The sequence below is a fragment of the Streptomyces sp. NPDC051064 genome (assembly GCF_044455985.1).
Taxonomy (GTDB): domain Bacteria; phylum Actinomycetota; class Actinomycetes; order Streptomycetales; family Streptomycetaceae; genus Streptomyces.
Genome location: NZ_JBITFK010000008.1, coordinates 397,850 through 441,180, shown reverse-complemented (window position 1 = coordinate 441,180; position 43,331 = coordinate 397,850). Strand labels below are relative to the sequence as shown.

General features: G+C 72.3%; 40 protein-coding genes, 1 rRNA gene and 1 pseudogene (1 of these 42 cut by a window edge). 31 read left to right on the top strand and 11 right to left on the bottom strand.

The features are described from left to right. Positions 1–92: ribosomal RNA gene (rrf, locus tag ACIBCU_RS28840) — 5S ribosomal RNA — on the top strand; the annotation flags it as partial. Positions 93–98: 6 nt separating this feature from the next. On the opposite strand, the gene ACIBCU_RS28835 is transcribed toward rrf, so the two are convergent. Continuing rightward, positions 99–1,901, bottom strand: a complete 1,803-nt coding sequence (locus tag ACIBCU_RS28835; protein WP_399234978.1) for a hypothetical protein — start codon at positions 1,899–1,901, stop codon at positions 99–101. Positions 1,902–1,979: 78 nt separating this feature from the next. Between ACIBCU_RS28835 and ACIBCU_RS28830 the strand changes: the two genes are divergently transcribed. Beyond that, a complete protein-coding gene (locus ACIBCU_RS28830; protein WP_362941668.1) occupies positions 1,980–2,696 on the top strand; it encodes a hypothetical protein in 717 nt (238 codons plus the stop codon). 78 nt (positions 2,697–2,774) lie between these two features. Here the strand turns inward: ACIBCU_RS28830 and ACIBCU_RS28825 are convergent, their stop codons facing one another. Next, complete coding sequence (locus tag ACIBCU_RS28825) at positions 2,775–4,055, bottom strand: DUF1015 family protein (protein ID WP_399234976.1); 1,281 nt, start codon at positions 4,053–4,055, stop codon at positions 2,775–2,777. Between the two features lie 72 nt (positions 4,056–4,127). Here ACIBCU_RS28825 and ACIBCU_RS28820 point away from each other — a divergent pair, with 72 nt between their 5' ends. The 4 genes from ACIBCU_RS28820 (at position 4,128) to ACIBCU_RS28805 (ending at position 8,274) form a co-directional block, all read left to right on the top strand. Further along, positions 4,128–5,156, top strand: coding sequence for an HAD hydrolase-like protein (locus ACIBCU_RS28820; protein WP_399234974.1), 1,029 nt, complete (start codon positions 4,128–4,130; stop codon positions 5,154–5,156). A gap of 141 nt (positions 5,157–5,297) precedes the next feature. After that, a complete protein-coding gene (locus ACIBCU_RS28815; protein ID WP_399234971.1) occupies positions 5,298–6,359 on the top strand; it encodes a FecCD family ABC transporter permease in 1,062 nt (353 codons plus the stop codon). Further along, a complete protein-coding gene (locus tag ACIBCU_RS28810) occupies positions 6,356–7,414 on the top strand; it encodes an iron chelate uptake ABC transporter family permease subunit (RefSeq protein ID WP_362941676.1) in 1,059 nt (352 codons plus the stop codon). Before ACIBCU_RS28815 ends, ACIBCU_RS28810 begins: the two co-directional genes overlap by 4 nt. Positions 7,415–7,470: 56 nt before the next feature. Beyond that, positions 7,471–8,274: an ABC transporter ATP-binding protein gene (locus ACIBCU_RS28805; RefSeq protein WP_362941678.1), complete on the top strand. Its 804-nt coding sequence runs from the start codon at positions 7,471–7,473 to the stop codon at positions 8,272–8,274. A gap of 13 nt (positions 8,275–8,287) precedes the next feature. Here the strand turns inward: ACIBCU_RS28805 and ACIBCU_RS28800 are convergent, their stop codons facing one another. Further along, positions 8,288–8,635, bottom strand: coding sequence for an alkyl sulfatase C-terminal domain-containing protein (locus ACIBCU_RS28800; RefSeq protein ID WP_399234968.1), 348 nt, complete (start codon positions 8,633–8,635; stop codon positions 8,288–8,290). 42 nt (positions 8,636–8,677) lie between these two features. Here ACIBCU_RS28800 and ACIBCU_RS28795 point away from each other — a divergent pair, with 42 nt between their 5' ends. From ACIBCU_RS28795 to ACIBCU_RS28775, 5 genes are all read left to right on the top strand, one after another. Continuing rightward, the gene (locus ACIBCU_RS28795; RefSeq protein ID WP_362941683.1) at positions 8,678–8,992 is read left to right on the top strand and encodes a hypothetical protein; all 315 of its coding nucleotides are present in this window, start codon (positions 8,678–8,680) and stop codon (positions 8,990–8,992) included. 7 nt (positions 8,993–8,999) lie between these two features. Further along, positions 9,000–9,815, top strand: coding sequence for a TlyA family RNA methyltransferase (locus ACIBCU_RS28790; RefSeq protein ID WP_399234966.1), 816 nt, complete (start codon positions 9,000–9,002; stop codon positions 9,813–9,815). Continuing rightward, a complete protein-coding gene (locus tag ACIBCU_RS28785; protein WP_362941688.1) occupies positions 9,812–10,735 on the top strand; it encodes an NAD kinase in 924 nt (307 codons plus the stop codon). Before ACIBCU_RS28790 ends, ACIBCU_RS28785 begins: the two co-directional genes overlap by 4 nt. Before the next feature lie 83 nt (positions 10,736–10,818). Next, positions 10,819–12,564, top strand: a complete 1,746-nt coding sequence (gene recN / locus ACIBCU_RS28780) for a DNA repair protein RecN (RefSeq protein WP_362941691.1) — start codon at positions 10,819–10,821, stop codon at positions 12,562–12,564. Positions 12,565–12,738: 174 nt separating this feature from the next. Beyond that, positions 12,739–13,818: a glycosyltransferase family 4 protein gene (locus ACIBCU_RS28775; protein ID WP_399234963.1), complete on the top strand. Its 1,080-nt coding sequence runs from the start codon at positions 12,739–12,741 to the stop codon at positions 13,816–13,818. A gap of 4 nt (positions 13,819–13,822) precedes the next feature. On the opposite strand, the gene ACIBCU_RS28770 is transcribed toward ACIBCU_RS28775, so the two are convergent. The 3 genes from ACIBCU_RS28770 to ACIBCU_RS28760 form a co-directional block, all read right to left on the bottom strand. Further along, complete coding sequence (locus ACIBCU_RS28770) at positions 13,823–15,445, bottom strand: PucR family transcriptional regulator (protein WP_399234961.1); 1,623 nt, start codon at positions 15,443–15,445, stop codon at positions 13,823–13,825. A gap of 106 nt (positions 15,446–15,551) precedes the next feature. After that, complete coding sequence (locus ACIBCU_RS28765) at positions 15,552–16,949, bottom strand: FAD-binding oxidoreductase (protein WP_362941699.1); 1,398 nt, start codon at positions 16,947–16,949, stop codon at positions 15,552–15,554. A gap of 96 nt (positions 16,950–17,045) precedes the next feature. Then, positions 17,046–18,848, bottom strand: coding sequence for a glycoside hydrolase family 15 protein (locus tag ACIBCU_RS28760; RefSeq protein WP_362941712.1), 1,803 nt, complete (start codon positions 18,846–18,848; stop codon positions 17,046–17,048). A 439-nt stretch (positions 18,849–19,287) separates the two neighbouring features. On the opposite strand from ACIBCU_RS28760, the gene ACIBCU_RS28755 reads away from it, so the two are divergent. The 14 genes and pseudogenes from ACIBCU_RS28755 (at position 19,288) to ACIBCU_RS28690 (ending at position 34,662) form a co-directional block, all read left to right on the top strand. Beyond that, positions 19,288–20,961, top strand: coding sequence for a CTP synthase (locus ACIBCU_RS28755; protein ID WP_362941701.1), 1,674 nt, complete (start codon positions 19,288–19,290; stop codon positions 20,959–20,961). A 77-nt stretch (positions 20,962–21,038) separates the two neighbouring features. Further along, complete coding sequence (locus ACIBCU_RS28750; protein ID WP_104790117.1) at positions 21,039–21,665, top strand: NUDIX hydrolase; 627 nt, start codon at positions 21,039–21,041, stop codon at positions 21,663–21,665. A 197-nt stretch (positions 21,666–21,862) separates the two neighbouring features. Further along, positions 21,863–23,935 carry a tetratricopeptide repeat protein gene (locus ACIBCU_RS28745; RefSeq protein WP_399234958.1) on the top strand — a complete coding sequence of 691 codons (2,073 nt, stop codon included), beginning with the start codon at positions 21,863–21,865 and terminating at the stop codon, positions 23,933–23,935. 143 nt (positions 23,936–24,078) lie between these two features. Beyond that, a complete protein-coding gene (gene ald, locus ACIBCU_RS28740) occupies positions 24,079–25,194 on the top strand; it encodes an alanine dehydrogenase (protein ID WP_399234997.1) in 1,116 nt (371 codons plus the stop codon). 358 nt (positions 25,195–25,552) lie between these two features. After that, positions 25,553–26,671, top strand: a complete 1,119-nt coding sequence (locus ACIBCU_RS28735) for a ParA family protein (protein ID WP_104790119.1) — start codon at positions 25,553–25,555, stop codon at positions 26,669–26,671. Beyond that, on the top strand, positions 26,668–27,264 hold the full coding sequence (locus ACIBCU_RS28730) for a hypothetical protein (protein ID WP_399234995.1): 597 nt from the start codon (positions 26,668–26,670) through the stop codon (positions 27,262–27,264). Before ACIBCU_RS28735 ends, ACIBCU_RS28730 begins: the two co-directional genes overlap by 4 nt. A gap of 226 nt (positions 27,265–27,490) precedes the next feature. Beyond that, the gene (locus tag ACIBCU_RS28725; RefSeq protein ID WP_399234955.1) at positions 27,491–28,570 is read left to right on the top strand and encodes a segregation and condensation protein A; all 1,080 of its coding nucleotides are present in this window, start codon (positions 27,491–27,493) and stop codon (positions 28,568–28,570) included. Then, positions 28,567–29,217 (top strand): SMC-Scp complex subunit ScpB, encoded by a 651-nt coding sequence (gene scpB / locus ACIBCU_RS28720; protein WP_362943710.1) that lies wholly within the window; start codon positions 28,567–28,569, stop codon positions 29,215–29,217. The genes ACIBCU_RS28725 and scpB overlap by 4 nt, the downstream gene beginning before the upstream one ends. Then, the gene (locus ACIBCU_RS28715) at positions 29,217–30,377 is read left to right on the top strand and encodes a pseudouridine synthase (protein WP_399234953.1); all 1,161 of its coding nucleotides are present in this window, start codon (positions 29,217–29,219) and stop codon (positions 30,375–30,377) included. The genes scpB and ACIBCU_RS28715 overlap by 1 nt, the downstream gene beginning before the upstream one ends. A 129-nt stretch (positions 30,378–30,506) precedes the next feature. Then, entirely contained in the window at positions 30,507–31,160 is a 654-nt protein-coding gene (gene pnuC, locus ACIBCU_RS28710; RefSeq protein WP_362931928.1) for a nicotinamide riboside transporter PnuC, read from the top strand. Continuing rightward, positions 31,157–32,236: an AAA family ATPase gene (locus tag ACIBCU_RS28705; protein WP_399234950.1), complete on the top strand. Its 1,080-nt coding sequence runs from the start codon at positions 31,157–31,159 to the stop codon at positions 32,234–32,236. The genes pnuC and ACIBCU_RS28705 overlap by 4 nt, the downstream gene beginning before the upstream one ends. Beyond that, positions 32,233–32,976, top strand: a complete 744-nt coding sequence (locus ACIBCU_RS28700) for an NUDIX domain-containing protein (protein ID WP_362931924.1) — start codon at positions 32,233–32,235, stop codon at positions 32,974–32,976. The genes ACIBCU_RS28705 and ACIBCU_RS28700 overlap by 4 nt, the downstream gene beginning before the upstream one ends. Further along, positions 32,973–33,995, top strand: coding sequence for an ADP-ribosylglycohydrolase family protein (locus ACIBCU_RS28695; protein WP_362931922.1), 1,023 nt, complete (start codon positions 32,973–32,975; stop codon positions 33,993–33,995). The genes ACIBCU_RS28700 and ACIBCU_RS28695 overlap by 4 nt, the downstream gene beginning before the upstream one ends. A 3-nt stretch (positions 33,996–33,998) precedes the next feature. Next, positions 33,999–34,662 (top strand): annotated as a pseudogene (locus ACIBCU_RS28690) (DNA polymerase beta superfamily protein). A gap of 19 nt (positions 34,663–34,681) precedes the next feature. Here the strand turns inward: ACIBCU_RS28690 and ACIBCU_RS28685 are convergent. Continuing rightward, complete coding sequence (locus ACIBCU_RS28685; protein WP_104790128.1) at positions 34,682–35,248, bottom strand: helix-turn-helix domain-containing protein; 567 nt, start codon at positions 35,246–35,248, stop codon at positions 34,682–34,684. Between the two features lie 47 nt (positions 35,249–35,295). Here ACIBCU_RS28685 and ACIBCU_RS28680 point away from each other — a divergent pair, with 47 nt between their 5' ends. Next, positions 35,296–36,216: a class I SAM-dependent methyltransferase gene (locus tag ACIBCU_RS28680; protein WP_362931920.1), complete on the top strand. Its 921-nt coding sequence runs from the start codon at positions 35,296–35,298 to the stop codon at positions 36,214–36,216. Here ACIBCU_RS28680 and ACIBCU_RS28675 read toward each other — a convergent pair. Then, a complete protein-coding gene (locus ACIBCU_RS28675; protein WP_399234946.1) occupies positions 36,213–36,950 on the bottom strand; it encodes a DNA polymerase beta superfamily protein in 738 nt (245 codons plus the stop codon). The two genes, ACIBCU_RS28680 and ACIBCU_RS28675, sit on opposite strands and share 4 nt — an antisense overlap. A 138-nt stretch (positions 36,951–37,088) precedes the next feature. Then, positions 37,089–37,487 (bottom strand): Rieske (2Fe-2S) protein, encoded by a 399-nt coding sequence (locus ACIBCU_RS28670; RefSeq protein WP_399234944.1) that lies wholly within the window; start codon positions 37,485–37,487, stop codon positions 37,089–37,091. A gap of 215 nt (positions 37,488–37,702) precedes the next feature. Between ACIBCU_RS28670 and aroH the strand changes: the two genes are divergently transcribed. The 5 genes from aroH to der all read left to right on the top strand — a co-directional run bounded on the left by aroH (position 37,703) and on the right by der (position 42,192). Next, the gene (gene aroH, locus ACIBCU_RS28665; RefSeq protein WP_104790132.1) at positions 37,703–38,065 is read left to right on the top strand and encodes a chorismate mutase; all 363 of its coding nucleotides are present in this window, start codon (positions 37,703–37,705) and stop codon (positions 38,063–38,065) included. Beyond that, on the top strand, positions 38,062–39,147 hold the full coding sequence (locus ACIBCU_RS28660; protein ID WP_362931916.1) for a prephenate dehydrogenase: 1,086 nt from the start codon (positions 38,062–38,064) through the stop codon (positions 39,145–39,147). Before aroH ends, ACIBCU_RS28660 begins: the two co-directional genes overlap by 4 nt. A 137-nt stretch (positions 39,148–39,284) precedes the next feature. Continuing rightward, positions 39,285–40,001, top strand: a complete 717-nt coding sequence (cmk, locus tag ACIBCU_RS28655; RefSeq protein WP_356716239.1) for a (d)CMP kinase — start codon at positions 39,285–39,287, stop codon at positions 39,999–40,001. Positions 40,002–40,066: 65 nt separating this feature from the next. Next, entirely contained in the window at positions 40,067–40,666 is a 600-nt protein-coding gene (locus ACIBCU_RS28650; protein ID WP_399234993.1) for a lysophospholipid acyltransferase family protein, read from the top strand. A gap of 56 nt (positions 40,667–40,722) precedes the next feature. Next, entirely contained in the window at positions 40,723–42,192 is a 1,470-nt protein-coding gene (gene der, locus ACIBCU_RS28645) for a ribosome biogenesis GTPase Der (protein ID WP_362931911.1), read from the top strand. Between the two features lie 63 nt (positions 42,193–42,255). Here der and ACIBCU_RS28640 read toward each other — a convergent pair whose 3' ends face one another. Both ACIBCU_RS28640 and ACIBCU_RS28635 read right to left on the bottom strand, forming a co-directional pair. Next, positions 42,256–42,564: a hypothetical protein gene (locus ACIBCU_RS28640; RefSeq protein WP_362931909.1), complete on the bottom strand. Its 309-nt coding sequence runs from the start codon at positions 42,562–42,564 to the stop codon at positions 42,256–42,258. A 137-nt stretch (positions 42,565–42,701) separates the two neighbouring features. Then, positions 42,702–43,331, bottom strand: partial view of a hypothetical protein gene (locus tag ACIBCU_RS28635; RefSeq protein WP_362931936.1) — the 3' portion only. It continues 153 nt past the right edge of the window; only the last 630 of its 783 coding nucleotides appear in the window; its start codon lies off the right edge, out of view; it ends in the stop codon at positions 42,702–42,704.

Genomic DNA, 43,331 nt, shown 5'->3' with positions numbered 1-43,331 from the left:
CGCCCGGTTACATTCCGAACCCGGAAGCTAAGCCTTTCAGCGCCGATGGTACTGCAGGGGGGACCCTGTGGGAGAGTAGGACGCCGCCGAACAATCTTTCAGGGCCCTTGGTCCCAGCGTTCATGCTGGGGCCAAGGGCCTTTTTTATTTTGCCGAAGCGCGTCGGATGGTCGGCTGCGCGAGAATGTCTGTGGTACCCGATGACAGGAGTCACCCCCATGTCCACCAACTCTTCCGACGACCGTCCGGAGCGCGAGCCGCGTCGCCGGGACGCCGGTGACGGGGGCGGCTTCCGGGGCGGCCGCGACGACCGGGCCGGCGCTCCTCGACGTGACACCAACGACCGTTCCAGCGGCCCGCGCCGTGATGACAACCGTGGCGGCAGCACCGGCGGTGGCTTCCGTCGCGATGACCGGGCTCCGCGTCGGGATGACGAGCGTGGTGGGTACCGCGGTGGTCAGCGTGACGACCGCGGCGGTCGCCCGAGCGGTGGCTTCGAGCGTCGTGACGACCGTTCCAGCGGCCCCCGCCGCGACGACAACCGTGGTGGCAGCACCGGCGGTGGTTTCCGTCGTGATGACGAGCGTGGTGGGTACCGCGGTGGTCAGCGTGACGACCGCGGTGGCCGCCCGAGCGGTGGGTTCGAGCGTCGTGACGACCGTTCCAGCGGCCCCCGCCGCGACGACAACCGTGGTGGCAGCACCGGCGGTGGTTTCCGTCGTGATGACGAGCGTGGTGGGTACCGCGGTGGTCAGCGTGACGACCGCGGTGGCCGCCCGAGCGGTGGGTTCGAGCGTCGTGACGACCGTTCCAGCGGCCCCCGCCGCGACGACAACCGTGGTGGCAGCACCGGCGGTGGTTTCCGTCGTGATGACGAGCGTGGTGGGTACCGCGGTGGTCAGCGTGACGACCGCGGCGGTCGCCCCAGCGGTGGGTTCGAGCGTCGTGACGACCGTTCCAGCGGTCCCCGCCGCGACGACAACCGTGGTGGCAGCACCGGCGGCGGCTTCCGTCGTGACGACAGCCGTGGTGGCAGCACCGGCGGCGGCTTCCGTCGTGATGACAGCCGTGGTGGCAGCACCGGCGGCGGCTTCCGTCGCGATGACCGGGCTCCGCGTCGGGATGACGAGCGTGGTGGGTACCGCGGTGGTCAGCGTGACGACCGCGGTGGCCGCCCGAGCGGTGGGTTCGAGCGTCGTGACGACCGTTCCAGCGGTCCCCGCCGCGACGACAACCGTGGTGGCAGCACCGGCGGCGGCTTCCGTCGCGATGACCGGGCTCCGCGTCGGGATGACCGTTCCAGCGGCCCGCGCCGCGACGACAACCGTGGTGGTAGCACCGGCGGTGGTTTCCGTCGTGATGACGAGCGTGGTGGGTACCGCGGTGGTCAGCGTGACGACCGCGGCGGTCGCCCCAGCGGTGGGTTCGAGCGTCGTGACGACCGTTCCAGCGGTCCCCGCCGCGACGACAACCGTGGTGGCAGCACCGGCGGTGGCTTCCGTCGCGATGACCGGACTCCGCGTCGGGATGACGAGCGTGGTGGGTACCGCGGTGGTCAGCGCGACGACCGCGGTGGCCGCCCCAGCGGTGGGTTCGAGCGTCGTGACGACCGTTCCAGCGGTCCCCGCCGCGACGACAGCCGTCCCAGCGGCCCCCGCCGTGACGACAGCCGTGGTGGCAGCACCGGCGGCGGCTTCCGCCGTGACGACAGCCGTGGTGGCAGCACCGGCGGTGGCTTCCGCCGCGATGACCGGAGCGGTGACCGGGACCGTGCGCCCCGTCGCGACAACGACCGCGGGGGCTACCAGGGGCGCGATGACCGTGGTGGTTACCAGGGGCGTGACGACCGCGACCGTGAGCCGATCAAGCGGCTTCCCATCCCGGACGACGTCACTGGCCACGAGATCGACAAGGATGTCCGGCAGGAGCTGTACAGCCTGCCGAAGACCCTGGCCGAGGACGTTGCACGGAACCTCGTGATGGTGGCTCGCCTCCTCGATGAGGACCCCGAGCAGGCATACGCGTACTCGCGTATCGCACTGCGTCTGGCCTCGCGTGTCGCAGCAGTGCGTGAGGCTGCCGGCTTCGCCGCATACGCGACGCAGAGGTACGCGGAGGCATTGGCCGAGTTCAGGGCGTCCCGTCGCATGACCGGCTCCGTGGACCTGTGGCCCGTCATGGCCGACTGCGAGCGTGGACTCGGCAGGCCCGAGCGGGCGATGGACATGGCCGGCGGGCCCGAGGTCCAGAAGCTGGACAAGGCCGGTCAGGTCGAGATGCGCCTGGTCGCCGCCGGAGCCCGCAGGGACATGGGGCAGATCGACGCGGCAATCGTCACGCTGCAGGGCCCCGAGCTCGCCTCCAGCGCCGTCCACTCGTGGACTCCGCGCCTGCGTTACGCCTACGCCGACGCGCTTCTCGAAGCAGGTCGCGAGGACGAGGCCCGTGAGTGGTTCGGGAAGGCCCTGGAGGCCGACAAGGACGGTGCGACCGACGCGTCCGACCGGCTCGCCGAACTCGACGGTGTGGAATTCGTCGACGTGCTCGGCGACGACGACGAGCACGCCGGAGAAGCGGCCCAGGTGGTCGAAGCCCGGGCCACGGAGGCCCAGGCCCAGGACACGGACGACGAGGACACGGACGAAGAGGACCGGGACGACGAGGATGACGACGAGGACGGGCCCGCGAAGGCCTGAGCGTCGCTGATGCAGCACTGAACACAGAAGAGGGCGGCACCCACAGCGGGTGCCGCCCTCTTCTGCGTTCTCCGGAGCTCAGACGACGTCGAGACTGCGCAGCACCAGCCCTGTGGCAGGCTTGGGGCCGAACGAGGTCGACTTACGGGGCATCGTGACGCCCTGTCTGGCCAGATCCCGCACCACCTCCTCGCGCACGGGGTGCATCAGCACCGCCGTGGCGTCGTGCCGTTCCGCCTGTTCGACCGCGGCCGCCGTGTCGTGGATGTAGGCGATGTGCTCGGGGGCGTCAGGGATCCGCCACACGTCGTCGAGGAGCGTGGAGTGCAGCACGGTGGCGTCCAGGGCACGCCAGGCCGCCGGCCGGTCGGCGCGGACCGTGCGGGCCAGCAGCCGCTCGTCCGGCCGGTCGACCAGGTGGAAGCGGCCGTCGCCCGCGAGAAGGAAGGCGTTGCCGTCCGCCGTGGCCGCCGCGAGAGCGTCGAGCGCCTGCTGCAGCGGTCCGTCGACGCGCCGGACGCGGAAGCGGCCTTCGAGGGCGCGGAGCGCCTCCGCGACCGGAAGGCGGTGCAGCAGCCGGTGGATGGCGCGGACCCGCAGCGGATAGCGGGCGGTGTCGACGAGCAGGACGAGACCGAAGTCCCAGGGCCCGGGGGCGGACTGCTCCCGCTGGAGCCGCAGATAGGTGGCCCAGCGGTGGTGCCCGTCGGCGATCAGTGCCTGGCGGTGGGAGAGATCCGACTCGATCTCCGCCTGCTCCGCGGGGTCGGAGACGACCCAGAGACGGTGGCTGAAACCGTCCTCGGTCGTCGTGGCGAGGAGCGGAAGGCGCTCCACCACCTGCTCGATGACGGCCGTCGTGCCGCTCGGCCCGCCGTCTCCCGCGTAGCTGAGGAGCAGGGGTTCGAGGTGGGCGGCCGCGGTGCGCATCAGGTCGGCGCGGTCCTCCACGACATCGGCCATGACGTCCTCGTGCGGCAGCACCACGCCCTCCGACGCGGGGGAGAGGGCCAGGGCCCCGATCACACCGCGCTGAAGGGTGTCGCCGGCCCGCTGTTCGTAGACGTAGAGCACGGGCACCGGGTCCGGGGCGAGGACGCCCTCCGCGAGCCAGCGCTTCAGGGTGTCGGCGGCCTGCCGGTGGCGTGCGGCGGCCGTGGTGGCCTGCGGGAGGATCAGCCGGACGATGTTGTGCGGGTCCGCGGACTCCAGGTGGTGCAGTCCGTCGGGCCGGACGACGACGTCGTACGGAGGCGAGGTCACCGCCGCGAGGCTGCCTACCCGTTCGGGGACGTAGCGCAGTCCACGGAAGGGGACCAGCCGCAGTCCCTCGCCGGCAGCGGGCCCGGATGTGTTCATTTGTGCATCGTATGTGCGCTCCCGCGATGCGCGATGATCGGGGGAGAAGCATGGAAAGAGGAGCGTACGCATATGAGTCAGCAGTACAGGTCCCGGCCGCTCGGAAGCGGTGTGGCGCTGAGTGAGGCGTACGACACTGCCCTGCTCGATCTCGACGGGGTGGTGTACGCGGGTGGGCACGCGATCGTCCACGCCGTGGAGTCGCTGGGCAGAGCGCGCGCGGGCGGCATGCATCTCGCGTACGTGACGAACAACGCGCTGCGGACGCCGGGCGCCGTGGCGGAGCACCTGACGGAGCTCGGGGTGCCGGCCGATGCCGCCGATGTGATCACGTCGGCGCAGGCGGTGGCCCGGCTGATGGCCGATCAGCTGCCGTCCGGGGCGAAGGTGCTCGTGGTCGGCGGCGAGGGGCTGCGGGTCGCGCTGCGCGAGCGCGGCCTGGTGCCGGTGGAGTCGGCGGACGACGAACCCGTCGCCGTGGCGCAGGGGTTCGGCGGGCCGGATCTGGCATGGGGCCGCTTCTCCGAGGCGGCGTACGCGATCTCGCGCGGGGCCGTGTGGTTCGCGTCCAACACGGACCTGACGATCCCCGGCGCCCGGGGCATCGCCCCGGGCAACGGGGCTGCGGTCGAGGTCGTACGGATCGCCACCGGTGCCGAGCCGCAGGTCGCGGGCAAGCCGCTGCCGCCGATGCACCGCGAGACCGTGCTGCGGACCGGGGCGAAGCGTCCGCTGGTCGTCGGGGACCGGCTGGACACGGACATCGAGGGCGCGTTCAACGGAGGCGTGGACTCGCTGCTCGTCCTCACCGGGGTGACCGACGCGGCGCAGCTGATCGCGGCCGAACCCAAGTACCGCCCGACCTATGTGGACCGGGACCTGCGGGGACTGCTCACCGGGCAGCCCGAGGTGTCGGAGGAGGACGGCGGGTTCCGCTGCGGCGGCTGGACGGCCGTGGTGCGCGGGGACGCGCTCGCGCTGGAAGGTGACGGCGACGCGATCGACGGGCTGCGGGCCCTGTGCGGAGCGGCGTGGACGCATGCCGGGGACGGCTCGTGCCGGGTGGACGCGGGGAAGGCCGTGGCCAGGCTCGGGCTGTAGCGGTGGAGGGCCCGTCCGGTCCGTTCCACGGAGCGGTGGACGTCCTGGCCGGCTCCACGGAGCGGAGCCGGCCGGCCGGGCCGGCGGATGCCTCCCGCTCCCCCTGGTGGCCGGAATCGGAGGGTAGGCTACCCTAACCCGGTGTTGGTCGAGAGCCCTTCTGAAACGAACGCCGGTCCCGCGGCAGCGCCGGACGAGCCCGCGCGCACAGGGCGCCACGCGGTACGAGCCGTGGGGCTGCTGGTCGCCGTAGGCGTACTGGTGCTGGTGTGCCTCGCGAGTATCGCGATCGGCGCCAAGGCCCTGCCCCTCTCCGAGGTGTGGCACGGCCTGTTCCACTACTCGGGCACCAACGGCGACGTCCTCGTACGGGATGTGCGGGTCCCGCGCACCGTGCTGGGGCTGATCGCCGGGGCCGCCCTGGGGCTGGCCGGCGCCGTGATGCAGGCGCTGACCCGCAACCCGCTCGCCGAGCCCGGTCTGCTGGGTGTCAACGCGGGTGCGGCGGCGGCCGTCGTCTCCGCCATCACCTTCCTCGGCGTCACCTCGCTCACGGGATACGTCTGGTTCGCGTTCGGCGGCGCCGCGATCGTCTCCGTCGCGGTGTACGTGCTCGGCGGCAGCCGCTCCGCCAACCCCGTACGGCTGGCGCTCGCCGGCACGGCGGTCACCGCGGCGCTCTTCGGCTACGTCAACGCCGTACAGCTGCTGGACTCGGCGGCCCTGGACCGGCTGCGCTTCTGGACCGTGGGATCGCTGGCCTCCGCGAACCCGGAGACCGTCAGCAGGGTGTGGCCGTTCATCGCCCTCGGCGTGCTGCTCGCCCTCTTCATCGCACGGCCGCTCAACGCGCTGGAGATGGGTGACGACACGGCCAGGGCGCTCGGCGCGCATCTGACCCGTACACGCGTCCTCGCGATGGTGGCCGTCACCCTGCTCTGCGGGGCGGCGACCGCCGCGTGCGGGCCGATCGTCTTCATCGGGCTGATGATCCCGCACCTGGTCCGCACCATCACCGGCCCGAACATGCGGTGGATCCTGCCCTACGCGGCCGTCCTCGCGCCCGTGCTGCTGCTCGGCGCCGACGTGGTGGGCAGGGTCGTCGCCCGCCCCGCCGAGCTTCAGGTCGGCATCGTCACCGCGCTGCTCGGCGGGCCCGTCTTCATCCATCTCGTACGTCGTAAGAGGATGGCCCAGCTGTGAAGGCCGCACAGGACACCACGAAGACCGTCCACGCCGTGCGGACGGCGGGCGGGCTCTCCTTCCGTGTGGACGCACGGGCGTTCACCGTGATCGCGCTGCTCGTCGCGGCGGCGGCCTTCGCCGCGGTGGTGCTGATCGGCAGCGGCGACTACTCCATGTCCCCCGGACAGGTCGTCACCACCCTGTTCGGCAACGGAACCTTCCAGCAGGAGTTCATCGTCACCGAACTGCGGCTGCCGAGGGTCCTCGTCGGGCTCCTCGTCGGCGCAGCGCTCGGTGTCGGGGGCGCCGTCTTCCAGAGCGTCTCGCGCAATCCGCTCGGCAGCCCGGACGTCCTCGGCTTCGGCCAGGGTGCCGCGGTCGGCGCCCTCACCGTGATCGTGCTCTTCCACGGCGGACCCACCGAGGTCGCGGCGGGCGCCGTCGGCGGCGGCCTGCTGACGGGCGTCGCCGTCCATCTGCTGGCCTGGAAGCGCGGGGTGCACGGCTACCGGCTCGTCCTGGTCGGCATCGGCGCCGCCGCGATGCTCACCGCCGCGATCCACTACCTGATCACCAAGGCCAACCTCGTCGACGCCACCCGCGCCGTCGTCTGGATGACCGGTTCGCTGGACGGGCGGGACTGGGCCCAGGTCTGGCCGCTCCTCGCGGTCTGCTGCGTCCTGATCCCCGTGGTCCTCGGCCACGGGCGGGCTCTGCGCATGATCGAGATGGGCGACGACGCCGCCCATTCTCTGGGCGTACGGGTGGAACGCACCCGGCTCGTCCTGCTGGGCTGCGCCGTGCTGCTCGTCGCCGTCGCCACCGCCGCGGCGGGGCCCATCGTCTTCGTCTCGCTCAGCGCCCCGCAGGTCGCCCGCCGTCTCACCCGCGCACCCGGCCCCAACCTGGCCGCCGCGGCCGCCACGGGAGCGGCCCTGCTCCTCGTCGCCGACTGGACCGCCATGAACGCCTTCGGGGACCGCCAGCTCCCGGTGGGCGTCGTCACCGGCGTACTCGGCGGCTGCTACCTGCTGTGGCTCCTCGTGTCCGAGCGCAGGGCGGGCCGCATATGAAGCAGGGCGGGCCGGACCCCTCGCAGACCAATCCCACCGACTCCGGGAGTACGACCATGCAGCGCCTCACCGCGGACTCGGTGACCCTCGGCTACGACCAGCGGGTCATCGCGGAGAACCTCTCGGTCGAGATCCCCGACAACTCCTTCACCGTCATCGTCGGCCCCAACGCGTGCGGCAAGTCGACCCTGCTGCGCGCCCTCTCCCGGATGCTGAAGCCGAACGCCGGGGACGTCCTGCTGGACGGGCAGTCCATCCACCGGATGCCCGCGAAGAAGGTCGCCAGGACGCTCGGCCTGCTGCCCCAGTCCTCCATAGCCCCGGACGGCATCACCGTCGCCGACCTCGTCTCACGCGGCCGCTACCCCCACCAGGGGCTGCTGCGCCAGTGGTCACCCGAGGACGAGCGGATCGTGAAGGAGTCCATGGAGTCGACCGGTGTCGGCGAGCTCGCCGACCGATACGTCGACGAACTGTCCGGCGGCCAGCGCCAGCGGGTCTGGATCGCCATGGCCCTCGCCCAGCAGACCCCGCTCCTGCTGCTGGACGAGCCGACGACGTATCTCGACATCCAGCACCAGATCGACGTGCTCGACCTCTGCGCGGAGCTCCACGAGACGCAGGGCCGCACCCTCGTCGCCGTGCTGCACGACCTCAATCACGCCGCCCGGTACGCCACCCACCTCATCGCCATGCGCGAGGGCGCGGTCATCGCCGAGGGCGCGCCCGGTGACGTCGTCACCGCGCAGCTCGTCGAGGAGGTCTTCGGGATGCGGTGCCAGGTCATCGACGACCCGGAGACGGGGACGCCGCTCGTCGTCCCCGCCGCCCGCAGGAAGCGCACGGTGGCCTCCGTCTGAGGCCCGCCGCCGGTCACAGCAGCGACTTGAGCTTCAGCAGATCGCGGAAGCCGGCCTCCAGCCGCACCCGGCCGGAGGCCCAGGCCTTCGCGAAGTTCAGCTCGCCGTCGACCATGGCCACCAGGTCGTCCCCGGTCATGGCGAGCCGGATCTCGGCCTTCTCCCCGGGCGGGCCGTCGTATGTGTCCAGCACCCGGATCCGGCCGTTCGCCAGGCGTCCGGTGAACGTCACGTCGAGATCCCTGACGTGGCAGCTCAGCGAGCGGTCGAGGTCGGCGGCGCTGCGGACGTCGCCGTCCGCCCCCGCCAGATTGTCGGAAAGTGTGTCGAGTGCGCTGCGGCACTCCGCCATGGTCGCCATCGTCACCGACGGTACACCGGCCCTTCGGGGTAGCGTTCCCGCATGAGCGACTGGATGCCGGGGCCGGACACGGCGCAGCAGGGTGAGGCGGCCGGAGTGGACGCGGCACCTCCCGCCGCGCCTCCCGCGCCCTCCTTCGACCCCGCCCCGCCCGCACCCCTCGGCGTGGCACGCACCCCCACGGGGCACGCCGGTGTGGATGCCCGGCTGGAGCGGCTGGCCGACGCCGACCACCTCGCGGCGGACGGCCACACCGAGGTGTACGAGGATGTACACCGTGGGCTGCGTGACGAACTCACCGCGCTGGACGCACGGCCCGCACCCGCACCGACGCCCGCGCACGACAACAGGAGCTGAACCGAACGTGGCAGGAGTGGCACGTCGCCGCCTCGACGCCGAGCTGGTACGCCGCAAGCTCGCCCGCTCGCGCGAGCACGCGAGCCAGCTGATCGCAGCGGGGCGGGTGACCGTCGGCGGGAACACCGCGACCAAGTCGGCCACCCAGGTCGAGACCAGCGCCGCCGTCGTCGTCGTCAAGGACGACAGCGATCCCGAGTACGTCTCGCGCGGCGGGCACAAACTCGCGGGCGCCCTCGCCGCCTTCGAGCCCCGGGGCCTGAAGGTCGAAGGTCGGCGGGCACTGGACGCCGGCGCCTCGACCGGAGGCTTCACCGATGTGCTGCTCCGGGCCGGCGCCGGACACGTCGTGGCGGTGGACGTCGGCTACGGGCAGCTCGCCTGGTCCCTGCAGTCCGATGAACGCGTCACCGTCAAGGACCGTACCAACGTGCGCGAGTTGACGGTGGAGCAGATCGACGGGAAGCCGGTGGACCTGGTGGTGGGAGACCTCTCGTTCATCCCGCTCGGCCTCGTGCTGCCCGCACTCGCGCGCTGCGCAGCCCCCGACGCCGACCTGGTGCTGATGGTCAAGCCGCAGTTCGAGGTGGGCAAGGAGCGCCTCGGCAGCGGCGGTGTGGTCCGCAGCCCCGAGCTCCGGGCCGAAGCCGTACGGGAGGTGGCACGACGGGCCGGTCTGCTCGGCCTCGGTGTCCTGGGGGTCACGGCGAGCCCGCTGCCCGGCCCGTCGGGAAACGTCGAGTATTTTCTGTGGCTGCGGGCCGGCGCACCTGAGCTGGATCCCGCGGACGTCGACCGCGCAGTGGCGGAGGGGCCCCGTTGACAACGCAAGCGACACAACCAGGGAACGCGGAACGCACCGTCTTCCTGCTGGCGCACACCGGCCGCCCGGCCGCGATCCGCAGCGCCGAGCTCGTCGTCCAGGGGCTGCTGCGCAACGGCCTCGGCGTCCGGGTGCTGGCGGTGGAGGCACAGGACCTGCCGCTGCCCTCGTCCGTGGTCACGGTCACGGACGCGACGCCCACGGCCGTGGACGGCTGCGAACTCCTGATCGTGCTCGGCGGGGACGGGACGCTGCTGCGCGGGGCCGAGATCTCGCGCGCCTCCGGCGTGCCGATGCTCGGGGTCAACCTCGGGCGGGTCGGCTTCCTCGCCGAGGCCGAGCGTGACGACCTGGACCAGGTCGTCGACCGCGTCGTCACCCGGGCGTACCAGGTCGAGGAGCGGATGACGCTCGACGTCATCGTGCACAGCAACGGCGACATCGTGCACACCGACTGGGCGCTCAACGAGGCCGCCGTCCAGAAGGTCTCGCCCGAGCGGATGCTCGAAGTGGTCCTGGAGATCGACGGCCGCCCGGTGACCGGCTTCGGATGCGACGGGATCGTCTGCGCCACCCCGACCGGCTCGACCGCGTACGCCTTCTCGGCGGGCGGACCCGTCGTCTGGCCGGAGGTCGAGGCACTCCTCATGGTGCCGATCAGCGCCCACGCCCTGTTCGCGAAGCCGCTGGTGACCTCGCCCGACTCGGTGCTGGCGGTCGAGGTCCAGCCGCACACCCCGCACGGGGTGCTGTGGTGCGACGGCCGCCGGACCGTCGAGCTGCCCGCGGGGGCCAGGGTGGAGGTGCGGCGCGGCGCGGTGCCCGTACGGCTCGCGCGGCTGCACCAGGCGTCGTTCACCGACCGTCTGGTGGCCAAGTTCGCGCTGCCCGTACAGGGCTGGCGGGGCGCTCCGCACTGAATTCCCGGGCGGCTGCTCACACCCGCGTGAGTGAATCCTTCACCGGGGTCCGTCGCACACCGGGCCCCGGACCTCGTAAGGTCATGTCCGTGTTGGAGGAGATGCGGATACGGTCGCTCGGAGTCATCGACGACGCGGTGGTGGAGCTGTCACCCGGTTTCACCGCGGTGACGGGCGAGACCGGCGCGGGCAAGACCATGGTCGTCACCAGCCTCGGGCTGCTGCTCGGCGGGCGCGCCGACCCCGCCCTGGTGCGGGTCGGTGCCAAGGCCGCGGTCGTCGAGGGGCGGATCACGGTGTCCCGGGGCGACGCGGCGGCGGTGCGCGCCGAGGAAGCCGGGGGCGAGATCGAGGACGGTGCGCTGATCATCAGCCGTACCGTTTCGGCGGAAGGGCGCTCCCGGGCCCATCTCGGGGGCAGATCCGTGCCCGTGGGGCTGCTCGCCGAGCTCGCCGACGAACTCGTCGCCGTGCACGGCCAGACCGACCAGCAGGGACTGCTCAAGCCCGCACGGCAGCGCCAGGCGCTCGACCGCTACGCCGGGGGCGGTGTCGAGGGCCCGCACACCAAGTACGCGGCGGCCTACCGGCGGCTCCGCGCGGTCGTCGCCGAGCTCGACGAGCTGACCACCCGGGCCAGGGAACGCGCCCAGGAGGCGGATCTGCTGCGCTTCGGCCTCGACGAGGTCGCCGCCGTGGAACCGCTGCCCGGCGAGGACACCGAACTCGCCGCGGAGGCCGAGCGGCTCGGCCACGCCGAGGCGCTCGCCTCCGCGGCCGCGCTCGCCCACGCGGCGCTCGCGGGGAATCCGGAGGATCCGGAAGGCGTGGACGCCACCACGGTGGTGGCGGCCGCCGGACAGTCCCTGGACGCCGTACGGGCCCACGACCCCGCGCTGGCCGCGCTCGCCGACCGGATCGGCGAGATCTCGATCCTGCTCGCCGACGTGGCCGGGGAGCTCGCCGGATACGCCGACCAGCTCGACGCCGACCCGCTGCGGCTCGCTGCCGTGGAGGAACGGCGTGCCGCGCTCACCGCGCTCACCCGCAAGTACGGCCAGGACATCACCTCCGTGCTCGCCTGGGCCGAGGACGGTGCCTCCCGGCTGACCGAACTCGAGGGCGACGACGACCGGATCGGTGAGCTGACGGCGGAGCGCGACGCGCTGCGCGTCGAGCTCTCCGCCCTCGGCCAGGAGCTGACCGACGCGCGGACCGAGGCGGCGGCACGCTTCGCCGAGGCCGTCACCGAGGAGCTGGCGTCGCTCGCGATGCCGCACGCCCGGGTCTCCTTCGCCATCGGGCAGACCGAGGCACCGGACGAGGAGTCCGGCATCGACATCGGCGGCCGCAGCGTGCTCTACGGGCCCTCCGGCGCCGACGAGGTGGAGCTCCTGCTGGCGCCGCACCCCGGCGCCCAGCCCCGGCCCATCGCCAAGGGCGCCTCCGGCGGTGAGCTGTCCCGGGTGATGCTCGCCGTCGAAGTGGTCTTCGCGGGCTCCGATCCCGTGCCGACGTACCTCTTCGACGAGGTCGACGCGGGCGTCGGCGGCAAGGCGGCCGTCGAGGTCGGCCGGCGGCTGGCGAAGCTCGCCAGGTCCGCGCAGGTCGTCGTGGTCACCCACCTGCCGCAGGTGGCCGCCTTCGCCGACCGGCAGCTGCTGGTCGAGAAGACCGTGGACGGATCGGTGACCAGGAGCGGTGTCACGGTCCTCGAAGGTGAGGACCGGGTGCGGGAGCTCTCCCGGATGCTCGCCGGGCAGGAGGACTCGGAGACCGCCCGGGCACACGCCGAGGAGCTGCTGGAGACCGCGCGAGCGGACGGATAGCGGCCCGCAGGCGTCAGCCCGTGCCGCCCGCGTCACTCGTACGGGTGGGGCGGGACGCCCGGCCGTCGACGCGACGACGGGAACAACGTTTCGTCAGTCCCGGAACGTGCGTACGGACTGGCATCCTTGGCGCTGTACTTACCACCGACTCGGGATCCCCGGGAGCCAATCAACGTGTCACAGCTGCGTACGGTCCAAGTCCTGGGCGGCGGTGCCGGAAGCAGCGCTCATGTCAGCTCGCTCGCCGCAGGTCTGGTCGCCAGAGGTGTGCAGGTCACCGTCTGCGCCCCGGCCGGCTCCGGCCGCGCCCACGGCCTCCCCGCGACGGGCGCCCGCTTCGTCGCGGTGCCCCGGCGCAGCGACCCCGCGGCCGTCGCCGCCCTCCGCACCGCCTGCACCGGGGCGGACATCGTCCACGCCCACGGGCTGCATGCCGCCGTACGCGCCGGGATCGCCCTCAGCGGCCGGGGCACCCCCCTGGTCGTGACCTGGCACACGCGCACCCATGCCGACGGGACCCGCGGCAGGCTGCTGCGGCTGCTGGAGCGGAGGGCCGCCCGCGCGGCCGCCGTCGTCCTGGGCACCTCGTGGGAGCTGGTCGACCGGGCCCGCCGCGGAGGAGCCAGGGACGCCCGGCTCGCACCGGCCGCGATCCCCGCGGGCCGCTTCCCGGAGGCCCCCGACGACGGCAAGACGCGCGCCGAACTGGGAGCGGTCGGAAGGCCGTTGCTGGTATCGGTGGCACAGCACGACCAGGAGACGCTGCTGGACGCGGCGCGCGGGTGGAGCGCCCTGGACCCCGTGCCGCTGCTTGCCGTCGCGGGGGAGGGGCCCAGGGCCGGCGCCCTCCGGCGGCGGATCGCGGCGGAGGGGCTGCCCGTCGTCCTCGCCGGCGGCTCGGACGGCATCGGTGAACTCCTCGCCGCCGCCGACATCGCCGTACTGTCCGGCTGCGGGGAGGACGGGCCGCTGCTCGCCCAGGAGGCCCTGCGGCTCGGCGTCCCGCTGGTCGCGGCCCGGGCCGACGGACTGCCCGAACTCGTCGGCGAAGCAGCCGAGCTGGTCCCGTACGGGGACGCCGACGCGCTGGCCGGAGCCGTCGTACGGCTCCTCGGCGACCCCGGGCGACGGGAGCGGCTCGTCGGCTCGGGGCGCGCACAGGCCGCGGGCTGGCCGACCGAGGACGACACGGTCGCCCATGTGCTCTCCGTCTACGACGAGTTGGCGCAGCCCCTGGCGGCCGCCCGCGGCTGACCTGTCAGCGGGTGTGGCGGCGGGCGCGCAGGGCCAGGCTCAGGGCGAGTACGGCCTGGGGGTCGTCCAGATCCGTGCCGAGCAGCTCGCCGATGCGGGCCAGCCGGTTGTAGAGCGTCTGCCGGTTCAGATGCAGGTCGCGCGCGGCCTCCGCCTTGCGGCCCGCATGGGCGAGGTACGCCTCCAGAGTGGGCAGCAGGGCGGGACGCGACGTCCGGTCGTGTTCGCGCAGCGGCCCGATCGCCCGGTCCACGAAGGACGCCAGATCCGGATGGTCCCGCAGCCGCCACAGCAGCAGATCGATGTCCAGGCTGCGCGCGTCGTACCAGGGGCGCTCCCCGAGCCCCTGCGCGGCCGTCGCCGCCTCCGCCGCGTGCCGCAGCCCCGCGCCCGCCGCCGCCCAGCCGCCCGCGGCCCCGACCACCACGACGACCGGCGTACGGTCACCGGCCCGCTCCAGGCCGGCCCGCCCCGCCCCGGCCCGCAGTGCGGTCGCCACCCGGTCGCCGAGTGCCGCACGGGTGGTTCCCGGGCGCAGCGCCAGCAGCAGCGGCACCCTGCCCTCCACCGGACGCACCCCCACCAGCACCGGCGCGCCCACGGCCGCGAGCTCCTCCGTCACGGCCCGGGCCAGCAGCGCCCAGCTGCCCGACGGGGCCGACTCGGGCGCGAGCCTCATCACCACCGGCAGCAGCGGATCCCCGCCCGGCCGGAAGCCCAGCACACCGGCCTGCGCGGGAGCGTCCTCGGGAGCGATCCGGCCCTCGGCGAGATCCGTGAGGAAGTCGCCGCGTCCCCGCGCCGCCACCTCGTCCTCCTGACGGGCCTGCATCAGCACGACCGCCAGGATGCCCGCCGCCCGCTCGGCCGCCATCCGGTGCACCGTCACCAGCGGGCCCGACACCGCGAGCAGCACCAGCCGGGCCCGTACGGAACCGGCCCCGAGGCCGCCTCCCGGCACCTCCACCAGGAGCGCGCCGGCCGGTGGCGCCTCACGGGCCGCCCGGTCCCCGCGCAGCCCCTCCCAGACCTGCAGCGGATCGGCGCCCACCGGCCCGGCGCCCGCGGCGAACAGCAGCCGGCCGTCCGGAGTCTCCAGGAAGACCGGGTTCGCGGCGAAGTCCGCCAGGATCCCCAGGACCTGCGGCACCCCGCCGCCGCCGAGCACCGCCTGTGTGCACCGCCGGTGGACCTCCTCCGCCCGCTGGAGCAGGGCGTAGTGGCCGTTGACGATCTCGGTGTGGATCTCCTCGGTCACCGCCACGAACGGCACCTCGCGATGCAGTTGCACGAGCGGCAGCCCCGCCGTCCTCGCGGCCTCCACGATCGCCGTCGGCAGCCGCTCGAAACGCGGCCCGAGCTCCACGACCAGCGCGGCGATACCGCGGTCGGCCAGCTTGCGGACGTAGGCCCGCTGGTCGGCGGGCCGGGAACCGAGGCCGAGACCCGTGGAGAGCAGCAACTCCCCGCCCTTGAGGAGCGCGGGGATGTTCGGCGCCTCCCCGGCGTGCACCCAGCGCACCGTGCGGTCCAGCCGGTCCGCGCAGGTCAGCACCTCCGGCAGTCCGGCGCGCAGCCCCGGCAGTTCCAGCGCCCGCCGCACGGTGATCCCGCCCTCTGTCTCCACCGGCTCCGGCCTCGTGCTTCCGTATCGGCGCGTGCGCGCTCGTGCTCCGTCCACGAGGGGCGGGAACGCCCCCGGTCAGGAAGTTACCGGCCCCCGGCCCGGCGCGTCACACCGCGGCCACGGCCGGCCTGACGTTGTGGTTCAGATGGAACACGTTGTCCGGGTCGTAGCGTGCCTTGACGCGGGACAGCCGCTCGTAGGCGTGCTCCCCGAAGCCGGCGACGACCCGCTCCTGGCCCTCACGCCCGATGAAGTTCAGATAGACCGCGCCGCTCGCCCACGGCATGACCGCCCCGCGCACCCGGCGTACCCACTCCTTGCTCTGTTCGTCGTCCGCCTCGCTCTCCCAGACGCCGAACGGATGCACCGCCCACGGGGAGGAGCGCCAGGGCAGGGGGTAGTCGGCGGGCCCCCGGGCCACCGCGCCGCCCATCGGGAACAGCACATGCTGCGAACCGGAGGGGACGGGCATCGTGGCAGCACCGGCGCAGAAGGCGGCCGTGGCCTCGTCGGGGAACCCGTCCAGATACTCCGCCGACCAGTAGTTCCGCATGCCGGGCGGGTCGTCGAGCATGCACTGCAGGTCCGCGTAGTCGACCGCGTCGATCACCTCGGCCTCGCGCTCCAGCGCCAGCAGGGGCCCCGCGACCTCGCGCAGCTCCGCCTCCGTACCGGCGTAGGTGACCAGGACCGCGCACACGAGGTGGCCCACCAGGCCCTCGGGCACCCACTCCTCGGGCGGCCCGGTGATGTAGATACAGGCGCCGCCCGCCGCGTCCGGGGCGGACTCCATCACGTCCCGGTACGTACGGACCGCCTCCGGGCCGTTCTCGGGGCGGAGGAGGAGCAGTGCCATGCTCATGGCCGGGAGGTCGTGGAGCCGCAGCGTCAGGGAGGTGACCACACCGAAATTGCCGCCGCCGCCGTGCAGGGCCCAGAAGAGCTCCGGGTTCTCCTGCGCGCTCGCGTGTACGGAACCGCCGTCGGCCGTGACCACCTCCGCGGCCAGCAGATTGTCACAGGCCAGCCCGAAGGCGCGCTCCAGCCACCCCGAACCGCCGCCCAGCGTGAAGCCGCCGACGCCGGTGGTGGAGACCCGCCCGCCCGTGGTCGCCAGGGCGTACGGCTGGGTCGCCCGGTCCAGGTCGCTCATGGTGGCTCCGCCGCCCACGCGGGCCGAGCGGGCCTCCCGGTCGACCTCCACCGCGCGCATCCGGCGCAGGTCGATCACCAGACCGCCCTCGCTCAGGGCCATGCCCGCCACACTGTGACCGCCCCCGCGCACGGCGACCTCCAGGCCCTCCTCGCGTGCGAAGCGGAGAGCCCGCGCGACATCCGCCTCGGAGGTGCACTGGGCCACCACCGCGGGTCTGCGGTCGATCATGCTGTTGAAGACGGTCCGGGCCTCGTCGTAGCCCGGGTCGCCGGGGACATGGATCCCGCCGGCGAAACCGGAGCGGAGACCGGCCGGAGCGGAGTCCGTCGCAGGGGTGCGAGGCGTCATGACGTGCCCCCCTTCGCAAGGCGTGACAGGGCCCTTCCATCGTAGGTCCGGCCGCGGAAGTCGGCCGTCCCACCGGGCCCCGTCACACCCTCCGGATCAGCCGACGTACGCCCCGCTGGCCGTCAGCCGCAGCGCCGTGTCGATCAGCGGCACATGGCTGAACGCCTGCGGGAAGTTGCCCACCTGGCGCTGGAGCCGGGAGTCCCACTCCTCGGCCAGCAGGCCCAGGTCGTTGCGGAGGGACAGCAGCTTCTCGAAGAGCCGGCGGGCCTCGTCGACCCGGCCGATCATCGCCAGGTCGTCCGCCAGCCAGAACGAGCAGGCCAGGAACGCGCCCTCGTCGCCCTCGAGGCCGTCGACTCCCGCGTCGTCCCCCTCGGTGGGGTAGCGCAGGACGAAGCCGTCCTCCGTGGACAGCTCCCGCTGGATCGCCTCGATCGTGCCGATGACGCGCTTGTCGTCGGGAGGCAGGAAGCCCATCTGCGGAATCAGCAGCAGGGACGCGTCCAGCTCCTGCGAGCCGTACGACTGGGTGAAGGTGTTGCGCTCCTTGTCGTAGCCCCGCTCGCAGACATCGCGGTGGATGTCGTCGCGCAGCTGGAGCCACCGCTCCAGCGGCCCCTCCGCGTCCCCGGACTCGATGAGCTTGATCGTGCGGTCGACGGCGACCCAGGCCATCACCTTGGAGTGCACGAAGTGGCGGCGCGGCCCGCGCACCTCCCAGATGCCCTCGTCCGGCTCGTCCCAGTGCTTCTCCAGGTAGCTGATCAGCTTGAGCTGGAGGCCCATGGCGTAGTCGTTGCGGGTCAGCCCCGTCATGTGCGCCAGGTGCAGCGCCTCGGTGACCTCGCCGTACACATCGAGCTGCAGCTGGTTCGCGGCGCCGTTGCCGACCCTGACCGGGCCTGAGTTCTCGTACCCGGGCAGCCAGTCCAGCTCCGCCTCGCCGAGCTCACGCTCACCCGCGATGCCGTACATGATCTGCAGGTTCTCCGGGTCGCCCGCGACGGCCCGCAGCAGCCACTCGCGCCAGGCGCGGGCCTCCTCGCGGTACCCCGTGCGCAGCAGGGACGAGAGCGTGATCGCCGCGTCCCGCAGCCAGGTGTAGCGGTAGTCCCAGTTCCGGGAGCCGCCGATGTCCTCCGGCAGGGAGGTGGTCGGCGCGGCCACGATGCCGCCGGTGGGGGCGTAGGTGAGCGCCTTCAGCGTGATCAGCGAGCGGACGACGGCTTCCCGGTAGGGGCCGTGGTACGTGCACTGCTCGACCCACTCGCGCCAGAAGTTCTCCGTCGCCTCCAGGGAGGACTCCGGCTCCGGCACGCTCGGCGGCTCGTGGTGCGAGGGCTGCCAGCTGATGGTGAACGCGATCCGGTCGCCGGGGGCCACGGTGAAGTCGGAGTACGTCGTCAGATTCCGGCCGTACGTCTCCGCGTCCGTGTCCAGCCACACCGAGTCGGGCCCCGCGACGGCGACCGTACGGCTGTCGACCTTGTGCACCCAGGGGGTGACCCGTCCGTAGCTGAAACGCATCCGCAGCTCGGAGCGCATCGGCACCCGGCCGCTCACGCCCTCCACGATGCGGATCAGCTGGGGGGCACCGTCACGCGGCGGCATGAAATCGGTCACGCGGACCGTGCCGCGCGGGGTGTCCCACTCCGATTCCAGGATGAGCGAGTCGCCGCGGTACCGGCGGCGGTCCGCCGGCGGCGGCTCCGCCCCCTCGGGGCGGGCGGGTCCCAGCCGCCAGAAGCCGTTCTCCTCGGTACCGAGAAGTCCGGCGAAAATCGCGTGTGAGTCGAAGCGGGGCAGGCACAGCCAGTCCGCTGTGCCGTCCCGGCAGACCAGGGCTGCGGTCTGCATGTCTCCGATGAGTGCGTAATCCTCGATGCGCCCGGCCACGTGCGTCTCCAGTCGAACGGCCATGTCGCCCCGAAGGGCGCTTACTGCTGGTCAAGGGGTCGTTGTAATAGAACCGACGAGCTCTTGCACGGGTGAGCGGGCTGGGGTGGAGCCGCTGGGCCGGCCAACTCGGCAGCGAGTGTCCGAGCAGGATACGACGCACCTGGGGGTTCCGCGCGACTGTCCAGCAGTTGTCCGTCGCCTGTCACGGGCGAATGGGTGGGACCTGAAACGTACGTGGTGATCTTGTGCCCGTGCAGGAGGGGGCATGGCCGGAAGCGGCCTCCCCTCGTCGCTGTTACCCTGGTAGCCCGTGGAGCGGTGGTCGTCCCGACAGTGGACGAGGCCCCCGAACCGCAGCGACGGCGCCTGAAGAGAATCTTCGTACGGCATGCCGGCACGCACCTCATGATCGCGACCACGGGAGCCCCCTTTGGCTATGCAGCCCACATCCACGACGACCAAGCACATCTTCGTCACCGGGGGTGTCGCCTCCTCCCTCGGCAAGGGTCTGACTGCCTCCAGCCTGGGTGCCCTGCTCAAGGCACGTGGCCTTCGGGTCACCATGCAGAAGCTCGACCCCTACCTCAACGTCGACCCCGGCACGATGAACCCCTTCCAGCACGGTGAGGTGTTCGTCACCAACGACGGTGCCGAGACCGACCTGGACATCGGCCACTACGAGCGCTTCCTCGACGTCGACCTCGACGGTTCGGCCAACGTCACGACCGGCCAGGTCTACAACACCGTGATCGCCAAGGAGCGGCGCGGCGAGTACCTCGGCGACACCGTCCAGGTCATCCCGCACATCACCAACGAGATCAAGCACCGCATCCGCCGCATGGCGACCGACGACGTGGACGTCGTCATCACCGAGGTCGGCGGCACGGTCGGCGACATCGAGTCGCTGCCCTTCCTGGAGACGGTCCGCCAGGTCCGCCACGAGGTCGGCCGCGACAACGTCTTCGTCGTGCACATCTCGCTGCTGCCCTACATCGGCCCGTCCGGCGAGCTGAAGACCAAGCCCACCCAGCACTCCGTCGCCGCCCTGCGCAACATCGGTATCCAGCCGGACGCCATCGTGCTCCGCGCCGACCGCGACGTCCCGACCGCCATCAAGCGCAAGATCTCGCTGATGTGCGACGTCGACGAGACCGCCGTGGTGGCCTGCAAGGACGCCCGGTCGATCTACGACATCCCCAAGGTGCTGCACACCGAGGGCCTGGACGCCTACGTCGTCCGCAAGCTCGACCTGCCGTTCCGCGACGTCGACTGGACCACCTGGGACGACCTGCTGGACCGTGTCCACAACCCGGACCACGAGGTCACCGTCGCCCTGGTCGGCAAGTACATCGACCTGCCCGACGCCTACCTCTCGGTCACCGAGGCCATCCGGGCCGGCGGCTTCGCGAACAAGGCCCGCGTCAAGGTCAAGTGGGTCGCCTCCGACGACTGCAAGACCCCGGCCGGCGCCCAGAAGCAGCTCGGTGACGTCGACGCCGTCTGCATCCCCGGCGGCTTCGGCGAGCGCGGTGTGGTCGGCAAGGTCGGCGCCATCCAGTACGCCCGCGAGAACAAGGTGCCGCTGCTCGGCCTCTGCCTCGGCCTCCAGTGCATCGTGATCGAGGCCGCGCGTAACCTCGCCGGGATCACCGACGCCAACTCCACCGAGTTCGACGCGGCCACGGCCCACCCCGTCATCTCGACGATGGAGGAGCAGCTCGCGTACGTCGAGGGCGCGGGCGACCTGGGCGGCACCATGCGGCTCGGCATGTACCCGGCGAAGCTCGCCGAGGGCTCCCTGGTCCGCGAGGCCTACGCCGACGAGCCGTACGTCGAGGAGCGTCACCGCCACCGTTACGAGGTCAACAACGGCTACCGCGCGGAGCTGGAGAAGAAGGCCGGCCTGGTCTTCTCCGGCACCTCCCCGGACAACAAGCTCGTCGAGTACGTCGAGTACCCGCGTGAGACGCACCCCTACCTGGTCGCCACCCAGGCGCACCCGGAGCTGCGCTCCCGCCCCACCCGCCCCCACCCGCTCTTCGCCGGCCTGGTGAAGGCCGCCGTGGAGCGCAAGGTCGCGGCAGCGAAGGCGCCCGGCGCCGACGCGTAAGGCGATACGGTTGACCGGGGTACGGATCCCTCACGGGATGCGTGCCCCGGTTTCTGTTTGTTCGTGGGAGGACGTACATGGGTTTCCAGGACACGCCCGAGGAGTGGCAGGTCACCGCGACGGTGACGCCTTTCACCGGTAACAAGACCAGCGTCCGTACCGACGACGTGGTGATGCCCGACGGGAGCGTCCACAGCCGCGACTACCAGGTCCACCCCGGGTCGGTGGCCGTCCTCGCGCTCGACGCGGACGGCCGGGTGCTCGTCCTGCGGCAGTACCGGCACCCGGTGCGCCACAAGCTGTGGGAGATCCCGGCGGGGCTGCTCGACATCCCCGGTGAGAACCCGCTGCACGCCGCGCAGCGCGAGCTCTACGAGGAGGCGCACGTCAAGGCCGAGGACTGGCGGGTGCTGACCGACGTCTACACCACGCCGGGCGGCTGCGACGAAGCCGTGCGCATCTTCCTCGCCCGGGACCTCTCCGAGGCCGAGGGCGAGCGCTTCGAGGTCTCCGAGGAGGAGGCCGACATGGAGCAGGCGCGGGTGCCTCTCGAGGAGCTCGTACGGGGTGTGCTGGGCGGCGATCTGCACAACAACTGCCTGGTCGTGGGGGTCCTGTCGCTCACCGCGGTGCTCGCGGGCGACGGCGTGGACTCGCTGCGCCCGGCCGAGGCGCCCTGGCCCGCCCGCCCGTTCGAGGCCTGACCCGGTCCGGCCGGTCCGTTTTCCGAGGGGCGGACCGATGCCGGGCCGATCATGGGCCGATCGTACGAAACGCTGATCCGATCGAGGGATGTGTCCGCCGCGCTCGACCGTGATCGCCCGCACCACTGAACTACGCTCGAAAGGCCCCGACCGGACTTCCGGCGGGCAACCGCGTGCAGCGAAGTGGAGCGTGGCCCGTGACCGATCAGGCGGTGGACACCAGCGGACCGGCCGGAGTGGCGGGGACGGCGGGCACCAGAGAGCCGCCGAAAGTGACTCCATCTCAGTTCTTCGGCCGGGAACGCGAGTTGAAAGCCCTTCAGGAGGACATCGAGCGCGCGGGCCTGGACACCCTGGCGGGCCGCAAAGCCGCCCGCGCACGGGTCCTCCTGATCGCCGGCAGGCCCGGATCCGGACGCACCGCACTGGCCGCCGAGCTGGCCCTCCGGCTGGCGGAACCCGGTGACTACCCCGACGGCGTGTTCCGGGTCCCGCTCACCGAACCCGGGGGCGAGCGCGTCCCCACGGAGCGCACCGCACGCGCACTCCTGGGCCTGCTCGCCGTGGCCGCCCCGCCCGGAGCGGACGAGGACGAGCTCTCCCAGATGGTCCGCGAGGCCTTCGCCGTACGGCGCGCCCTGATCCTGCTCGACGACGCCGTCGACGCCGAGCAGGTCGAACCGCTGCTGCCGGACAACCCCGACTGCCTGGTCGTCGCCACCGCGACCGGCCCCCTCACCGGCATCCCCGACGTCCGCCCCTGCACCATCGGCGGGCTGGACGCGGGTTCCGCGGTGCAGCTGCTCGCCCGCGCCATCGGCCAGGTGCGCATCACCGTCGACCCGCGGACCGCCGAGACGCTGGCGGAGGAGTGCGGCGGGCAGCCCGCCGCCCTGACCCTGGTCGCGGGCTGGCTCGCGGCCCGGCCCGGCGCCTCGGTCGCCGATGTCGCCAAGCAGCTGCGCGACCTGCAGGACGGACCCGAACAGCCCGCCGGCGGCCGCCCGCTGGCCCGGGCCTTCCGGCTGGTCCACGAGTCGCTGCCGCCGGCCGCCGCCCGGATACTGCGGCTGCTCGCCCTCGCCCCCGCCGGGCTGGCCGACGCCCACACCGCCTCCGCCCTGGCCGGGTGCTCCGTCTCGGCGGCACAGACGACTCTGGACGACTTCGTCAGGTTCGGGCTGCTCGGGTCGAACGGCGCCGAGCAGCCGCAGTACGAGATGCCCGGCTGTCTCGCCCCGCTGGTCCGCGCCGTGCTGGAGGAGCGGGAGCGGCCCGCCGAGATCCAGCTCGCCCGGGCCAGGATGCTGGAGCGGACCGTGCGCCGGCTCCAGGCCTGCCGTGCGGTGACCGACCCCGAGGACTCCCCGGCTCGCCGCCGGCTCGCCGGACTGCCGCGCTCGCTGCGCTTCCCCGGTCCGGAGAACGCCGCCGAGTGGCTGAGGATCCGCGAGTCGGCGCTGCTCGCCTCCGCCCGTGCCGCGGTGCGCGACGGCGACCTGGACACGCTCGCACGCCGGCTGGTGGCCGCCCTGGTCCGCGCCCTCGCCGTGCACCGGGGTACCGAGGACGCCGCCCCCGTGCTCTACGGGCTGCACGGCCTGGTCCTCGATGTGGCGGAGCGCCGTGACCTGCCCCGGGAGAAGGCGGCCGCCCTGCTCAACCTCGCCGACCTGGACGCCAGCACCGGGCGTACGCGGGAGGCGCTGGCCCGCTACCGGGCGGCGCTGGACGCCGGACGCGCGGCGAACGACCTCTACGCGACCGGCAGGGCGATGGAATCCGCAGGCGGCGCGTACGCCGAGCTCGGGGACTTCAACCGGGCCTCCGACTGGTACGGCCGGGCGCTCGCACAGCGGCTCACACAGGGGGAGCGGGCCGACGCGGCGCGGCTGTACGGCCGGCTCGGAGCGGTCCACACGTACGCCGGCCGGTACGGCGAGGCGCTGCGCGACTGGCGTGCCGCCGCGGCCGGCCACCGCAGGCTCGGGGACCTCCCGGCCCAGGCGCGTGCGCTCAGCGAGGCCGCCAGGGTTCAGGAGTACGCGGGCAGGCCCCAGGAGTCGCTGCACACCTGCAGGGAGGCGGTCGACCTGGCACGCAGGGCGGGCGACGAGCGTCTCCAGGCCGCGCTGGAGCTCAGGCTGGCGGACACCCTGGACCGGCTCGGGGACCCGGCGGCGGCCAGGCTGCACCGGGCGGCGGCCGACAGATTGCTTGGTGACGAGGGCTCCGCCTACGAAATCCGTAGTACTTCGAACAAAACTTAATGCTTTGTAAGGCTGGACAGCGGGAAGTCCTTCATTAATGATGGCTCTGCCGCAGATCTCTGCGGTGTCCCCCTTTATGCTTGGTTCATGCGGGTATGTCCCGCTATGCCCAGCCAGCCTCCGAGTCAAGGACCGTGATCGACGTGAAGGTCGGCATCCCCCGCGAAGTCAAGAACAACGAGTTCCGGGTGGCGATCACCCCTGCCGGAGTGCATGAGCTCGTACGCCACGGCCACCAGGTCCTCGTCGAGCAGCACGCCGGTGAGGGATCCTCCATCCCGGACGAGGAGTACGTCGCCGCCGGCGCGCAGATCCTGCCCACCGCCGACGAGGTCTGGGCCGCCGCCGACCTGCTGCTCAAGGTGAAGGAGCCGGTCGCCGAGGAGTACCACCGCCTCCGCAAGGGCCAGACGCTCTTCACGTACCTGCACCTCGCCGCCTCCCGCGCGTGCACGGACGCCCTGCTGGAGTCGGGCACGACCGCCATCGCGTACGAGACCGTCGAGACCGCGAACCGCGCGCTGCCGCTGCTCGCCCCGATGTCCGAGGTCGCCGGCCGCCTCGCCCCGCAGGTCGGCGCCTACCACCTGATGCGCTCGGTCGGTGGGCGCGGCGTGCTCCCCGGTGGGGTCCCCGGCACCGGGTCGGCCAGGGCCGTCGTCATCGGCGGCGGGGTCTCCGGCTGGAACGCCACGCAGATCGCCGTCGGGCTGGGCTTCCACGTCACGCTGCTCGACAAGGACATCAACAAGCTGCGCGAGGCGGACAAGGTCTTCGGTACGAAGGTGCGGACGGTCGTCTCCAACGCCCTCGAGCTCGAGAAGGCGGTCGTCGAGGCCGACCTCGTCGTGGGCGCGGTGCTGATCCCGGGCGCGAAGGCGCCGAAGCTGGTCACCAACGAGCTCGTCGCGAAGATGAAGCCCGGAAGTGTTCTTGTCGACATTGCGATCGACCAGGGAGGCTGCTTCGAGGACTCGCATCCGACGACGCACGCCGAGCCGACCTTCACGGTCCACAACTCGGTCTTCTACTGCGTCGCGAACATGCCGGGCGCCGTGCCGAACACCTCCACCTACGCACTCACGAACGCCACGCTGCCTTACATCCTGGAGCTCGCGAACCGGGGCTGGGCCGATGCCCTGCGCCGCGACGCCGCACTGGCCAAGGGCCTCAACACCCATGACGGCCAGGTGGTTTACCGCGAGGTGGCCGAGGCGCACGGCCTCGACCACGTCGAACTGAGCGCGCTTCTCGGCTGAGCGGTCAACCCTCCCCGTCAACCTCATGCGTCCGGCCGGACCTTGCCCAGCAAGGTCCGGCCGGACGCATGAGAGGGTCCGGATCAACTCGCCTGAGACGTAAGCCTCTACCCGTTTTGCACCCCCGCGAAAGGTGCGCCCCGGGCGCTCAGCGCTCTTGACAGAGGGGTGTTCGATTGCCGACACACAGGGCCGGGTCCGGCGGATTGTGTTGCTGCGAACCGGTGACACGCCATAGAGTCGCCAATCGTCGGCATGGTGCCACGCTGACCTATCGATAAGTGTCCTGGTCACATCCAAGGAGGTAAGACGACTTGTGAATGAGTCGACAATTACTCCCGGGGGTGGTCAACCAGGGATGCCTGCACGGGGTCTGAGCCCGATCGGGCTCGAAGCTGTCGGCTCCGTCGCAGTCCGCACCTTCGCCACCCACCAGCACATGACGACAGCCCCCCAGATGATGGACGGCCTACACGTGAACGCCATGGCCGGCAACGAAAGTGGCCGAGAGACCTCCCACTTCGCCGACTTCGCCGAGGTGCCCGAGGGGCACTTCTACGACCCCGATGCCGAATACGAGCCCGATCCGGAGTACGCGGCCACCCTCGCGCCCGACGCCGCCCGTCAGCGCCGCGAGCGGATCGGCCCGACCGGCCGGCCGTTGCCGTACTTCCCGATTCCAGGTCCCCTGACGGACCACGGCCCCGCGAAGATCATCGCGATGTGCAACCAGAAGGGCGGCGTCGGCAAGACCACGTCGACCATCAACCTGGGTGCCGCGCTGGCGGAGTACGGCCGCCGTGTCCTTCTCGTCGACTTCGACCCGCAGGGAGCCCTGTCCGTCGGCCTCGGGGTCAACCCGATGGAGCTCGACCTCACCGTCTACAACCTGCTCATGGAGCGGGGCATGGCGGCCGACGACGTGCTGCTGAAGACGGCCGTGCCCAACATGGACCTGCTCCCCAGCAACATCGACCTCTCGGCCGCCGAGGTGCAGCTGGTGAGCGAGGTGGCCCGGGAGTCGACGCTGCAGCGCGCCCTCAAGCCGCTGATGGCCGACTACGACTACATCGTGATCGACTGCCAGCCCTCGCTCGGCCTGCTCACCGTGAACGCCCTGACGGCGGCTCACAAGGTGATAGTCCCGCTCGAGTGCGAGTTCTTCGCGCTGCGCGGTGTGGCGCTGCTCACCGAGACCATCGAGAAGGTCCAGGAGAGGCTCAACCCCGAGCTGGAGCTGGACGGCATCCTGGCCACGATGTACGACTCCCGCACGGTGCACAGCCGTGAGGTGCTCGCGCGTGTCGTCGAGGCCTTCGACGACCACGTCTACCACACCGTCATCGGACGTACGGTGCGCTTCCCGGAGACCACGGTCGCCGGTGAGCCCATCACCACGTACGCGTCGAACTCGGTCGGTGCAGCCGCCTATCGCCAGCTCGCCAGGGAGGTGCTCGCCCGGTGTCACGCCGAGTGAGTCTGCCGGGGGCCGACGAGCTGTTCCGTACCACCGGGGGCATGGGTCTCCAGGGCTCGTCCCCCGCCGAGCGGCGACGCAAGGCGAACGGCGAGGCGCGGGTTCCCGCACCGGCCGGAGGAAGCGATTCGGCACCGTCGGACACCGGCCAGGGCGGCACCCCGGGAAGCGGCGACACGTCCGCCGGGGTGTCCCGGGAGGAGCACTCCGCAGCGGACGCCGACAGCGGCGGCTCCCGCAGCCGCGCCGGCGGGGACGACCGGGGCCAGGCCGCCCCGCCCCGGGCCCGTACGGCGCCCGGTCAGGAGCAGACCGGGACGTCCGCCACCGTCCAGCCGCAGCGCGGACGCGGGGGCGGGCGGGGAGCCAACCGGCGGCCCAGTGGCCGTGAGCGCCACGACGAGAAGATCACCGTCTATGTGTCGGCCGAGGAACTGATGGACCTCGAGCACGCACGCCTCGTGCTGCGCGGCGAACACGGACTGGCCGTGGACCGCGGGCGCATCGTCCGGGAAGCGGTCGCGGTGGTGCTGGCCGACCTGGAGTCGCGCGGCGACGCGAGCATCCTCGTACGGAGGCTGCGGGGCCGCTGACCGGTGCGGCGCCGGTCAGGGCTGTCCCGTAATCCCTGGCGGGCGCACGACGACAGCTACGGCACCTCGCTGCGTCGTCGGATGCGGTGCACCGCATCCGACGCCGCGCGCTGATCCACCACTGATTACGGGGCAGCCCTTAGCCTGCCGGGGGAGGGCCGCCGTACGGACGGTCCCGCCCCGGGGCCCACCGCCCGCCTCCCGCCGCACCCCTGGACCCCAGCACATGCCGACTGCCGACGACACTCCCCGCCCGACGCGCCGTGCCCTCGGCCGTGGACCGGGGACACGGCCCGCGGAGGCGCCTGCGGCTCCGTACGCGGCCCCGGAGGCGCCTTCCGGGCCGGTGGCGGCCGTGGAGGCGCCGACGGCCCCGCCGCCCGCTGACGGGCCCGTGGAGAGCCTTCCGGAGGTGGTTCCGGCGGCGGCCGTGCCCGAGGCGGCCGAAGCCGTGCCCGCGTCGGGCGAAGCCGGGGAGACGGCCGGCGAGGCCGTCGACGACCGGCGGTTCACCGTGCGGCTGGTCAACTTCGAGGGCCCCTTCGATCTGCTCCTCCAGCTGATCTCCAAGCACAAGCTGGATGTGACCGAGGTCGCCCTGTCGAAGGTCACCGACGAGTTCATGGCACACATCCGGGCCATGGGAACGGACTGGGACCTCGACCAGACCACCGAATTCCTCGTCGTCGCCGCGACCCTGCTCGACCTGAAGGCCGCCCGGCTGCTCCCCACCGCCGAGGTGGAGGACGAGGCCGACCTGGCCCTCCTGGAGGCACGGGACCTGCTCTTCGCGCGGCTGCTGCAGTACCGCGCGTACAAGAGGATCGCGGAGATCTTCAGTGACCGGCTGGAGTCCGAGTCCCGCCGCTACCCCCGCACCGTGGGGCTCGAACCCCAGCACGCGGAGCTGCTGCCCGAGGTCGTGATCAGCATCGGCCCGGAGGGGTTCGCGCGGCTCGCGGTGAAGGCGATGCAGCCCAGACCCGAGCCGCAGGTGTACGTCGACCACATCCACGCCCCGCTGGTCAGCGTGCGCGAACAGGCGGAGATCGTGGTCGCGCGGCTGCGCGCGGAGGGCGAGATCAGCTTCCGGGAGCTCACCGAGGACGCGGAGGACACCCTCACGGTCGTCGCCCGCTTCCTGGCGCTCCTGGAGCTCTACCGGGAGAAAGCCGTCGCGCTCGACCAGGAGGAGGCGCTCGGTGACCTCCTGGTGCGCTGGGCCGGGGGCGAGGGGTCGGAACCGGTGGTCACGGACGAGTTCGACCAAGAGGCGCGCGAGCCACAGGAGGACGTACAGGCATGAGCACAGACGACGAGGGGCGCGACGCCCTGGTTGCCGGGCTCGACCTCAAGCCCGCGCTGGAGGCGGTCCTCATGGTCGTCGACGAGCCCGCCACCGAGGAACACCTCGCCAAGGTCCTCCAGCGGCCCCGCCGGGCCGTCGCGGACGCCCTGCGGGAGCTGGCCGACGAGTACACCGTCCAGCGCCGCGGATTCGACCTGCGGCTCGTCGCCGGCGGCTGGCGCTTCTACACCCGTCCGGAGTACGCGCAAGCGGTCGAGGGCTTCGTCCTGGACGGCCAGCACGCCCGGCTGACCCAGGCCGCGCTGGAGACGCTCGCGGTGGTCGCGTACCGTCAGCCGGTCAGCCGGTCGAGGGTCTCGGCGGTACGCGGAGTGAACTGCGACGGCGTCATGCGGACCCTGCTCCAGAGGGGTCTCGTCGGGGAGGCGGGCGCGGAACCCGAAACAGGTGCGATCCTGTACAGGACGACGAACTACTTTCTGGAGCGCATGGGCCTGCGAGGCCTGGACGAGCTCCCGGAGCTCGCGCCCTTCCTCCCGGAGGCGGACGCGATCGAGGCTGAGACGCTAGAGGGTGTGCCGTCGTTCGATCCGGACGCACCGGACACCCCGGAAACTCACGCAGACGACAAGACGGAATTTTGATGCGAAGCAGTGGCAGCAACAACGGCAGCGGCAGCAGGAGCGGCGGCGGCTCCAGGAGCGGCGGCGGCAGGAGCGGTGCCGGAAGGAACACCAGCGGCAGCGGCAGGAACAGCAACCCGAACCCCCGGGTCTCCGGCTCGGGGCGCGACGACAAGCAGGAGCAGCGCCCCCGCCGGCCCCGTCCCGAGGAGCGCCGCTACGACGTGGGCTCCGACAAGCCGGGCGGCGACGGCGGCCCCCGCAAGGGCCGCGGCGCCGCGGCCCGCGGCGGCGCCAAGGGCGGACCGAAGCCCGCGCAGAACGTGAGCAAGGGCGGCCGGCGCCAGGGTGCGCCCGCCCGCCCCCGCGAGCTCGACGCCAAGATCGAGCAGCGCAACCGCGACCGTTACGCGGAGAAGCCCGAGATCAGGACGCCGAAGACGCACCCCGGAGCCGAGCAGGAGGGCGAGCGTCTGCAGAAGATCCTCGCCCGGGCCGGCATGGGCTCGCGCCGGGCGTGCGAGGAGCTGATCGAGCAGGCCCGTGTCGAGGTCAACGGCGAGATCGTCCTCGAGCAGGGCAAGCGCGTCGACCCGCAGAAGGACGAGATCAAGGTCGACGGCCTGACCGTCGCGACCCAGTCGTACCTCTTCTTCGCGCTGAACAAGCCCGCCGGTGTCGTCTCCACGATGGGCGACCCGGACGGCCGCCAGAACCTCGGGGACTACGTGAACAACCGCGAGACGCGGCTGTTCCACGTCGGACGGCTCGACACCGAGACCGAGGGCATCATCCTGCTCACCAACCACGGCGAGCTGGCCCACCGTCTGACGCACCCCAGGTACGGCGTGAAGAAGACCTACCTGGCCGCCATCCAGGGGCCGCTCCCGCGCGACCTCGGCAAGCGGCTCAAGGACGGCATCCAGCTGGAGGACGGCTACGCCCGCGCCGACCACTTCCGGGTCGTCGAGAACACCGGCAAGAACTACCTGGTCGAGGTCACGCTCCACGAGGGCCGCAAGCACATCGTCCGCCGGATGCTGGCCGAGGCAGGCTTCCCGGTCGAGCGCCTCGTGCGCACGTCCTTCGGGCCGATCCCGCTGGGCGACCAGAAGTCAGGCTGGCTGCGCCGCCTGACCAACACCGAAGTCGGCATGCTGATGCGTGAGGTCGGTCTGTAACCCGCGCCCCGCACCGAACGGCCCGCGGCCGGTTCCTCGTTCACTTTTTCGAACGGGAACCGGCCGCGGGTCTTTTGCGACCGGCGTTTCTTCTTTATAGTCAGAGTGACCATAAAAGAGGAGGGCGGCGTGACGCTCGCGGACATACTCGATCCTTTGCAGCAGCCCCTGGTGACGGTCCTGGACACCCCGGTCAGCTGGACCGAGGTGCTGGGCTTCGGCAGTGGCGCGCTGTGCGTCTGGCTCGTGGCCCGCCAGCATCTCGCCAACTGGCCGATCGGCATCGCCAACAACCTGTTCTTCATTGTGCTGTTCGCCCAGTCCGGTCTGTACGCCGACGCCGGCCTGCAGATCGTCTTCATCTCCCTCGCCGCGTACGGCTGGTGGACCTGGACCCACGGGGGTGGACCAGGGACATCCGTCCTGCCGGTGCGGAGCACCACCCGCACCGAGTGGACCTGGCTGTTCGCGGCGGGGGCGGCGGGGACCCTCGGCCTCACCCTGCTGCTGTCCCGGGCCACGGACTCGACCGTGCCGTTCTGGGACGCCCTGACCACCTCCCTGTCGCTCATGGCGACGTACGGGCAGTGCCGCAAGCGGGTCGAGTCCTGGTGGCTGTGGATCGCCGCCGACGTGGTCTACATCCCGCTGTACGCGTACAAGGAGCTCTACCTCACCTCCCTGCTGTACGTCGGATTCCTCACGCTCTGCCTCATCGGGCTGCGCAGCTGGAGCCGGGACCTGGCCTCCGGCCGGCGCGAGGACACGGTGGTGCCCGTATGAAGCGCCACGGGCACGGACTGGTCCTCGGCAAGTTCTATCCGCCGCACGCCGGCCATCACCACCTCGTCCGCACCGCACGGGACCGTTGCGAGCGGCTCACCGTCCTGGTCTGCGCCGCCTCGGTCGAATCCGTGCCGCTCGCCGACCGGGTCGCCTGGATGCGTGAGGCGCACCCCGACGCCCGGGTGGTGGGAACCGTCGACGACATCCCCGTGGACATCACCGACCCGGCGGTCTGGGACGCCCACATGGAGGTGTTCACCGGCGCGGTTCCCGAACGGGTCGACGCCGTCTTCACCTCCGAGGCGTACGGCGGGGAACTGGCCCGCCGCTTCGGCGCGGAATCCGTCCTCGTCGACCCGGGCCGCACCCTCTTCCCCGTCTCGGGCACCGCGGTCCGCGCCGACCCCGTCAGCTGCTGGGACTACCTGGAGCCGCCCGTGCGGGCCGCGCTCGCGCGCCGGGTCGTCGTCCTCGGCGCCGAGTCCACCGGCACCACCACCCTGGCCCTGGCACTCGCCGATCACTACCGCCGGCGCGGCGGTGCGTGGGCGGGGACGCGGTACGTCGCCGAGTACGGGCGGGAGTTCAGCGAGGCCAAGCTCGCCGCCCTGCGCGAGCGGTGGCCGGACGCCCGGTGGGAGGACGTCTCCTTCACCACGGACGACTTCCCCCTCATCGCCGAGACGCAGAACGCCAGGGAGGACGCCGCCGCGCGTGCGGGTTCACCGGTGCTCATCTGCGACACCGACTCCTTCGCCACCACCGTCTGGCACGAGCGCTACATCGGCGGGCGCAACCCGCTCGTCGAGAAGACCGCCGACCGGGTCACCCACCACCTCTGGCTGCTCACCGGCCACGAGGGTGTCGCGTTCGAGGACGACGGACTGCGCGACGGCGAGGAGCTGCGGCCCTGGATGACGGACCGCTTCCGTGCCGAACTCACCCGTACCGGAAGGCCGTTCATCGAGATCACCGGGGACCGCGGCGAACGCCTCGAAGCGGCGGTCACCGCCGTGGACGAGCTCCTCGCCACGGGCTGGCACTTCACCGCACCCCTGCCGGAGCGGCGATGAGCACCGCACCCGAGGGGTACGACCCCCACGCCTTCTTCCCGTTCGCCGTCACCGTCGACCTCGCCGTCTTCACGGTCCGCGAAGCACGGCTCCATGTACTGCTCGTGGAGCGAGGCGAGGCCCCCTACAAGGGGCGGTGGGCGCTCCCCGGCGGCTTCGTCCTGCCCCGGGAGTCCGCCGAGGAGGCGGCCCGCCGCGAGCTCGCCGAGGAGACCGGCCTCACGAAGAAGTCCGTGTGCGCCTTCCACCTCGAACAGCTGCGCACCTACAGCGATCCGGACCGCGACCCCAGGATGAGGGTCGTCTCCGTCGCGTACGCCGCACTCGTGCCCGACCTCCCCGAACCGCGGGGCGGCGGGGACGCCGCCCACGCCCAGTGGTGGGACGCGGGAATCACCGGGCCGCTCGCCTTCGACCACGACCGCATCCTGGCCGACGCGCACGACCGGATCGGCGCCAGGCTCGAATACTCCTGCCTGGCCACCGCGTTCTGCCCCGCCGAGTTCACTCTCGGGGAGCTCCAAGGGGTCTACGAGACCGTCTGGGGCGTCGAGCTCGACCGGCCCAACTTCCGGCGCAAGGTCCTCACCACGCCCGGCTTCGTCCAGGCCGTGGACGGACCGCCGCGCCGCACCGGCGGACGGGGAAAACCGGCCGCTCTCTACCGGGCGGGTGCCGCTACCGCCCTGCACCCTCCACTGCTGCGCCCGGAAGGACGCCCTGAAGGACGGACATCATGATCCCGACACGGATTCTCACCAAGCAGGCGGCCACAGGCACGCTGACCGGGCTCGCGCTCGGCGACGCCCTGGGCTTCCCCACCGAGTTCAACGACGTCCCCGCGATCCTCGCGAAGTGCGGGCCCTGGCGCGAGATGCGGCTCCCGGAGCCCGCGTTCGTCACGGACGACACCCAGATGACCCTCGCCCTGGGACGCGGCATCCGGACCGCCATGGACCAGGGGCTGCTCACCCCGGAGCGGATGGTCGGCCCGGTCCGGCAGGAGTTCGTGCGCTGGAACCGCTCACCCGACAACAACCGCGCTCCAGGCCGCACCTGCCTGGAGGCGTGTGCGCTGCTGGAGGGCGACCGGATCTGGCAGGAGGCCAGCCGGACCGGCTCCAAGGGCTGCGGCGCCAACATGCGCGTCGCGCCCGTCGGCCTCGTGCCCGGCCTCAGCGACGAACAGCGTGCCGGTGCGGCCCAGCTCCAGGCCGCCCTCACGCACGGCCACCCCACCGCCCTCGCGGCCTCCGACCTGACGGCCCGCGCGGTGTACCTCCTCGCCCAGGGGGCCGAACCGCTCGGCCTGGTGGGCCAGCTGCGCTCCTACGCGTACGAGAACCGGGGCCGCTACCTGAACCGGTGGCTCGGTGACCTGTGGCGGTACACGCATGACGCCTCGCCCGAGGCGTTCATCAGCCGGGGCTGGGACGAGTGCCTGGCCGTGCTGGGACACGTCCAGGACGCCCTGCGCCGGCCGTCGCCGGAGACCGACCCGTGCGAGCGGACCGGAGACGGCTGGATCGCCGAGGAGGCACTCGCCACCGCCCTGCACTGCTTCCTGCTCTTCCCCGAGGACCCGTTGACCGCCCTGCGCCGGGCCGCCTGCACCCGGGGCGACTCCGACTCCATCGCCTGTCTCACGGGCGCGTTCGCCGGAGCGCACCTGGGGGCGGGAGCCTGGCCCAAGGAGTGGTCGGAACGCATCGAGTACCGCAGCGACCTGCTGTCGCTGGCCGCGCTCTGGGACGCTTGACCGATGCACGGCGACACGACGCTCCTGCGACGGGCCGGGCTGCCGGTCACCGACCTGGCCCCGGTACTCGGACAGGAGCCCTGCCCGCTCCTGTTCGCCACGGTCTCGGGTGCCCCTCTGTACGGCTTTCCCTCGCGGGACTCGGACGTGGACCTGCGGGGGGTCCACGTCCTGCCCGCGGAGGATCTCGTAGGGCTCCGGACGCCCCGCTGGTGGTGCACACCACGGCGCTCCACGCCGAACTGGTGGAGCTGGCACCGGCGGTGGTGACCCGCAACCATGCCCACCAAACCGGGGCTTCGCCGGTACGCAGTGGCGGCTGTACGAGAGGACCGGAGAGCTGAAGCCGCTTCTCTACACGTTCCGCGCACTGCTCACCGGCATCCATCTGATGCGCACCGGCACCCTGGTGGCGCATCTGCCGGCCCTGCTGGGCGAGGTGAGCGCGCCGGCCTACCTGCCCGCGCTGATCGAGGCGAAGGCGGAGGCCGAGCACGGGGCGGCGCACCTGGCCGACGGCCCCGCCGTCGTACAGGACGTCGAGGCCCTGCACGCGGTGCTCGACGAGGCGCAGACCGCGTCACGGCTCGCCGAGGCGCCCTCGGGCTTCGACGCCCTGCACGATCTCGTCGTCCGCGTGCGGCTGGGGGAGACCGTTTCGTCGTGACGCCCCGGCGGCCGCCCTCTCACCCGCGTTCGCGCAGGTGGGAGCGGCGGCCGTCCCGGTCGAAGATGCCGAGGACCTCGGCCGGGCCGCCGACGGCGCCCAGCGCGTGCGGGAGCATCGTGGTGAACTCCGCCGCCTGCCCCTGCTCCACCCGTAGCCGCCGTTCCCCCAGCAGCAGCAAGGCCGTGCCGGACAGCACCGTGAACCACTCCCGGCCGGGGTGCGCCTTGAGCGCCGAGGGGCCTTCGGCGGGCGGGCCGGTCAGCCGAATCCGGGCCACGGTGACGCCGGGCTGGCCGCGCAGCGCCCACTGGGTCAGGCCTCGCGCCAGATCGAGGGTGGGGTTCGTGACCACGTCGTCGGCGTCCGTCTCGACGAGCTGGTCGAGCGAGGTGCCCAGCGCCCGGGCGATCACGGTGAGCTGGTCGAGCGCGATCCTTCGGTGGCCGGTCTCGATCCGGCTGAGCGTGGAAGGGCTGAGGTGGCAGCGGGCGGCGAGGTCGTCGAGCGACCAGCTGTGCGCGGCACGCAGGGCCCGGATCCGTTTGCGTACGAGGCCGTCCAGACCACTTCCTTCTTGCGTCATGGGCAAGAGAGTATGCGCTGCGCGCAAATCTTCGTAGGCTCGGTCGCATGACATCCTCCGCTTCTCACACGCACCACCATGGCCCCGGCCACCACCACGAGCACGGCCATGGACAGGCGGACACCGGCCAGGACGACGCTCTCGCCGTCGTGCTCGATCTCGACGCCGAGATCTTCGCCCCCTACCTCACCGCGGTGACCAGCCGGGTCGCCGAGCTGGCCGGGGACGGCGTCAGGCACGTCGTCGACCTCGGGTCGGGCACCGGGACCGGCACGTTCGCCCTGCTGGAACGCTTCCCCCACGCCCGTGTGACCGCAGTCGACAGCTCTGCCGCCATGCTCGCCCGGCTCGTCGAGGCGGCCGGGGCGAAGGGCCTGGGCGACCGGGTGCGCACCCTGGAGACGGACGCGGGTGCCGGGCTCGCCGGCATCACGGACGCCGACCTCGTCTGGGCCTCGGCCTCCCTGCACCACGTGGACGACCCGGCAGCCGCCCTCGACGGGGTCCGTGCCGCGCTGCGCCCCGGCGGACTGGTGGCCGTCGCCGAGCTGGACGGGATGCCGCGTTTCCTCCCGGACGACGCCGTGGCCGGCCGCCCCGGCCTGGAGGCGAGGTGCCGCGACGTGCTGGAGGGCCTCCACGCCGAGCAGATGCCGCACCTGGGCGCCGACTGGGGAGCCATGCTGGCCGAGGCCGGCCTCCTCGTCGAGGACGAGCGCACGGAGCGGCTGGAGCTGCGCGCCCCGCTGCCCGCCGGCGTCGGCCGGTACGCCCACGTCGTGCTCGACCGCATCCGTGGCGCCCTCGACGGCCGGGCCGACCCCGCGGACCTCGCCGCGCTCGGCACCCTGGTCGACGGAGGCCCGGCGGACGTGCGCCACCGGGACGACCTCGTCGTCCGCTCGACACGCCGGCTCTGGGTCGCCCGCCGCCCGGCGGACACCGCCCGAGGGCCGGCTGAGGGCTAGCCCTCCGCCGACGCCCGCCGGGTCCGGATCAGGAAGGCCTCCACGCGTTCCCGGTCGGGCTCCGGCGGCAGCGGGGAGCGGGCGGCCGCCTCGTCGTTCTCCTCGGCCAGGCGCCTCATGCGGCGCTCCACCTCGGCCCACGGGACCTCGCCCCGCCTCACCGCCAGCAGATCCTCGCGCGCCTCCCCGACCTCGATCCGCAGCTCGCCCGTCCGCAGCAGGTCCCGGCAGGAGGCCAGCAGCCGCAGCAGATGCATGGCGTGCTTCCAGCGCGGAGCGCCGTGCGCACGGACATCGGCCTCCAGCTTCCGCCGCTGGCCCAGCGCGTAGCGCACGAACGTTCCGTGGGCCTGCCGGGACAGGAAGGCCCCGCGCAGGCCGAGGAGTTCGCGGCCCGTGGCGTCGACCCGCTCCACGAGCGGGGAGTGCAGACACTCCAGCACATTGGGGTTCGCCCGCAGCGCCAGCTCGCAGAAGCGCTCCAGCTCCCAGGAGAACTGCTCGTCGGCCGGGCCCTCGACGTGGCTGGGGGGCTTCCTGAAGCCCCAGAACAGCGGGGTGGGTGCCAGGAAGACCCCGCGGCGGTCCGTGTCGCTGCCGTCGGTGGCCAGCCCGAAGGCGCGGGAGCCCATCACACAGGAGTAGACGGTGTGCTCCCGGACGAGCCGCGCGCCGTCGGCGGGATCGGGCGCCGCGTCGGGCGACGTTCCTGCGGGAGTGCTGACGGGGTGCACCGTGACTTCTCCATGGGGACGGGCCCTCGCCGCTGCGACGGACGGGGCCGCGAGGGCCTGGCGGCATGACGGCATGACGGCCGATCCTACGTCCGGCGTCGGCGCTGCCCCGGGCCGAGCGCTCGAACGCCGCGCCCCCTACGCGAGCCGGATTCTGTCGCCCTCGACGGTGATCCGCTCGGCGGGCAGCGGACGCGTCGCCGGGCCCCGCTCGACGGCTCCGTCCGTGATGCTGAACCGGCTGCCGTGGCAGGCGCAGTCGATGGTTCCGTCGGCGACCGAGGAGACGATGCAGCCCGCGTGCGTGCACACCGCGGAGAAGGCCTTGAACCGGCCGGCCGCCGGCTGGGTCACCACGATCCTGCGGTCCTCGAAGATCGTGCCGCCGCCGGCCGGGATGTCCGCGGTCCTGGCCAGCTCGGCATCCCCGGAGGCCGGTGGGGAGCTCTCCTCACCCCCGCCACCGCCGGACGAACCGCAGCCCGTCACCAGTGCGGCTGCTCCCGCCGTCAGGACCGTCCTTCGCCGTGCGTTCATGGCTCTCCTCGGGGTCGACCGGTGTGTGTCCGGTGACGGCATCGTGACCCCGCCCGGCGCCCGGGCCCCACGACCCGCCGGTACGTGCGCCCGACCGGGTGCCCCGGGAGGGCCGGACACACCTCCGCGTCTCACGGACAGAGCACCGTGACCGGCGGCGCCGCCGCACCTCTAGGCTGAAAGGGCACGCAGCACGAGGCGACGAGGGGTACGACGTGGCGGTACGAGCAGTCCGTGGAGCCGTCCAGCTGGACCGGGACGAAGCCGGTCACATGGACGAGCGGGTGAGTGAACTCCTCACCGCGGTCCTGGAACGCAATCAGCTCGTCGCCGACGACCTGATCAGCGTCTGGTTCACCGCCACCCCCGATCTGCACAGCGATTTCCCGGCCGCCGCGGCCCGAGGCCTCGGTATCGTCGACGTACCGCTGATCTGCGCCCAGGAGCTCGACATCACCGGGGCCATGCCCCGCGTGGTGCGCATCATGGCCCATGTGGAGACGTATCTCTCCAAGTCCGAGATCAGCCACGTCTACCTCGGCGCCACCGGCGCCCTCCGCAAGGACATCGCCCAGTGAGAACCGCCCTCGTCATCGGAACCGGACTGGTCGGCACCTCCGCCGCCCTCGCCCTCGCGGGGCGCGGCGTCCAGGTGCACCTCGTCGACCGCGACCCGTCCTCCGCACGGACCGCCGCCGCGCTCGGCGCCGGCACGGACGAGGCGCCGGAGGGCCCCGTCGACCTGGCGATCATCGCCGTGCCGCCCGCCCACACCGCGTCCGTGCTGGCCACGGCCATGCGGGACGGGATCGCGCGCGCCTACCTCGACGTCGCCAGCGTCAAGGGCGGCCCGCGCCGTGAGCTGGAGGCGCTCGGCGTGGACCTCACGCCGTACATCGGCACGCACCCCATGGCCGGCAAGGAGCGCTCCGGGCCTCTCGCGGCGACCGCCGACCTCTTCGAAGGACGCCCCTGGGTCCTCACACCGACCCGGGAGACGGACACCGAGGTCCTCAACCTCGCCCTGGAACTGGTCGCGCTCTGCCGGGCCGTCCCGGTCGTCATGGACGCCGACGCCCACGACCGCGCGGTCGCCCTGGTCTCCCACACCCCGCAGCTGATCTCGTCGATGGTCGCCGCCCGGCTGGAGGAGGCCGACGAGACCGCCGTACGCCTGTGCGGCCAGGGGATCAGGGACGTCACCCGCATCGCGGCCTCCGACCCCCGGATGTGGGTGGAGATCCTCTCCGCCAACCCCGGCCCGGTCGCCGACGTGCTGGCGGGCGTCGCCACCGACCTGGACGAGACGGTACGGGCGCTGCGCGGTCTGCAGTCCGCCGACGAGGACGAGCGCCGCACCGGCACCGAGGGCATCGAGGACGTCCTGCGGCGCGGCAACGCGGGCCGGGTCAGGGTCCCCGGCAAGCACGGGGCGGCCCCGGCCTCGTACGAGATCGTCGCCGTGCTCATCAGCGACCGGCCGGGCGAGCTGGCATCGATCTTCGCCGACGCGGGGCGGGCCGGCGTCAACATCGAGGACGTCCGTATCGAGCACGCCACCGGCCAGCAGGCCGGACTGGTCCAGCTGATGGTCGAGCCGAGCGCCGCACCCGCGCTGAGCGCGGCCCTCAGCGAACGGGGCTGGTCGATCCGCCCGTAAGGGCCTTCGTCACGGAAGGCCGGGCGGGCCCGGGAGCGGGCCCCGGAGACAGGGGTGCAAAGGCGCTTCGCGCACTCGGTAACCTTGGGGGAGGCCGTCCCGTGGCCCCGCTCCGCCCGCCCCCGTGTACCAGGAAGGTGTCCACCACCGTGGAAACCGTAAGCGCCGCCGCCCGGACCGCCCCGGCCGCAGTGATCGTCGCCATCGACGGCCCCTCCGGCACCGGCAAGTCGAGCACCTCCAAGGCCGTCGCCGCCCAGCTCGGCCTGAGCTACCTGGACACCGGCGCGCAGTACCGGGCGATCACGTGGTGGATGCTGAACAACGGCATCGACGTGCAGAACCCGGCCGAGATCGCCACGGCCGCCGCCAAGCCGGTCATCGTCTCCGGCACGGACCCGTCCGCCCCGACGATCACCGTCGACGGCGAGGACGCCTCGGGCCCCATCCGCACCCAGGAGGTCACCTCCAAGGTCAGCGCCGTCAGCGCCGTGCCCGAGGTACGCGCCCTGATCACCGAGCTGCAGCGCTCGATCGCCAAGGAGGCCGAGCGCGGCATCGTCGTCGAGGGCCGTGACATCGGCACCACCGTGCTGCCCGACGCCGACATCAAGATCTTCCTGACCGCCTCCCCGGAGGCGCGCGCCGCGCGCCGCAGCGGTGAGGTCAAGGGGTCCGACCTGGCCGCCACCCGGGAGGCGCTGATCAAGCGGGACGCCGCCGACTCCGGCCGCAAGACCTCGCCGCTGGCCAAGGCCGGTGACGCCGTCGAGGTGGACACCACCGACCTGACCCTCGGGCAGGTCATCGAGTGCGTCGTCACCCTCGTCGGGGAGAAGCAGGCCGCGAAGTGACCGAAGCCATCACCGCGCCGACGCTGCGCGGAGCGGCCGTCGGGCGAGGGATCGGCATCGGGCTCATGTACGGGCTGTTCAGGCCCCGTGTCCTCGGAGCATGGCGCGTCCCCACCACGGGACCCGTCATACTCGCGGTGAACCACGCGCACAATCTCGACGGACCGATGCTGATGGGCACCGCGCCCCGGCCCGTCCACTTCCTGATCAAGAAGGAGGCGTTCGTCGGCCCCCTCGACCCGTTCCTCCGCGGAATCGGGCAGCTGAAGGTGGACCGTACGACCGTCGACCGCAACGCCATCACGCAGGCGCTCGGCGTGCTGGACGACGGCGGGGTCCTGGGGATCTTCCCCGAGGGCACCAGGGGCGAGGGCGACTTCGCCTCCCTGCGAGCGGGGCTCGCGTACTTCGCGGTGCGCGGCGGGGCGCCGATCGTCCCCGTCGCGGTCCTGGGAAGCACGGAGCGCCGCGGACGGTTGATATCAGCACTGCCTCCGCTGCGCAGCAGGGTCGACGTCGTCTTCGGCGACGCCTTCCAGGCAGGTGACGGCAGCGGCCGGCGTACGAGGAAGGCGCTGGACGAGGCGACTCTCCGGATCCAGGGAGAGCTGACCGCGCACCTGGAGAACGCCAGGCGCCTCACCGGGCGCTCGGTCAAGACGTGAGTAGTGGGCCGCGCGATCGCGGCCCATCGATGATGATGCAAAGAGGAACGGACTTCATGAACGACCAGATTCACTCCGGCGGCTCGGACCACGAGCACGGAGCACTTGGCGATGCCGAGTACGCGGAGTTCATGGAGCTCGCCGCGCAGGAGGGGTTCGACCCCGAGGAGGTCGAGGGCGCGATCGGTGCGGCCGGTCACGGACCGCTTCCCGTGCTCGCCGTCGTCGGCCGCCCGAATGTCGGCAAGTCGACCCTGGTGAACCGGATCATCGGCCGCCGCGAGGCCGTCGTCCAGGACAAGCCCGGCGTGACCCGTGACCGCGTCAGCTACGAGGCCGAGTGGGCCGGGCGCCGCTTCAAGGTCGTCGACACCGGTGGCTGGGAGCAGGACGTCCTCGGTCTCGACGCCTCCGTCGCCGCCCAGGCCGAGTACGCGATCTCGACGGCCGACGCGGTCGTCTTCGTCGTCGACGCGACGGTCGGCGCGACCGACACCGACGAGGCCGTCGTCAGGCTGCTGCGCAAGGCCAAGAAGCCCGTCGTCCTCTGCGCCAACAAGGTCGACGGACAGAGCGGCGAGGCCGACGCCACCGCGCTCTGGTCGCTCGGCCTCGGCGAGCCGCACCCGGTCTCCTCCCTGCACGGCCGCGGCACCGGAGACATGCTGGACGCCGTCCTGGAAGCGCTGCCCGAGGCCCCGGCCCAGACCTTCGGCACCGCGCTCGGCGGCCCCCGCCGCATCGCGCTCATCGGCCGCCCGAACGTCGGCAAGTCCTCGCTGCTGAACAAGGTCGCCAACGAGGACCGCGTCGTCGTCAACGAGCTCGCCGGCACCACCCGCGACCCGGTCGACGAGCTGATCGAGCTCGGCGGCATCACCTGGAAGTTCATCGACACGGCCGGCATCCGCCGCAAGGTCCACCTCCAGGAGGGCGCGGACTACTACGCCTCGCTGCGTACCGCGGCCGCCGTGGAGAAGGCCGAGGTCGCCGTCATCCTGATCGACTCGAGCGAGTCCATCAGCGTCCAGGACCAGCGGATCGTCACCATGGCCGTGGAAGCGGGCCGTGCGATCGTGATCGCCTTCAACAAGTGGGACACCCTCGACGAGGAGCGCCGCTACTACCTGGAGCGCGAGATCGAGACGGAGCTCGCGCAGGTCGCCTGGGCCCCGCGCGTCAACGTCTCGGCCGTCACCGGCCGGCACATGGAGAAGCTGGTCCCGGCGATCGAGACCGCGATCGAGGGCTGGGAGACCCGGATTCCCACCGGCAGGCTCAACGCCTTCCTCGGTGAGATCGTCGCTTCCCACCCGCACCCGGTACGCGGCGGCAAGCAGCCCCGCATCCTCTTCGGCACCCAGGCGGGCACGAAGCCGCCGCGGTTCGTCCTCTTCTCGTCCGGCTTCCTGGAGCACGGTTACCGCCGCTTCGTCGAGCGCCGCCTGCGCGAGGAATTCGGCTTCGCGGGCACGCCGCTGCACATCTCGGTGCGGGTGCGCGAGAAGCGCGGCCGCAAGAAGTGAGCTGAGGATCATGACGAAGCCCCCTGGGCCCCACGTGGGGCCCAGGGGGCTTCGCCATATCCGTCAGGCGTCCGTCGACCCGGGCGGCAGCGCCGCGGGCCGGGCACGCCCGGCATGCCGTCCCACCCGCTGCCAGGAACCGGGGTTGCCCCCGCCGCCCGCGCTGTGGCTGCCCTGGGCGTTCGCCGCCGTACGGCCGCTCAGCGGTGCACGGCTGCCGAACGTCCCGATGCCGAACGTTCTGAAGCCGAGATTCTCCTCACCGGTGCGATCCCCGGGAAGCGCCCGGAACGATCGCCTGTACTCGGAGTACAGCGCGTCGTAGATCGGGGTGGGGGACTTACCGCCCGAGGGGTCCTGCGACGGGCGCATGGCCGGAATCGGGGTCTGCTGCTGGCGAGGAGGGTCGTATGAGTGCACGTAGGTGCCAACGACCTCACCGTCCGTCGGATGCGGGCCTGACGGAGAAAACGCTGTTCGGCGGGCAGGGGAGGGCAGCAGGGACACGGTCAGGTCCCGGCGAGCGGCATCGTCGCGGCGACCAGGAGACCGTTGACCGCGGCCTTGTCCAGCGCGTCACGGAGCAGGTCCTCGCGCGGCTGCTGGCCGATGGAACCGGCCGGAGCGGCGAACACCAGGACGCTCTGCGCCTTGTTGGCGGCCGTCCGCCAGCCCTCGGTGACCTGGAGCGGCTGGTGCGCCTGCCACCAGGCGACCGGGCTGCCGCCGCCGGCGCCGGGCTGCAGCACCGCGTGCAGCTGACCCATGGCGAGGAGGACGGACCAGCCGGCGAGGACACCGGGCAGCCGGTTGAGGTGGGGCGTGGGCTGGAAGCCCTGCTCCAGCAGGAGCTGGAGGAACTGGTCGCCGCCGCTGCCGTCCGTACCGGGCCGGGCGATCGGCCCGGTCGGTTCGACGACCAGGGCCGGGCGGAGGTCGTCCTCGATCAGGACGAGACCGCTGGTGATGCCGAGGACGGCCTGTTCGGGCATGAGGCCCTCCGGATTCTGTGGCTCGCTGCCGGTGATGGACCGCACGGCGCCCTGGAGCTGGTCCTCCGCGACCTGGACGACCTGCGAGGGGATGCAGGTCGCGTGGGCGAAGGCGAGCACGGCGGTCTCGTCGCCCACGAACAGCAC

Coding starts and splice junctions, on each gene's coding strand:
- ACIBCU_RS28830 (WP_362941668.1), top strand. CDS start 1,980: ATGGTGGCTCGCCTCCTCGATGAGGACCCCGAGCAGGCATACGCGTAC.
- ACIBCU_RS28825 (WP_399234976.1), bottom strand. CDS start 4,055: ATGAACACATCCGGGCCCGCTGCCGGCGAGGGACTGCGGCTGGTCCCC.
- ACIBCU_RS28820 (WP_399234974.1), top strand. CDS start 4,128: ATGAGTCAGCAGTACAGGTCCCGGCCGCTCGGAAGCGGTGTGGCGCTG.
- ACIBCU_RS28805 (WP_362941678.1), top strand. CDS start 7,471: ATGCAGCGCCTCACCGCGGACTCGGTGACCCTCGGCTACGACCAGCGG.
- ACIBCU_RS28800 (WP_399234968.1), bottom strand. CDS start 8,635: ATGGCGACCATGGCGGAGTGCCGCAGCGCACTCGACACACTTTCCGAC.
- ACIBCU_RS28795 (WP_362941683.1), top strand. CDS start 8,678: ATGAGCGACTGGATGCCGGGGCCGGACACGGCGCAGCAGGGTGAGGCG.
- recN (WP_362941691.1), top strand. CDS start 10,819: ATGTCCGTGTTGGAGGAGATGCGGATACGGTCGCTCGGAGTCATCGAC.
- ACIBCU_RS28765 (WP_362941699.1), bottom strand. CDS start 16,949: ATGACGCCTCGCACCCCTGCGACGGACTCCGCTCCGGCCGGTCTCCGC.
- ACIBCU_RS28755 (WP_362941701.1), top strand. CDS start 19,288: ATGCAGCCCACATCCACGACGACCAAGCACATCTTCGTCACCGGGGGT.
- ACIBCU_RS28750 (WP_104790117.1), top strand. CDS start 21,039: ATGGGTTTCCAGGACACGCCCGAGGAGTGGCAGGTCACCGCGACGGTG.
- ACIBCU_RS28735 (WP_104790119.1), top strand. CDS start 25,553: ATGCCTGCACGGGGTCTGAGCCCGATCGGGCTCGAAGCTGTCGGCTCC.
- ACIBCU_RS28725 (WP_399234955.1), top strand. CDS start 27,491: ATGCCGACTGCCGACGACACTCCCCGCCCGACGCGCCGTGCCCTCGGC.
- scpB (WP_362943710.1), top strand. CDS start 28,567: ATGAGCACAGACGACGAGGGGCGCGACGCCCTGGTTGCCGGGCTCGAC.
- ACIBCU_RS28715 (WP_399234953.1), top strand. CDS start 29,217: ATGCGAAGCAGTGGCAGCAACAACGGCAGCGGCAGCAGGAGCGGCGGC.
- ACIBCU_RS28705 (WP_399234950.1), top strand. CDS start 31,157: ATGAAGCGCCACGGGCACGGACTGGTCCTCGGCAAGTTCTATCCGCCG.
- ACIBCU_RS28700 (WP_362931924.1), top strand. CDS start 32,233: ATGAGCACCGCACCCGAGGGGTACGACCCCCACGCCTTCTTCCCGTTC.
- ACIBCU_RS28695 (WP_362931922.1), top strand. CDS start 32,973: ATGATCCCGACACGGATTCTCACCAAGCAGGCGGCCACAGGCACGCTG.
- ACIBCU_RS28685 (WP_104790128.1), bottom strand. CDS start 35,248: ATGACGCAAGAAGGAAGTGGTCTGGACGGCCTCGTACGCAAACGGATC.
- ACIBCU_RS28680 (WP_362931920.1), top strand. CDS start 35,296: ATGACATCCTCCGCTTCTCACACGCACCACCATGGCCCCGGCCACCAC.
- ACIBCU_RS28670 (WP_399234944.1), bottom strand. CDS start 37,487: ATGAACGCACGGCGAAGGACGGTCCTGACGGCGGGAGCAGCCGCACTG.
- ACIBCU_RS28650 (WP_399234993.1), top strand. CDS start 40,067: ATGTACGGGCTGTTCAGGCCCCGTGTCCTCGGAGCATGGCGCGTCCCC.
- der (WP_362931911.1), top strand. CDS start 40,723: ATGAACGACCAGATTCACTCCGGCGGCTCGGACCACGAGCACGGAGCA.
- ACIBCU_RS28640 (WP_362931909.1), bottom strand. CDS start 42,564: ATGCGCCCGTCGCAGGACCCCTCGGGCGGTAAGTCCCCCACCCCGATC.